The 53771-nt window shown below is 64.7% G+C and carries 61 protein-coding genes, 2 tRNA genes and 1 riboswitch; of the genes, 38 read left to right on the plus strand and 25 right to left on the minus strand.

Annotation, left to right across the window (positions count from 1 at the left end):
- The first annotated feature begins 205 nt into the window (after positions 1-205).
- Complete coding sequence (locus G9C89_RS14220) at positions 206-934, plus strand: amidotransferase (RefSeq protein ID WP_172149059.1); 729 nt, start codon at positions 206-208, stop codon at positions 932-934.
- A gap of 58 nt (positions 935-992) precedes the next feature.
- On the opposite strand, the gene G9C89_RS14225 is transcribed toward G9C89_RS14220, so the two are convergent.
- Positions 993-1964 carry a magnesium and cobalt transport protein CorA gene (locus G9C89_RS14225; protein ID WP_172149061.1) on the minus strand — a complete coding sequence of 324 codons (972 nt, stop codon included), beginning with the start codon at positions 1962-1964 and terminating at the stop codon, positions 993-995.
- 252 nt (positions 1965-2216) lie between these two features.
- The gene (locus G9C89_RS14230; RefSeq protein WP_172149063.1) at positions 2217-2906 is read right to left on the minus strand and encodes a crotonase/enoyl-CoA hydratase family protein; all 690 of its coding nucleotides are present in this window, start codon (positions 2904-2906) and stop codon (positions 2217-2219) included.
- Positions 2907-3366: 460 nt separating this feature from the next.
- Here G9C89_RS14230 and G9C89_RS14235 point away from each other — a divergent pair.
- Positions 3367-3456 (plus strand) — tRNA-Ser (locus tag G9C89_RS14235).
- Positions 3457-3692: 236 nt separating this feature from the next.
- Here G9C89_RS14235 and G9C89_RS14240 read toward each other — a convergent pair.
- From G9C89_RS14240 to rloA3, 3 genes are all read right to left on the minus strand, one after another.
- The gene (locus G9C89_RS14240; protein ID WP_172149065.1) at positions 3693-4022 is read right to left on the minus strand and encodes a type II toxin-antitoxin system RelE/ParE family toxin; all 330 of its coding nucleotides are present in this window, start codon (positions 4020-4022) and stop codon (positions 3693-3695) included.
- Positions 4019-4255, minus strand: a complete 237-nt coding sequence (locus tag G9C89_RS14245) for a type II toxin-antitoxin system ParD family antitoxin (RefSeq protein WP_172149067.1) — start codon at positions 4253-4255, stop codon at positions 4019-4021. The genes G9C89_RS14240 and G9C89_RS14245 overlap by 4 nt, the downstream gene beginning before the upstream one ends.
- A 180-nt stretch (positions 4256-4435) precedes the next feature.
- A complete protein-coding gene (gene rloA3 / locus G9C89_RS14250) occupies positions 4436-4981 on the minus strand; it encodes a retropepsin-like aspartic peptidase RloA3 (protein ID WP_390623819.1) in 546 nt (181 codons plus the stop codon).
- A 178-nt stretch (positions 4982-5159) separates the two neighbouring features.
- Between rloA3 and earP the strand changes: the two genes are divergently transcribed.
- Positions 5160-6293 (plus strand): elongation factor P maturation arginine rhamnosyltransferase EarP, encoded by a 1134-nt coding sequence (gene earP / locus G9C89_RS14255; protein ID WP_172149069.1) that lies wholly within the window; start codon positions 5160-5162, stop codon positions 6291-6293.
- A 46-nt stretch (positions 6294-6339) separates the two neighbouring features.
- On the plus strand, positions 6340-6912 hold the full coding sequence (gene efp, locus G9C89_RS14260) for an elongation factor P (protein ID WP_172149071.1): 573 nt from the start codon (positions 6340-6342) through the stop codon (positions 6910-6912).
- Positions 6913-7252: 340 nt separating this feature from the next.
- On the opposite strand, the gene G9C89_RS14265 is transcribed toward efp, so the two are convergent.
- The 11 genes from G9C89_RS14265 to G9C89_RS14315 form a co-directional block, all read right to left on the minus strand.
- Positions 7253-7972 (minus strand): lipoyl protein ligase domain-containing protein, encoded by a 720-nt coding sequence (locus G9C89_RS14265; RefSeq protein WP_172149073.1) that lies wholly within the window; start codon positions 7970-7972, stop codon positions 7253-7255.
- Positions 7969-8679: a 2-oxo acid dehydrogenase subunit E2 gene (locus tag G9C89_RS14270; RefSeq protein ID WP_256674191.1), complete on the minus strand. Its 711-nt coding sequence runs from the start codon at positions 8677-8679 to the stop codon at positions 7969-7971. Before G9C89_RS14270 ends, G9C89_RS14265 begins: the two co-directional genes overlap by 4 nt.
- A 3-nt stretch (positions 8680-8682) precedes the next feature.
- On the minus strand, positions 8683-8916 hold the full coding sequence (locus G9C89_RS14275; protein ID WP_172149075.1) for a lipoyl domain-containing protein: 234 nt from the start codon (positions 8914-8916) through the stop codon (positions 8683-8685).
- Positions 8913-9944, minus strand: coding sequence for an alpha-ketoacid dehydrogenase subunit beta (locus G9C89_RS14280; protein ID WP_172149077.1), 1032 nt, complete (start codon positions 9942-9944; stop codon positions 8913-8915). The genes G9C89_RS14275 and G9C89_RS14280 overlap by 4 nt, the downstream gene beginning before the upstream one ends.
- Before the next feature lie 26 nt (positions 9945-9970).
- Positions 9971-11041 carry a 2,3-butanediol dehydrogenase gene (locus G9C89_RS14285; RefSeq protein WP_256674202.1) on the minus strand — a complete coding sequence of 357 codons (1071 nt, stop codon included), beginning with the start codon at positions 11039-11041 and terminating at the stop codon, positions 9971-9973.
- Between the two features lie 64 nt (positions 11042-11105).
- On the minus strand, positions 11106-12095 hold the full coding sequence (locus tag G9C89_RS14290; protein ID WP_172149081.1) for a thiamine pyrophosphate-dependent dehydrogenase E1 component subunit alpha: 990 nt from the start codon (positions 12093-12095) through the stop codon (positions 11106-11108).
- 22 nt (positions 12096-12117) lie between these two features.
- Positions 12118-13698 carry a GMC family oxidoreductase gene (locus G9C89_RS14295; RefSeq protein ID WP_172149083.1) on the minus strand — a complete coding sequence of 527 codons (1581 nt, stop codon included), beginning with the start codon at positions 13696-13698 and terminating at the stop codon, positions 12118-12120.
- Positions 13699-13752: 54 nt separating this feature from the next.
- Positions 13753-14271, minus strand: coding sequence for a transcriptional initiation protein Tat (locus G9C89_RS14300; RefSeq protein ID WP_172149085.1), 519 nt, complete (start codon positions 14269-14271; stop codon positions 13753-13755).
- 372 nt (positions 14272-14643) lie between these two features.
- Positions 14644-15138 carry a SprT family zinc-dependent metalloprotease gene (locus G9C89_RS14305; protein WP_172149087.1) on the minus strand — a complete coding sequence of 165 codons (495 nt, stop codon included), beginning with the start codon at positions 15136-15138 and terminating at the stop codon, positions 14644-14646.
- Between the two features lie 111 nt (positions 15139-15249).
- Positions 15250-15849: a Yip1 family protein gene (locus G9C89_RS14310; RefSeq protein ID WP_172149089.1), complete on the minus strand. Its 600-nt coding sequence runs from the start codon at positions 15847-15849 to the stop codon at positions 15250-15252.
- Between the two features lie 166 nt (positions 15850-16015).
- Positions 16016-16612 (minus strand): DNA-J related domain-containing protein, encoded by a 597-nt coding sequence (locus G9C89_RS14315; protein ID WP_172149091.1) that lies wholly within the window; start codon positions 16610-16612, stop codon positions 16016-16018.
- Positions 16613-16709: 97 nt separating this feature from the next.
- Here G9C89_RS14315 and ttcA point away from each other — a divergent pair, with 97 nt between their 5' ends.
- From ttcA to G9C89_RS14345, 6 genes are all read left to right on the plus strand, one after another.
- The gene (ttcA, locus tag G9C89_RS14320) at positions 16710-17534 is read left to right on the plus strand and encodes a tRNA 2-thiocytidine(32) synthetase TtcA (RefSeq protein ID WP_172149093.1); all 825 of its coding nucleotides are present in this window, start codon (positions 16710-16712) and stop codon (positions 17532-17534) included.
- 170 nt (positions 17535-17704) lie between these two features.
- Entirely contained in the window at positions 17705-18376 is a 672-nt protein-coding gene (locus G9C89_RS14325) for a DNA-3-methyladenine glycosylase I (protein WP_172149095.1), read from the plus strand.
- A gap of 114 nt (positions 18377-18490) precedes the next feature.
- The gene (locus G9C89_RS14330; RefSeq protein ID WP_172149097.1) at positions 18491-19270 is read left to right on the plus strand and encodes an NAD-dependent deacylase; all 780 of its coding nucleotides are present in this window, start codon (positions 18491-18493) and stop codon (positions 19268-19270) included.
- A gap of 52 nt (positions 19271-19322) precedes the next feature.
- A complete protein-coding gene (locus G9C89_RS14335) occupies positions 19323-19937 on the plus strand; it encodes a C40 family peptidase (RefSeq protein WP_172149099.1) in 615 nt (204 codons plus the stop codon).
- Positions 19938-20076: 139 nt separating this feature from the next.
- Positions 20077-20595 carry a C40 family peptidase gene (locus G9C89_RS14340; protein ID WP_172149101.1) on the plus strand — a complete coding sequence of 173 codons (519 nt, stop codon included), beginning with the start codon at positions 20077-20079 and terminating at the stop codon, positions 20593-20595.
- Positions 20596-20629: 34 nt separating this feature from the next.
- A complete protein-coding gene (locus G9C89_RS14345) occupies positions 20630-21292 on the plus strand; it encodes an O-methyltransferase (RefSeq protein WP_172149103.1) in 663 nt (220 codons plus the stop codon).
- Positions 21293-21451: 159 nt separating this feature from the next.
- Here the strand turns inward: G9C89_RS14345 and G9C89_RS14350 are convergent, their stop codons facing one another.
- Both G9C89_RS14350 and G9C89_RS14355 read right to left on the minus strand, forming a co-directional pair.
- Positions 21452-21793: a type II toxin-antitoxin system RelE/ParE family toxin gene (locus tag G9C89_RS14350; protein WP_172149105.1), complete on the minus strand. Its 342-nt coding sequence runs from the start codon at positions 21791-21793 to the stop codon at positions 21452-21454.
- Entirely contained in the window at positions 21777-22064 is a 288-nt protein-coding gene (locus G9C89_RS14355) for a type II toxin-antitoxin system Phd/YefM family antitoxin (protein WP_172149107.1), read from the minus strand. Before G9C89_RS14355 ends, G9C89_RS14350 begins: the two co-directional genes overlap by 17 nt.
- Positions 22065-22251: 187 nt before the next feature.
- Here G9C89_RS14355 and G9C89_RS14360 point away from each other — a divergent pair.
- Positions 22252-22317: transfer RNA gene (locus tag G9C89_RS14360), tRNA-Ala, on the plus strand.
- A gap of 140 nt (positions 22318-22457) precedes the next feature.
- Here G9C89_RS14360 and G9C89_RS14365 read toward each other — a convergent pair.
- A complete protein-coding gene (locus tag G9C89_RS14365; protein WP_172149109.1) occupies positions 22458-22805 on the minus strand; it encodes a GFA family protein in 348 nt (115 codons plus the stop codon).
- 155 nt (positions 22806-22960) lie between these two features.
- Positions 22961-23189: riboswitch (cobalamin riboswitch) on the plus strand.
- Positions 23190-23306: 117 nt separating this feature from the next.
- Here G9C89_RS14365 and btuB point away from each other — a divergent pair.
- The 19 genes from btuB (at position 23307) to G9C89_RS14455 (ending at position 41855) form a co-directional block, all read left to right on the plus strand.
- Positions 23307-25154 carry a TonB-dependent vitamin B12 receptor gene (gene btuB / locus G9C89_RS14370; protein WP_172149111.1) on the plus strand — a complete coding sequence of 616 codons (1848 nt, stop codon included), beginning with the start codon at positions 23307-23309 and terminating at the stop codon, positions 25152-25154.
- A gap of 52 nt (positions 25155-25206) precedes the next feature.
- Positions 25207-25776, plus strand: coding sequence for a hypothetical protein (locus G9C89_RS14375; RefSeq protein WP_172149113.1), 570 nt, complete (start codon positions 25207-25209; stop codon positions 25774-25776).
- Positions 25776-26387 (plus strand): cob(I)yrinic acid a,c-diamide adenosyltransferase, encoded by a 612-nt coding sequence (gene cobO, locus G9C89_RS14380; RefSeq protein WP_172149115.1) that lies wholly within the window; start codon positions 25776-25778, stop codon positions 26385-26387. The genes G9C89_RS14375 and cobO overlap by 1 nt, the downstream gene beginning before the upstream one ends.
- 226 nt (positions 26388-26613) lie before the next feature.
- A complete protein-coding gene (locus G9C89_RS14385) occupies positions 26614-27921 on the plus strand; it encodes a cobyrinate a,c-diamide synthase (RefSeq protein WP_172149117.1) in 1308 nt (435 codons plus the stop codon).
- Complete coding sequence (gene bluB / locus G9C89_RS14390; RefSeq protein ID WP_172149126.1) at positions 27918-28571, plus strand: 5,6-dimethylbenzimidazole synthase; 654 nt, start codon at positions 27918-27920, stop codon at positions 28569-28571. The genes G9C89_RS14385 and bluB overlap by 4 nt, the downstream gene beginning before the upstream one ends.
- Complete coding sequence (locus G9C89_RS14395) at positions 28568-29365, plus strand: cobalamin-binding protein (RefSeq protein ID WP_172149128.1); 798 nt, start codon at positions 28568-28570, stop codon at positions 29363-29365. The genes bluB and G9C89_RS14395 overlap by 4 nt, the downstream gene beginning before the upstream one ends.
- Before the next feature lie 2 nt (positions 29366-29367).
- The gene (gene cbiB / locus G9C89_RS14400; protein WP_390623822.1) at positions 29368-30270 is read left to right on the plus strand and encodes an adenosylcobinamide-phosphate synthase CbiB; all 903 of its coding nucleotides are present in this window, start codon (positions 29368-29370) and stop codon (positions 30268-30270) included.
- On the plus strand, positions 30263-31339 hold the full coding sequence (gene cobD / locus G9C89_RS14405) for a threonine-phosphate decarboxylase CobD (protein WP_172149132.1): 1077 nt from the start codon (positions 30263-30265) through the stop codon (positions 31337-31339). Before cbiB ends, cobD begins: the two co-directional genes overlap by 8 nt.
- Positions 31336-32787 carry a cobyric acid synthase gene (locus tag G9C89_RS14410; protein ID WP_172149134.1) on the plus strand — a complete coding sequence of 484 codons (1452 nt, stop codon included), beginning with the start codon at positions 31336-31338 and terminating at the stop codon, positions 32785-32787. The genes cobD and G9C89_RS14410 overlap by 4 nt, the downstream gene beginning before the upstream one ends.
- Before the next feature lie 107 nt (positions 32788-32894).
- Positions 32895-33416, plus strand: coding sequence for a bifunctional adenosylcobinamide kinase/adenosylcobinamide-phosphate guanylyltransferase (gene cobU / locus G9C89_RS14415; RefSeq protein ID WP_172149136.1), 522 nt, complete (start codon positions 32895-32897; stop codon positions 33414-33416).
- Positions 33413-34468: a nicotinate-nucleotide--dimethylbenzimidazole phosphoribosyltransferase gene (gene cobT / locus G9C89_RS14420; protein WP_172149138.1), complete on the plus strand. Its 1056-nt coding sequence runs from the start codon at positions 33413-33415 to the stop codon at positions 34466-34468. The genes cobU and cobT overlap by 4 nt, the downstream gene beginning before the upstream one ends.
- Positions 34465-35040 (plus strand): alpha-ribazole phosphatase family protein, encoded by a 576-nt coding sequence (cobC, locus tag G9C89_RS14425; RefSeq protein WP_172149140.1) that lies wholly within the window; start codon positions 34465-34467, stop codon positions 35038-35040. The genes cobT and cobC overlap by 4 nt, the downstream gene beginning before the upstream one ends.
- Positions 35037-35774 carry an adenosylcobinamide-GDP ribazoletransferase gene (locus G9C89_RS14430; RefSeq protein ID WP_172149142.1) on the plus strand — a complete coding sequence of 246 codons (738 nt, stop codon included), beginning with the start codon at positions 35037-35039 and terminating at the stop codon, positions 35772-35774. Before cobC ends, G9C89_RS14430 begins: the two co-directional genes overlap by 4 nt.
- A gap of 352 nt (positions 35775-36126) precedes the next feature.
- Complete coding sequence (locus G9C89_RS14435) at positions 36127-36462, plus strand: MarR family winged helix-turn-helix transcriptional regulator (protein ID WP_172149441.1); 336 nt, start codon at positions 36127-36129, stop codon at positions 36460-36462.
- A 42-nt stretch (positions 36463-36504) separates the two neighbouring features.
- Positions 36505-37719 carry an MFS transporter gene (locus G9C89_RS14440; protein ID WP_172149144.1) on the plus strand — a complete coding sequence of 405 codons (1215 nt, stop codon included), beginning with the start codon at positions 36505-36507 and terminating at the stop codon, positions 37717-37719.
- Complete coding sequence (locus tag G9C89_RS25235; RefSeq protein WP_256674192.1) at positions 37716-37841, plus strand: hypothetical protein; 126 nt, start codon at positions 37716-37718, stop codon at positions 37839-37841. Before G9C89_RS14440 ends, G9C89_RS25235 begins: the two co-directional genes overlap by 4 nt.
- Positions 37842-38019: 178 nt before the next feature.
- Positions 38020-38946: a lipase family alpha/beta hydrolase gene (locus tag G9C89_RS14445; protein ID WP_172149146.1), complete on the plus strand. Its 927-nt coding sequence runs from the start codon at positions 38020-38022 to the stop codon at positions 38944-38946.
- A gap of 47 nt (positions 38947-38993) precedes the next feature.
- Positions 38994-40067, plus strand: a complete 1074-nt coding sequence (locus G9C89_RS14450; protein WP_172149148.1) for a lipase secretion chaperone — start codon at positions 38994-38996, stop codon at positions 40065-40067.
- 30 nt (positions 40068-40097) lie between these two features.
- The gene (locus tag G9C89_RS14455; protein ID WP_172149150.1) at positions 40098-41855 is read left to right on the plus strand and encodes a hybrid sensor histidine kinase/response regulator; all 1758 of its coding nucleotides are present in this window, start codon (positions 40098-40100) and stop codon (positions 41853-41855) included.
- 96 nt (positions 41856-41951) lie between these two features.
- On the opposite strand, the gene G9C89_RS14460 is transcribed toward G9C89_RS14455, so the two are convergent.
- The 3 genes from G9C89_RS14460 to G9C89_RS14470 form a co-directional block, all read right to left on the minus strand.
- Positions 41952-42569 (minus strand): response regulator transcription factor, encoded by a 618-nt coding sequence (locus G9C89_RS14460; protein WP_172149152.1) that lies wholly within the window; start codon positions 42567-42569, stop codon positions 41952-41954.
- A gap of 187 nt (positions 42570-42756) precedes the next feature.
- The gene (locus tag G9C89_RS14465) at positions 42757-43236 is read right to left on the minus strand and encodes a hypothetical protein (protein WP_172149154.1); all 480 of its coding nucleotides are present in this window, start codon (positions 43234-43236) and stop codon (positions 42757-42759) included.
- A 263-nt stretch (positions 43237-43499) separates the two neighbouring features.
- The gene (locus tag G9C89_RS14470) at positions 43500-44354 is read right to left on the minus strand and encodes a sulfurtransferase (protein ID WP_172149156.1); all 855 of its coding nucleotides are present in this window, start codon (positions 44352-44354) and stop codon (positions 43500-43502) included.
- 406 nt (positions 44355-44760) lie between these two features.
- On the opposite strand from G9C89_RS14470, the gene G9C89_RS14475 reads away from it, so the two are divergent.
- Entirely contained in the window at positions 44761-45486 is a 726-nt protein-coding gene (locus G9C89_RS14475) for a ZIP family metal transporter (protein WP_172149158.1), read from the plus strand.
- 63 nt (positions 45487-45549) lie between these two features.
- The gene (locus G9C89_RS14480; RefSeq protein WP_172149160.1) at positions 45550-46230 is read left to right on the plus strand and encodes a spermidine synthase; all 681 of its coding nucleotides are present in this window, start codon (positions 45550-45552) and stop codon (positions 46228-46230) included.
- A 306-nt stretch (positions 46231-46536) separates the two neighbouring features.
- Here G9C89_RS14480 and G9C89_RS14485 read toward each other — a convergent pair whose 3' ends face one another.
- Positions 46537-47598, minus strand: a complete 1062-nt coding sequence (locus G9C89_RS14485) for an SMP-30/gluconolactonase/LRE family protein (protein WP_172149162.1) — start codon at positions 47596-47598, stop codon at positions 46537-46539.
- 196 nt (positions 47599-47794) lie between these two features.
- Between G9C89_RS14485 and rnd the strand changes: the two genes are divergently transcribed.
- The 5 genes from rnd (at position 47795) to G9C89_RS14510 (ending at position 52149) form a co-directional block, all read left to right on the plus strand.
- Positions 47795-48928, plus strand: a complete 1134-nt coding sequence (gene rnd, locus G9C89_RS14490; protein ID WP_172149164.1) for a ribonuclease D — start codon at positions 47795-47797, stop codon at positions 48926-48928.
- Positions 48925-49218, plus strand: a complete 294-nt coding sequence (locus tag G9C89_RS14495; RefSeq protein WP_172149166.1) for a YcgL domain-containing protein — start codon at positions 48925-48927, stop codon at positions 49216-49218. Before rnd ends, G9C89_RS14495 begins: the two co-directional genes overlap by 4 nt.
- Positions 49219-49223: 5 nt before the next feature.
- The gene (locus G9C89_RS14500; RefSeq protein WP_172149443.1) at positions 49224-50156 is read left to right on the plus strand and encodes a D-2-hydroxyacid dehydrogenase; all 933 of its coding nucleotides are present in this window, start codon (positions 49224-49226) and stop codon (positions 50154-50156) included.
- 200 nt (positions 50157-50356) lie between these two features.
- A complete protein-coding gene (locus tag G9C89_RS14505; RefSeq protein ID WP_172149168.1) occupies positions 50357-50806 on the plus strand; it encodes a YcgN family cysteine cluster protein in 450 nt (149 codons plus the stop codon).
- 107 nt (positions 50807-50913) lie between these two features.
- A complete protein-coding gene (locus G9C89_RS14510; RefSeq protein WP_172149170.1) occupies positions 50914-52149 on the plus strand; it encodes a hypothetical protein in 1236 nt (411 codons plus the stop codon).
- Between the two features lie 17 nt (positions 52150-52166).
- Here the strand turns inward: G9C89_RS14510 and G9C89_RS14515 are convergent, their stop codons facing one another.
- Both G9C89_RS14515 and G9C89_RS14520 read right to left on the minus strand, forming a co-directional pair.
- A complete protein-coding gene (locus G9C89_RS14515) occupies positions 52167-52634 on the minus strand; it encodes an RNA methyltransferase (RefSeq protein ID WP_172149172.1) in 468 nt (155 codons plus the stop codon).
- 300 nt (positions 52635-52934) lie between these two features.
- Positions 52935-53309 carry a YajD family HNH nuclease gene (locus G9C89_RS14520; protein WP_090503132.1) on the minus strand — a complete coding sequence of 125 codons (375 nt, stop codon included), beginning with the start codon at positions 53307-53309 and terminating at the stop codon, positions 52935-52937.
- 129 nt (positions 53310-53438) lie between these two features.
- Here G9C89_RS14520 and G9C89_RS14525 point away from each other — a divergent pair, with 129 nt between their 5' ends.
- Positions 53439-53768 (plus strand): hypothetical protein, encoded by a 330-nt coding sequence (locus tag G9C89_RS14525; protein WP_172149174.1) that lies wholly within the window; start codon positions 53439-53441, stop codon positions 53766-53768.
- Positions 53769-53771 lie beyond the last annotated feature (3 nt).

Consider the following 53771-nt stretch of genomic DNA (forward strand, 5'->3'; position numbering starts at 1 on the left):
CGGCTCGCCGAGCCGATCATCCGCGCGCGGGGCGACAGGCGCGAACGGACGATAGGCGGACTATCGAACCCGCTGATACAGGTGCAGACTGAGTAATCGGTCGACTTTGTGCCGGGCAGGCGACGCGTCCTCTTGCCTTGCCGCCTGGCCACAGGCAGGCTTGAACACCCTACCAACCAGCACCCGCGTTTCAGGTATTTGCCCCATGCCGTTGCAGATTTGCATTCTGGAAACTGACATTCTTCGCCCCGAACTGGTCGACCAGTACCAGGGCTATGGCCGGATGTTCGAGCAGCTCTTCGCTCGCCAGCCGATCGCCGCCGAGTTCACCGTGTACAACGTGATGGAAGGTCGCTACCCGCCGGACAGCGAACACTACGATGCCTATCTGGTCACCGGCAGCAAGGCCGATTCGTTCGGCAGCGATCCGTGGATCGAAACCCTCAAGACCTATCTGCTCGAGCGCTATGCCCACGGCGACAAGTTGCTGGGTATCTGCTTCGGCCACCAACTCCTGGCGCTGCTGCTCGGCGGTAAGGCCGAGCGCGCCGAGCAGGGCTGGGGCGTGGGTACCCATCGCTACCGCCTGGCCCATCAGCCGGCCTGGATGACCCCGGTGCTGGAGGAACTGACCCTGCTGATCAGCCACCAGGATCAGGTCACCAAGCTGCCGGAAAATGCCACGCTGCTGGCCTCCAGCGACTTCTGCCCGATCGCCGCCTACTGCATCGACGACCAGGTGCTGTGCTTCCAGGGCCATCCGGAGTTCATCCACGACTACTCCAAGGAGCTGCTGGAGATTCGCCAGCAGCACATTGGTGAAGAGGCCTATCGCAAGGGCGTCGACAGCCTGCAACACGAGCACCAGGGCCATACGGTGGCCGAGTGGATGATGCGTTTTGTTGCGCACGGCCGTTCGGGCCTGGATCTTTAAGCATCTCAGAACAAAAAAGCCCGGCTCACATGCCGGGCTTTTTTGTTGTCGCGCCTGCTCACAGCCAGCCGTAATGCTTGAAGCTGGCGTAAAGCCCGATGCAGCCGCTGGCCAGCAAACCGAGCACGGCGACGTAACCGTAGTGCCAGCCGAGTTCCGGCATGTTCTCGAAGTTCATCCCGTAGATCCCCGCCACCGCGGTGGGGAAGGCCAGGATGGCGGCCCAGGCGGCGAACTTGCGCTGGGTGATGCTCTGCCGCGAGGACTCCAGCAACAGGCCGATTTCGATGGCGTGATCGGCCATTTCGCGCAGGGCGGTCAGGTCTTCCAGCAGTCGGCTGACATGGATCGCCACATCGCGGAAGTACGGGCGCATGTTCTTGTCGATAAAGGGGAAGTCGAGGCGTTGCAGTTCCTGGCAAATCTCTGCCAAAGGCCCGATATAGCGACGTAAACGCAGCAAATCACGGCGCAGGCCCTGGATGCGCTCGACATCGGCCTGGGTCAAGGGGCGCTTGAGCACATCCTGTTCGACCTCCTCGAGCTCGCCGTAATAGCCGTCCATCAGCGGTCGATAGTTTTCCAGCACAAAACTGAGCAGGGCATAGAGCACGAAGTCTTCGCCGTGCTCGAGCAACAGGGGGCGGGCCTCGCAACGCTGGCGCACCTGCGAGTAGGGCGCGGACTGGCCATAGCGGGCGCTGATGATGTAGCCATTGCCGGCAAACAATTGGGTTTCGATGAACTCCAGTTCGCCATTCACCTGAATCGCCGAATAGACCACCATAAACAGCGCGTCGCCGAAGGTTTCCAGTTTGGGCCGGGTATGGCGTTGCAGGGCGTCCTCCAGTGCCAGTTCGTGCAGGTCGTACTGGCGCTGCAGGTTGGTCAGCTCCTCGGGGCCCGGGTCGTGCAGGCCTATCCAGACGAAGTGGCCGGGCTTCTTCGACCACTCCTTGCCTTCATCGAGGGTGATGTCGGTGATCTTTTGCCCTTGGCTGTAGACGGCGGCGGCAACGACGCGGCCCATGGTGATTCCTTTTTATGTTCTGTTGAAGTGGGGCAGGATCGCCCTTGCGCTTTTTAGAGTGTTGCCGCTGGCGCCGATTTCTTCCAGATAATCCCTTGGTGCCGTGTCCGCTCGCGCCGGGCGACCATCAGGTGTACGCCAGTTCCTGGCTCCGGGCGGTGATGCAGCGTTGCATCTACGTGCGGCAGTCCGAAGGCAGGTTGTCCAGGGGCAGCCCGGCGCTTGGCTGGGCTGCGCTGGCATCGTGCGGGCTTAGAGCGGGAGTTGCTTGTCCAGTTCGATGGCCTGGTCGAGGGTTTCCAGCAGCGCCTTGCGCACCTTCAGCTTGGTGTTCTTGTGCGCGCTCATGTTGATCTTCTTCATCTGCTGCGCGACCGCCTGGGCGGTAGCCAGCAGTTGCTCGGCGGGCACCAGCTTGTCGAGGAAGCCGGCATTCATCGCGCCTTGCGGGTCGAACATCTCGCCGTTGATCACCGAACGCTGGAACGCCGCTTTGCCCAGGCGGTCGCGCGCCAGTTCGATACCGACATGGTGCATGGTCATGCCAATCTGTACTTCGTTCAGGCCGATGCTGAACGGACCTTCGACGCCGATGCGGTAGTCGGCCGAGAGCAGGATAAAGGCACCCTTGGCCACGGCGTGGCCGGGGCAGGCAACGATGATCGGGAACGGGTGGGTGAGCATGCGCCGCGCCAGGGTCGAGCCCGCAGCAACCAGGTTGACCGCGTTCTGCGGGCCGGAGGTCATCACCTTGAGGTCGTAACCGCCGGATAGAATGCCCGGCTGGCCGGTGACGATGACGATGGCCTTGTCCTGCGCGGCACGATCCAGTGCGACATTGAAGGCGGCAATCACGTCTGGCGAGATGGCGTTCACCTTGCCGTTGCACAGGGTCAGGGTGGCAATACCGTCTTCGAATTGGTAGCTGATCAGGTCGCTCATTGCGGGTTCCTTGTACTGAAGTACCACAGACGTTACCCACCCGCACCGGCCAGGTAAAGCGCCGCGGCTGACTGGTGAGTCAGTTGCAGCGGACGATTACAGCCTATCGGCCCGATCGGCACAGGCAATTGGCGCCATGCTCGTGCGCTGTCTTGGCGTGACGTCGGGCTTGGGCGAGAGGTAGTGATCATGAGAAACGACAAGTTGGCCATTTACTGGCGTGCCGCACGCGCCGCCAAAACCCGCAGGGGGGATTGCCGTATTCCTGTTCCGCCTGTTTATTTCCCCCGGCTTCCGGCTATTCGTTCGCCAGGGTTTCGCGGCAACGCCCCGGGCTTGCCGAGCCGATACCGAGCATTCGGCATAAGCGCATGAATCTTCTGAAAAAAACTTTTGCCTTTGGCGAGCTGTTCGGCTAGATTAGCGCGCCTCGACAGACACCCAGTGTCAGCCGAGATCCGGTGAAGTGTCCGAGCGGTTGAAGGAGCACGCCTGGAAAGTGTGTATACGAGAAATCGTATCGTGGGTTCGAATCCCACCTTCACCGCCACTTTCGCAAAACCCCTGAGAGAGCAATCTTTCAGGGGTTTTTTGCTTTCCGGTTTTTGCTGGTGTCGATAAAGTGTCGAAAACGCCCGTCAGTCGAAGTGCGACCAGGGCCGCAGGGTAATCCCCCCATTTTTAGCACTCGCCAGAAGTAGAGGTCAGGCCGCGCGGGCCAACTTCTGTTTGGGGGTGATGCCTCCCAGAAAGAAACAGTTTATGGGCGCTGAGCCGGGCGAGATATCAGTGAGTAGGGCTATCGCTCAGCCAAGCAGGAATATCCCTCATCCCGTGGAGGACGCGCCACACGTCAATATGATCGTCGCGCTCTATATAGAACACGAGGTGCGGGTAGCGCTTCAGCGGCCAGCAGTGCAATCCCGGCAGGTCGAGTTCGTGGGCGTAGCGGGTTGAACCGGCAGATGGGTGACGCCCGATGTAGGTATATGCCTTTTCCAAAGCATCAATGAAGCCAAGCGCGGCCTGTTCGGTGTCTTCGCTCAGGTAGTAGCTGATCGCGTCATCAACATCCTGGCTTGCCAGCGCTCTCGGGATAACCGGTTTCGCCTTCATCCCTGAGTGTTCCGCACCTTGGCGCGTAGCGATTCGAAGTAGGCGCCATCGGCAGGCGCGGTGGAGGTGGACTCCGCGCCAGCGAGGAGCAGGCGACGCAGGTGTTGCCGATCATGATCCTTGCGAATCAGCTCGCGAACGTACTCGCTACTGGTGCTGTAGCCACGCTGGCTAACCTGCTCATCGACAAAGCTTTTCAAGGCTTCGGGGAGGGAGATGTTCATGGTGCTCATGACGAAATCCGCCTTTCATGGCAAAATTTGGCAAAGAAGCTACATCCTACCGCTAATGGCTGTGTCGATAAAGTGTCGAAAACACTGTGTCAGAAAGCGGCGAATCGACACGCAGGGGAGGGCGGAAGTCCCCATATTGCAACGGTTTGCGACGGCGGATGGGGCTTCGCTGCAGGTAAATCAGGCGCTGGACGCAGACTTCGCGCAATCAGGTTTCGCGGTAAAGGTTTTGTTGGAATCCACCAGGCCAACCTTCTCCAGGGTGCGCCGGCCGACCAGCACCGGATAGTTCATCCGGTCTCGATCATTCAGTGAGAACTGCTCTTCATATACCTGGTTGCCCAGGCATACCTTCATCAATACGACTGGGCGTCTCTCTGCCCCGCCGGCGCCGCGCACCTTGATGGCTCGTTCTACCTGGCGCTCGAACTGGGCGTTCACTTGCTTATTGGTGGCGATGTCTTCCAGCTCGATGTTGAAGCGTACCCAGTCTTCGCCATCTTTCTTGAAGCGTTCGATATCTTCGGCATGCATCGAGGAGGTCAGTGCGCCCGTATCGAGCTTGAACTTTACCGCCAGATTCTCAGGCAGGATCAATCCTTCCTCAACCCAGCCGAGCACTTGTTGAGTTGAGGCGAAAGCGGGTGCGGTGCAGAGCGAAAGCAGCATCGCCGACTGCAGCAGGCACTTTGAAAGTCGATTGTTGAGTGGTTCTTTATGGAACATAGGCGACCTCTTTTATTAGCTTGCTAAGAGTTAAGTAGAGTCGTCAGCCGGCAATATGTTCATTCAAGCGCTGCTGCAGGGTGGATCCAGCGTGGCGGCGCCTCGGTTTTTTCGTTGCTGGCGTTTGCCCAGAATCCTCCTGCGATTTAAGGTCTGCCAATCACTGAGTGGAGTACCTATGCGCGTCACCTGGGACATTTTCTGTAGCGTGGTGGATAACTACGGCGATATTGGCGTGACCTGGCGCCTGGCGCGGCAGTTGGCGGCCGAGCATGGCGTGACGGTGCGCCTGTGGCTGGATGACCTCGGCGCGTTCGTTCGCCTGTGTCCCCAGGCCGACAGGCACGCGGCGCAGCAATGGCGGCAGGGCGTGGAAGTTCGCCAGTGGCCGCTGCCGTGGCAGCCTGTGCAGCCGGCGGATGTGGTGATCGAGGCTTTTGCCTGCGAGTTGCCGGCCGCTTATGTCGCGGCGATGGCGGCGCGACCGCAGAAGGTGCTGTGGCTGAATCTGGAGTACCTCAGCGCCGAGGACTGGGTCGAGGGTTGCCATGGTTTGCCGTCCTTGCAGTCCAATGGGTTGCAGAAGTTCTTCTTTTTCCCCGGCTTTACCGCAGGCAGCGGTGGCTTGCTGCGCGAGCGCGATCTGCTGGATCAGCGCCGGGCGTTTCAGGCCGATCCGCTGGCCCGTACGGCTTTTCTCCAGGGGCTGGGGGTGGCGCCGATTGCGGAGGCGCGGCTGGTGTCGTTGTTCGCCTACGAGAACCGCGCCCTGGCCAGTTGGCTGGAGGTCCTGGCGGCGGACACCCGGGTGACCCAGTTGCTGGTGCCGGAAGGGCGCATTGTTGCCGATCTGCAAGCTTGGCTCGGTTGCGCGGCGCTGGTTGCCGGCGATCGCCAGCGGCGCGGTCAGCTGCATGTCGAGGTGTTGCCTTTCGTCGAGCAGGATCAGTACGACCGCCTGCTCTGGAGTTGTGACTTCAATGCGGTGCGCGGTGAGGACTCGTTCGTTCGTGCGCAGTGGGCCGGGCGGCCATTGCTCTGGCATATCTATGGGCAAGAGGAGGACGCCCATTGGGACAAACTCGAGGCGTTTCTGGCGCTTTATACCCAGGGTTTGTCGCCTGCCGCGAGTGCGGCGCTGGAGGGGCTGTGGCGGGCGTGGAATGCCGGTGACGCCATGGGCGCGCGCTGGCAGGCGCTGTTGCAGGTGTGGCCGGAACTGGCCGAACATGCCGAGCGCTGGTGTCTGCAACGGGCTTCTCAGGCCGATCTTGCCGAGGCACTGGTAGAGTTTTACCAAAATTGGCTATGATATGCGGCCTAGATTTCCGTATCTCCATCCAAATCCGGATATTAGTATGAAAACCGCACAAGAAATGAAGCCCAACAGTGTGGCCCTGATTGACGGCCAGCCTTGGCTTATCCAGAAAGCCGAATTCACCAAGTCCGGTCGTAACAGCGCTATCGTCAAAATGAAGCTGCGCAACCTGCTGACCGGTTCCTCGACCGAGACCGTGTACAAGGCCGACGACAAGCTCGAGCCGGTTATTCTCGATCGCGTTGCTGTGACTTACTCCTATTACAGCGAGCCGAACTACGTCTTCATGGACGATGAGTTCAACCAGTACGAACTGAACAAGGACGACCTGGAAAGCGTTATGCCGTTCATCGTTGACGGTATGACCGATATCTGCGAAGCCGTGTTCTTCGAAGGCAAAGTGGTTTCGGTCGACCTGCCGACCACCATCGTTCGCCAGATCACCTACACCGAAGGTTCCGCTCGTGGCGATACCTCGGGCAAGGTGATGAAGACCGCCAGGCTGAGCAACGGTACTGAAGTCAAGGTTGCCGATTTCTGCAACATCGACGACTGGATCGAGATCGATACCCGCACCGGCGAGTACAAGTCCCGCGCTAAAGCGCCAGTCTAACTACTGGCTTTACCCGCGAGCAGAAACAGCCCGGCCTGGTGTCGGGCTTTTTTCTGCCTGGGGTTTGTCGAGCGGCCTGCAGGTTGGCCTGAGCGCCTGTGAAAAAACTCCCGCCTACTGCGAGCACTTGGAGATGACCTTGCGGCGCCGTTGGATATGTTCACAACCTCCGAGTTGTGCGACGTTCAACGACGGCGATCGTGAGTCGTAAAAAGTGCAGGCTGTCGAGCACGGCGCGTCGGGCCGACTCGTTCGGCATACCCTGCCTGGTATCGGTGGCGTCTGAGGGTGGGGGCGGCGCGACGAATTAAGGAGGTGGCCGTGCTGTTGTGCGCGTGCCTCATCCCCCCGCGGAAAGCACCAACCCGGCTGCATTGAGCTGCTGCCGGTAGCAATCGAGCAGGCTGTCCGTAGCCGGCCAGACATCCTCGAGCAGCTCGTCCAGCGCCACATGGCTGGCGACCCGGCAACGGCTCGGCAGGTCGCAGCCTGCATAGAAGCTATTGACCACCTCGACCATCGACTGGCGCTGGTTCTCCAGCAGCACCGCGGCGTGGGCCAGGCACACGTGACGGCCGTCGCTCGGTCGCCGACGCCAGCGTTGCGCGGTGCCGGCCAGCTTGCGTTGCTCCAGGGTGACGTTGTAGCGGCCGTCGCAGAAGGCGCCGTCCACTTCGCCCAGGCCGGGGTCCAGGCCCAGACCGCGCAGCCAGGCGCGCAGCGGTTCGCACAGGCGCAAATAGGCGGTTTCGATGCGTTTCTGTTCGTCGTCGTGCGCCGGCACGGCATAGGCCAGGGCCACGTTGAGCACCGCCGACGACTGCGGCACCGGTTCGCCGCCGGTGTCGCGCAGGGCTACCGGCCAGCCCTGCGCCACGCAGGCGGCCTCGGCGGCAGCGAAGCCGTCCAGGCGGCCCAGCCGGCGCGGCATCACCAGCGCCGCATCCAGCGGGCGCCAGAGCAGCAGCCCGCAGTCGAGGGCGCCGGCATGCACCCGATCCAGCAACTGCCGTTCCGCATCTAGGCCGGCTTCGACCGGCAGTCGCTGTATCGATGTCATGTCACCTCGCTGTGTTCCAGTCGCTGGCACAGGTCGTCGAGAAAGTCCGCCGCCGGCGCGCCGTTCACCGCACGGTGATCGAAGGTCAGCGACAGGCCGATAAAGTCCCGTTCCATCAGCGTGCCGTCGGCCTCGCGCTGCAAGCGCCGCTGGCTGCCGCCGATGCCGATGATCGCCACCTGCGGCACATTGAGGATAGGGGTGAAGAAGCGTACCCGCGACAGGCCCAGGTTGGATACCGTGATGGTCGCGCCGGTCAGCTCCCTGACCGACAGCTTGCCGGCCTGAGCCTTGTCGACCAGGGCGCGGCGTGCGCTGGCAAGCTTCTCGGCATCCAGGCGCTCGGCGTCGAACAGCGCCGGTGCCACCAGCAGGTCGCCGGCCAGCGGAATGGCCAGGCCCAGGTGCACGGCCTGGTAACGGGTGATCTGCTGGTCCTGCAGGGTGGCGTTGAGGCTCGGGTGCGCGGCCAGGGTCTGGACGATCTCGTGCAGCAGCAGATCCTGCAACGAGACCGCACTGCCGGCTGCCTTCAAGCGCGCACGCCGCGCCTGCAGCGCGGTCAGCTCGCACTCGGCGTGGTGGGTGAGCTGGGCGGCGCTCTGCAGGCTCTCGTGCATCTTCGCCGCGATCATCTTGCGCATGCCCTTGAGCGGCACTGTAGTCGTGCCTGGCAGGCAATCCGCTGTTTGTGTCATGGCAGTCATGGGCTACTCCACCAGGCCGATGGTCGCGCCCTTGGCGATCACCGCATCTTCTTCCGCGAGAATCTTCAGCACCCCGGCGCAGGGTGCCTCGATCTCGAACTGGGCCTTCTCGGACATGATCTCGGCGACCAGGTCGCCCTGGCTGACCTCGGCACCGTCGCTGACCAGCCAGGCGGTGATCACCGCTTCGGCGTCGCCGTCCCAGAGGTCGTCTGCAATCAGGATGGGAGTACTCATCGGTTTTGTTCCTCGTGCATCTGTTGGTAAGCGGCCACAATTTTCTCGGCATTGGGCAGGGCCCATTGCTCCATGACCGGGGTGAAGGGAATCGGGATATCCGGGAAGGCCACCCGCTGCGGGCTGGCCTTGAGCATGCCGAGGTCGTGCTCGACCACGCTGGCGATGATCTCGCCGCTGACGCCGAAGCTGTGATAATCCTCGTCGACCACGATCAGCCGGCCGGTCTTGCGTACCGAGGCGATCACGTGGGCGCGGTCCAGCGGTACCAGGCTGCGCAGGTCGATAACCTCGGCGCTGACGCCGTCCTGTTCCAGTTGCTGAGCCGCGCGCAGGGCGTGGTGCACGCCGACGCCGAGACTGACGATGGACACATCGGTGCCCTCGCGCACGGTCTTGGCCTTGCCGATTGCCAGGCAGTAGGGCTCCTCCGGCACGGCCACCGTGGCGCCTTTCTCGGTGCCCAGCCAGCCCATGCCCTGCAGGGCCTTGTGGAACAGGAAGATCACCGGGTTGTCGTCGCGGATCGCCGCGGTCATCAGGCCCTTGGCGTCATAGGCGTTGCTCGGCACCACCACCTTCATCCCCGGCAGGTGGGCGAAGGTGGCGTACAGGCACTGCGAGTGCTGGCCGGCATCCGAGTAGCCGGCGCCGGTGGAGGCCATCAGCACCATCGGCACCCTGACCTTGCCGCCGGAGAAGTAGGTGTTCTTCGCCATCAGGTTGTAGATGGCGTCCATGCACACGCCGAAGAAATCGACGAACATCAGCTCGACGATCGGGCGCATGCCGTCGGAGGCGGCGCCCACCGCCGCGCCGATAAAGGCGGTTTCGGAGATCGGCGTGTCGCGTACCCGCGTACCGCCGAACTCTTCATGCAGGCCGCGGGTGTTGCCGAATACCCCGCCGAGCGGGCCGATGTCCTCGCCCATTACGAACACACGGGGATCGAGGCGCATTTCCTGGGCCACCGCCTCGGCCATGGCGCGGGCGACGGTGAGTTTGCGTTGTTTGACTACTGTGGTCATGGTTGTCTCCTGGAATTATTGGCCGGTTAGATCGCCAGCGCGCTGGGGCTGACGATGATCTTGACGTTGTGATCCTTGTTGTTTACCAGCTCTTCGAAGCCCTGCTCGATGATCTGCTGCAGGCCGATCCGCCCGGTGATCAAGGGCGTGACGTCGATGCTGCCGTCGGCGATCAGGGAGATCACGTCGGCGAACTCGCCGGCATAGGCGAGCGAGCCGATGATCTGTTTCTCGGTGGCGACGATCTCGAAGAAATTGAACTCGCTGGGCTCCTCGAAGATGCCGATCATCACGCAGCGACCGGCCTTGCGAATCACATCGATGGCCAGCTTGGCCGTGGTTTTGTGGCCGATGCACTCAAAGGAGACCGCGGCGCCGTAGCCCTCGCTGAGCTCGCGTACGGCGGCGATGGCGTCGCACTCGCTGGGATCGATGACGTGGCTGGCGCCGACTTCCAGGGCCTTGGCTTTGCGTGCGGCGGACATCTCCAGGGCGATGATGCGCGTGGCACCCGCGGCCTTGGCACACATGATGGTGCACAGGCCGATGGTGCCGGCGCCGACCACCACCACGGTCTGGCCGAGCAGGTTGCCGGCCTTTTTCACCGCATGCATGCCCACGGCCAGCGGCTCGATCAGCGCGCCGGCCTCGCTGGGGAATCCCTCGGGCAGGCGGTACAGCAGGTTGGCCGGCACATTGACCAACTCGGCGAAGGCACCGTTGTTCATCAGCCCGGTGAAGGCCAGGTTCTCGCACAGGTTGTACTGGCCTTGCCGGCAGAACAGGCAATGGCCGCAGTGCTGGCAGGCATCGGCCGCCACCCGCTCGCCGCAGGCAAAGTCACTGACGCCTTCGCCCAGGGCGACGATCTCGCCGCTGAACTCATGGCCGAGGATGCATTGCCCCTGCAGCCCGGTGAGCGGGTGCGGGCTGTCCATCGGGATGAACACCGGCCCGGCCAGGTACTCGTGCAGGTCGGAGCCGCAGATGCCGCACCAGTGCACCCTGATCTGCACCCAGCCGGATGGCGGCGTGCCGGGAAGGGCGACCTGTTCCAGGCGGATGTCGCGGCGTCCGTGCCACACCGCGGCGGTCATGCTGGCTTGCTGGTTCATAAGCACATCCTTTCTGTCTGTTGGTATTGGCGTGCGGCTACGACGCTCAAACGAAAACCTTTTCCAGCGCTTCTTCGGGTGCCGGGTAGGGGCTTTCGCGGGCGAACAGCACGGCCTCGTCGACCCGCCCGCGGGCGCGCGCGGCGATCTCCTCGGCGGCGCGCTCATCCAGCACACCCAGCTCGAGCAGACGCTGGCGGTAGGCCGGGATCGGGTCCTTGGCCTGCAGCGCTTCCTTCTCGCCGGCGGGGCGGTACTGCTCGCCGTCGCCCATGAAGTGGCCGGCCAGCCGGGAGGTCTCGATCTCGATCAGGCTCGGCCCGCCACCGGCGCGGGCGCGCTCGATGGCAGCAGCCGCAGCGGCGAAGATGGCGTCGGCGTCGTTGCCGGGGACGAACACCCCGGGCATGCCGTAGGCCGCCGCGCGCAGGTAGTTGCGCTCGATCGCGGTGGAGGCCTGCTTGGCCACCGAGATGCCCCAGGCGTTGTCCTCGATGACGAACACCACCGGCAGCTTCCACAGGGCGGCGAGGTTCAGCGTCTCGTGGAAGGCGCCCTGGTTGGCCGCGCCCTCGCCGATAAAGGCCACCGCCACGCCGGGCTTACCTTGCAACTGGCGCGACAGCGCCGCGCCCACGGCCGGGCCCATGCCTTCGGCGATGATCCCCGAGCAGGAGAAATTCACCCGGGCATCGAACAGGTGCATATGGCCGCCACGGCCGCCGGACAGGCCGGTCTTCTTGCCGAATATTTCGGCGAGCATCTCGTTGAGATGCACACCCTTGGCCACGGCAATGTGGTGCGGGCGATGGGTGGCGGTGACGATGTCCTCGGCATTCAGGTGCGCGCAGACGCCAACGGCGCAGGGCTCCTGGCCGTTGGACAGGTGCATTTCGCCGGGAATCGGCCCGTTGGCCATGTTGAATACCGGGGTCTTGCCTTCCATGTAGATGCGCTCGATGGACTCCTCCAGGTAGCGGCTGACGAGCATCTGCTCGAACATCCAGAGGCGCTGCGCGTTGCTTGGTACGGTCATGTGCTGGGCTCCATTGTTTCAATCAGAGGGCACGCTGGCTGAGCTGCGTGCCGATGTACTCGGCCTGGCGCAGGGCCAGGGCGACGATGGTCAGGGTCGGGTTCTGACCTCCGCTGGTGGTGAACTGGCTGCCATCGGAGACGAACAGGTTGGGAATGTCGTGGCTCTGCCCCCACTTGTTGACCACCCCGTCGGCGGCCTTGGCGCTCATGCGGTTGGTGCCCATGTTGTGGCTGGCCGGGTAGGACGGCAGGCGAATCACCTCGGTGGCGCCGACCGCCTCGTAGCACTTGCGGGTCTGTTCGACGCCGTGCTCGCGCATGGCGATGTCGAAGGCATGGTCGTCCTTGTTCACCACCGGCACCGGCAGGCCGTACTGGTCCTTCTCGCTGGCGTGCAGGGTGATGCGGTTGCCCTCCATGGGCAGATCCTCGCCGCACAGCCAGACCCCGGACATATGGTCGTAACGCTCCATCTTCGAGGCGAAGGCGCGGCCCCAGCCCTGCGGCGTCGGATCGAGGAAGGCGGACATGAACGGCAGGCCGAGCGACAGCACTTCCAGGCGGTAGCCGCCGATAAAGCCGCGGGAGGTGTCGTTGTACGATTCGTCGGAGATCACCCCGGCGCAGGTGGTGCCGCGGTACATGTGCACCGGCTTGGGCAGGGTGGCGTAGATGCCGGCGGTGGTGTGGGTCATGTAATTGCGTCCGACCTGGCCGGAGGAGTTGGCCAGACCGTCCTTGAAGGTCGGCGATTCGGAGTTGAGCAGCAGCCGTGGCGACTCGATGGAGTTGCCGGCCACGCACACCACCCGCGCCTTCTGCCGCTGCTGGCGGCCCTGGGCGTCGGCGTAGACCACCGCGTTGACCTTGCCGCGCGCATCGTGCTCGATGCGCAGGACCATGGACTGCGGACGGACTTCGCAGTTGCCGGTGGCCTCGGCGCGCGGGATGTCGGTGTAGAGGGTCGACCACTTGGCTCCGATGCGGCAGCCCTGCATGCAGAAACCGATCTGCATGCAGCCCGGCCGGCCGTCGTAGGCCTGGGTGTTGATCGCCATCGGCCCGGACTGGATTTCCTGGTAGCCCACCCGTTTCGCCCCTTCGGCCAGCACCTTGAAGGAGTTGTGCCACTGGTGGTACGGCATGCCGGTGGTGGGGCCGGTCACGCCCATGTGTTGTTCCGCCTTCACGTACCAGGGTTCCAGTTCCTCGTAGCCGAGCGGCCAGTCGAGCAGGTTGGCACCCTTGATCTCACCATTTTCCGTGCGCATGCGGAACTCGAAGTCGCGAAAGCGCAGGGCCACGCCGGCCCAGTGCACGGTGCTGCCGCCGACCGCCTTGACGATCCAGGCCGGCAGGTTGGGATGGTTCTGTGCCACGTCCCAGCCGCCGGTGGCGATGCGTTTGTCGAGCCAGGAAATCTTGTTGAACATGGCCCATTCGTCGTTCTCGATGTCGGCCATCTCGAAGCGTTTGCCGGCTTCCAGCACCACGCTGCGGATGCCCTGCTTGGCCAGGGCGTGGGCCAGGGTGCCTCCGCCGGCACCGGAGCCGATGATGACCACGACGTCGCCGTCGTCTTGTGCGAATTTCGCTGCCATGGGGTGTTCCCCTCATTGTTGGAATTGGATGAGCTGCGTTTGCCGGGGTGTGGGTCAGAGCCAGTCGAGGTCGTTGTAACCGCGCGCCAGGTAGCCGCCTTTCTCCACCGAGGAGCCTTCGTAGCCGAACAGTGGGAACAGCGCCGGGTTGTCGTAGAGGCCGAACATCAGGGCATTGCGCACGGCGCGGAAGAACGGCCCGGTTTCGATCTCGCGCAGCAGGGCGACCCGGTCGTTTTCCGTGCCGAGGGCCTCGAAGGGCTGAGCGTGCCGCCGCTCGGCGCTAGCCTGCAGTTCGCGCAGGCCGTCTGCGATCAGCTCGGGCTGCTGGGTCACCAGTTCGGCCAGTGGCTTGGCGTAGTGCAGGTCGTTCAGGCGGTCATGCGGGTAGATGTCGCGGCCCATGCGCAGCAGGCCCTGGGGCAGGTCGGGCAGCGCCTCGTCGGCGAGCAGGGTGACCGGGATCAGTTGCGCGGCGACGGCCGTGACGCCGAGGGCGAGCAGGGACTGGCCGGAAAGGGACATGAAACGCCGGCGCGTGAGGCCGGTGTCGGGGCTGGGAGAGTCATGCATGGCAGTGCTCCAGGCTATTGCCGGCACAGCCTGCTGTGGGATCAGGTGTGGCCGGCGCTCATTGTTATGTGCCGAGAGGACTGTTTCTCCTCTCTCGATAACCCTTGAGCAGCTTGCGTGCCAATGCTTTATTTTGTGGTTAAGTTATTGTTTATTAACGATTTTATAGGATTATAGAAGATGCTTTTGCGCGGCGCCGTAATGCACCTGTAAAGCGAGAATCTTTACAGGTGTAAAACATCTGTAAGCGGGATTGCCAGCCTTGGGGTGTGCGACGCAGGCACGCGAGTTTGTTCGGGCCGGGTCTGGGGCGACTGCTGCGGAAAACGGCACATAGCCGTTCGTGATCGATTTAGCAGGGGAGCGCGCCGCTCACTCCACCCGCTGTTCGCCGGTAAAGCTCAGGGTCACCTTGCAGCGCCGGCAGAAGTAGCGGCGGCCTTTGCCGACCAGGGCATGGCGTTGGGCGGAGAAGGGGAACTCGCCCTGGGGGCAGCTGCAGCGGTAGATGAAGCGGCTGACCTTGCGGCGCTTGACGTCGTAGCTATGGCAGCGGTTTGGTGGCAGCTCATAGACGCCGCGCATGATCAGTTGCCATTCCTCACCGTGAGGCTGGATCTTCAAGCCAAACAACTGATGGGCGATCAGGTGCGCCACTTCGTGGGCTACCGTCTGCCTGAGGAAATCTTCGCGGTTGTCCCGGTACAGCTGCGGGTTGAAGCGCAGCTTGTTCTCCGTCAGGTGTGCCACTCCGGCCTTTTGTCCACGCAGTTTGAAACTCACCTCGGCACGGACGAAGCGCTGCTTGAAAAAGGCCTCGGCCTGCTGGTAGCAGGTTTCGACACGGGCGTGGATGTGTTCGGGCATGGGCGCAACCTGAGGACGACGGCGCGATTATGCCTAAGCCGAACCGGTACGGCAGCCCTAAAACGACGAAACCACCGCAAGGTGGTTTCGTCGAGTCTTTGTAGTCATGCCTTAGCTGGTATAGACCGGGCCTACCCCAAGCCCCCAGAGAATCACCGAGCTGGCGATCATCGCCACCAGTACCACCAAGCCGACCGCGAGTACCGAGCTGGAGAACATGAAGCCCTCGTCGTCGGGAATATTCATGAAGGTTGGTATGCCCACATAGAGCAGGTAGACGGTGTAACAGATGGCCAGTGTTCCCACCACCATGGCCAGCCACATATTTGGATAGAGTGCCGCCAGGCCGCCAATGAACAGGGGCGTCGCGGTGTAGGCGGCGAACACGATGCACTGGGTCAGGTTGGGGCTGGCGTCGTAGGTACGTGCCATCCAGTGAATGAAGGCGCCCATCACCGCAACACCGGCAAGCATAGCCAGGTAGGTCATGATGGTCATTTGCAATGCGCTGGCTTCGGTCAGCATCACCGGTGTCCGATCACCGATGGACCAACCAACCTGGGTGGTGCCGATAAAGGCCGAGATCGCCGGAATCGCCGCGAGCACCAGTACGTGGGTGAGATACATGTGGCTGATGGTTTCTTCTTCGCCACGAATTTCCTGCCATTCCTGATCGGGATGGGTGAAGAGCCCCCAAACGTGATGGATCATGCCAGACACCTCCTCTTGTTATGCGATCGCCCCCCAGCGAAGTGCCCGGCGCGCGTATGCAGCGCCACCGGGTACTGGGCCGAACCTATGCGACCGTATGTCGCAGTATAGGCAGAGGCTTGAGAGAGTGAGGGGGCTCGACTTAGAGCAAATTAGTCTCTGAAGGCTAGCTGTAATAGCGTTCCAGAATTTCCATGGCTTTGTTGATCGACTGCAGACGCGCAGTGCTGCCGCCTCGATCCGGGTGATGCAGGCTGACCAGTTGCCGGTAGCGATGCTTGATCAGCCCGATATTGAGCACTTGCTGGCTGTCATTCAGCTCGAACAGTTCCAGGGCTGCACGCTTTTCCTCGCCGCCTTGCATGCGTGTCCAGAAACTGGCCAGCAGCTCTTCCACATCCTGTTCGTCGGTGTCACTCAGCTGGTTGAGGTCCAGGTAATAGTCGCGCAACGGGTCATGCTCGCTCAGTTCGGCGCTGCCGGCCTGGTAGGGCAGCAGCTGGATGTGCAGCGGGCTGATCTGGACAAAGCCGAGTCGTTCGCCCCATAAGCGCTCGCGCAGCCGGTACAGGGCGTTGAATACCAGGAAGTGGGTGCGAAACAGCACCAGTTTGTCGGTCAATGGCAGGTGGGGAATGTGCGTGCAGTGGCGATCTTTCAGCTGTTGGATCAACTGGTATTCGCCAATCCCGGCAGGGGCAGCCTGCAGCAACTGGTGCATTTGATCTGCCAGATCGGCAGAGGGATCAAGTTCGACGTTCATCACCCGAGCCTAGCATTTCAGCATGATTGGGGTAGGGCGCGTCGCGCTTTCTGGGTAAAATGCCGCACTTTAGTAAGCCTCCGGATTCCAGCGCACCATGGGTAGCCTCTCGGTCAATCAGAACAAACTGCAAAAACGCCTGCGCCGTCAGGCCGGCGAAGCCATTGCCGACTTCAACATGATCGAGGATGGCGACAAGGTCATGGTTTGCCTGTCCGGGGGAAAAGACAGCTACACCATGCTCGATGTGCTGCTGCATATGCAGAAGGTCGCGCCGATCAAGTTCGAGATAGTCGCGGTAAATATGGACCAGAAACAGCCGGGCTTTCCCGAACATGTGTTGCCGGCCTACCTGGAATCCATCGGTGTGCCTTACCACATCGTCGAAAAAGACACCTATTCGGTGGTCAAGGAGATGATTCCGGAAGGCAAGACCACCTGTTCGCTGTGTTCCCGCCTGCGCCGCGGCACCCTTTACACCTTCGCCGACGAAATCGGCGCGACCAAGATGGCTCTGGGGCATCATCGCGACGACATCCTGGAAACCTTCTTCCTCAACATGTTCTACGGCGGCACGCTCAAGGCCATGCCGCCCAAGCTGCGCGCCGACGACGGGCGCAACGTGGTGATCCGCCCGCTGGCCTACTGCAACGAGGCGGATATCGAGGCCTACAGCCGGCTCAAGCAGTTCCCGATCATTCCGTGCAACCTCTGCGGCTCCCAGGAAAACCTGCAGCGCCAGGTGGTCAAGGAGATGCTCCAGGACTGGGAGCGCAAGTCGCCGGGGCGCATCGAGATCATGTTCCGCGCGTTGCAGAACGTGGTGCCTTCGCAGCTGGCCGATCGCAACCTGTTCGACTTCAAGAACCTGAAAATCGACGAAAATGCCACATCGCGCTTCGTCAATGTGATGAACCTCTGATCGCCTGACCTGAAACCCGGATGCAATCCGGGGGCGATTTAGAGAGTTCCCGGATTTCATCCGGGCTACAAGATCTCGCCTCCTGTAGGCGCGGCCTTGGCCGCGATGGTTGCTCCCGCGCTCCAGCGTGGGCACGAATTGATCTGCGAAAGATTCCGTAAGGACAGCCCATGCGCGACTACAAATGGCTCCATGAGTATTGCCTGAATCGCTTTGGCTCGGCCGCCGCCCTCGAGGCGCGCTTGCCGCAGCCGCGCAGCGATGCCGAGCTGCGCGCGCTGGGCGATGACCGTTATCTCTCCACCATCAGCCTGCGCATTTTCCGTGCAGGCCTCAAGCACAGCCTGGTCGATGCCAAATGGCCGGTTTTCGAGCAGCTGTTCTTCGGCTTCGATCCGGAAAAAGTCGTGCTGATGGGCGCCGAACACCTGGAAAACCTGATGCAGGATGCGCGCATCATCCGCCATCTGGGCAAGCTCAAGAGCGTGCCGCGCAATGCCCAGTTCGTGCTGGATGTGCGCAGGGAGAAGGGCAGTTTCGGTGCATTGATCGCCGACTGGCCGGTGACCGATATCGTCGGCCTGTGGCACTACCTGGCCAAGCACGGCAGCCAGCTGGGCGGTTTGTCTGCGCCGCGTTTCCTGCGCATGGTCGGCAAGGACACCTTCATTCCCTCCGATGACATGGTGGCCGCACTCAAGGCGCAGCACATCATCGACAAGGCACCGACCAGCCTGAAAGACCGCGCCGCGGTGCAGGCGGCGTTCAACCAGTGGCACGCGCAGAGCGGTCGTCCGCTGTGCCAGTTGTCGATGATGCTGGCGTATACGGTCAATCATTGAGGTCATCGCCTTGGTAGGAGCGGGCCATGCCCGCGAAACTGAAAGCATCGCGGGCATGGCCCGCTCCTACGAGGCTTCTCGACTGAGCTACTCGGTGTTGCAAGGAGGTGTCCAATGGATGATGCAATTCGTACCGTCGCCCAGGCCATTGCCGCGGCCGAACGCATCCTGATCATCACCGGCGCCGGCCTGTCCGCCGACTCCGGCTTGCCGACCTACCGGGGTATTGGCGGCCTGTACAACGGCCAGACCGCCGAAGGCCTGCCGATCGAGGCGGCGCTTTCCGGTTCCATGCTGCAGCGCGACCCGGCGCTGTGCTGGAAGTACCTGGCCGAGCTGGGCAAGGCCTGTCTCGGCGCCCAGGCCAATGCCGGGCATTACGCCATCGCCGAGCTGCAGCGTTTGAAACCCCAGTGCTGGGTGTTGACCCAGAATATCGACGGCTATCACCGCGCCGCCGGCAGCCCGCCTGAGCGCCTGATCGAGATCCATGGCGAACTGGCGCCGCTGTATTGCCAATCCTGCGGCGCCATCGATGCGCAACTGGCCGAGCACCTGAGTCGGCCGCTACCGCCCAAGTGCCGGCAGTGCGGCGGCATCCTGCGCCCACCGGTGGTGCTGTTCGAGGAAATGCTGCCGGAACGGGCGATCGACAGCCTTTATACGCAAGTGGGTAAAGGCTTCGAGGTGGTCATCAGCATAGGCACCAGCGCCAGCTTCCCCTATATCGTCGAACCGCTGCTACGCACCCGCCAGGCGGGTGGGTTCACCGCCGAGATCAATCCCGCCCGCGGTGACCTGAGCGATGTCGTCGATGTGCATGTGCAGGGGCGGGCCTTAGATGTTTTGCCGGGTCTACTGAGTCACATCAAGAGCCATAGAATTTGCAAATGAGGAGCGTAGAAGGCATAGTCGCGCCCTTGTGAAACTACGACACGTTGTGCCCATGTTCAAAAACTTCGCACCGCTCGTGCCTCTCGCACTCACTCTGGTTCTGGCCGCTTGTGCCAGTCATGCGCCGCAAACCCCGGCGACCACTGCAGTGGCGAAGGCCAAGACAGCCGCGCATGCGGTTCTTCTTGACGAAAGCGCAGCCGAAGCGGACATCGATTTTGCCGGCGACAAATCCTACCAACTTCCCCAGTTGGCCGACAGCATCCTGTCCCATGGCCTGTCGCTGGTTGGCACCCGTTACCGCTACGGCGGCAGCACGGTAAAGTCGGGATTCGATTGCAGCGGCTTCATCGGTTACCTGTTCAAGGAAGAACTCGGCATGCAACTGCCGCGTTCGACCCGCGAAATGATCAATATCGATGCGCCTCTGGTCGAGCGTGGAGCGCTGGAACCGGGCGATCTGCTGTTCTTCAGCACCAACGGTCGTGGCCGTGTCAGCCACGCCGGGATTTATCTGGGTGACGATCAGTTCATCCATTCCTCCAGCAGCCGTAGCGGTGGTGTGCGGGTCGATAGCCTGGAAGACCGCTATTGGAATCGCACCTTTATCGAGGCCAAACGGGCACTGGCCCTGGCGTCGACCGATCAGCTCGCCCGCCATCCCTGATTGTCCGGCGCAGCGAACACCCGACGCAGCCACAGAACACCCGACGCAGCCACAGAACACCCGGCGCAGCCACAATAGTTGCGTGGTTTCTCCCGAGTAGGCAGAGTAGAGCGCATTCAGGCTCTGGATCGCTTCGCTGATGAATGTCACGACCCCTGTTGCCCTGCTCCTGCTTGCCGCGCTGCTGACTGGCTGCGCTGGCCGACCTCCTGCTCCACAGTCAATCGTTCAGGTGCCCGCCGCCAGCTTCCACAGTGGTGCCGAGGACGTACTGTTTCGCGCCCTCGGGCTGGTTGGTACGCCCTATCGCTACGGCGGCAATACCCCGGCGGGCGGTTTCGACTGCAGCGGGCTGATCGGCTACGTCTACCGTGACGCGGCTGGCGTGCGCCTGCCGCGCTCGACCCGTGAGCTGATCAGCATGCGGGCGCCAGCCGTTGGCCGTAATGCGCTGCAAAGCGGTGATCTGGTGTTCTTTGCCACCAACGGCGGCAACCAGGTCAGCCACGCCGGTATCTATGTCGGTGACGGGCGCTTCGTGCATGCCCCCTCCAGCGGCGGCACCGTACGCCTGGACAGCCTCAGCAACAGCTACTGGCAGCGTACCTATCTGGATGCCAAGCGCGTCTTCAGCCCCGAGCTGGCCCGCAACCCCTGACGAGCGGATCTGCGCTAACCCATGGAGAACCCCCATGACCAACCGCACCCTCACCCTCGGCGACAACCTTTACCGCTATCTGCTCGACGTCTCCCTGCGCGAAACGCCGCTGCTCAAGCGGCTGCGCGATGAGACCGCGCAACTGGCCAACGCCCAGTGGCAGATCGCCCCCGAGCAGGGCCAGTTCATGGCGCTGCTGATGCAATTGACCGGCGCCAGGCGGGTCCTCGAAGTCGGCACCTTCACCGGCTACAGCGCCCTCTGCATGGCCCAGGCCATGGGGGCAGAGGGGCGGATGATCTGCTGCGATATTCCCGGCGACTACAACGCCATCGCCGAGCGCTACTGGCGCGAAGCCGGCCTCAGCGGACGCATCGAACAACGCCTGGCGCCGGCCCTGGAGACCCTGGCCGCGCTTGAGCGCGCAGGGCAGGCGGGCAGCTTCGACCTGATCTTCATCGACGCTGACAAGAGCAACTACCCGGCCTACCTGGAACATGCCCTGCGGCTGGTGCGCCAGGGCGGTCTGATTCTGTTCGACAACACCCTGTGGAGCGGTCGCGTGCTGGAGCAGAGTCCGGACAGCGCCGACACCCGCGCCATCCAGGCCCTCAACCTGGCCCTGAAAGACGATCAGCGCCTCGACCTGTCGCTACTGCCGCTGGGCGACGGCCTGACGCTGTGCCGCAAGCGCTGAGCATTGTAGATCCGGATGCAATCCGCGGATTGGGACCCTGTCCCGCAGCTCCCGGATTGCATCCGAATTACAAGAGCCTCGCATCCGCCTTGTCGTCATGTCCGAGCTGAAGGAAATGGATCAAAAAAGGCTGCATTGGCGGCCCCGAACAGTGCCCTGTCAGCGCAGCAAGCAGTAATTGATCAACTGTTCTTCGATGCTCTGGCGTTGCCGCAGAATCAGTGCGACTACCACCAGTTCCGCCGGCTCGTCGTAGTGATAGAGGATGCGGTACTCATCCAGATTCAGCTCTCGGTACTGGGTGACTCCCAGTAGGGCGGCTTGCTGGCACACAGGTGCAGCCAAAGGGTGGGTCTTGAGGCGCCGTTCCACGGTATTGATCAGCTCGACCAGCTTGACCTGTGCCTGTTCTGCTCCGTGGTAGGGCGCCAAGTGATGGACCTGCGATATCAGGCTTTCTTCGGCGGTCGTCGCGTAGGCGATCCTAATCGTCTTGCTCATCGAGAGTGGCTCCTGCCGATCCCATGGCAGCCGGGCTGCGCTGCTGCAAGCGTTCCAGCAGGGTGTCACCCGACATCAAGCGGCCTTCGGCCCTGTCGCGCTCGGCGAAGGACAGCAGCTTGATCAGTGCCAGGGCTTCGTCCCGGCGCTTGCGTTCGGCATAGGACTCGACCACATAGGCCGGCACGCCATTCTGGGTGATCACCATCGGTTCGCTCAGATCCAGCGAAGCGGCATGCTGCTTCAGGTAACTGATGGTCTGGACTTTCATGATTGTCTCCTGGTGGTGAAAGGGAACCGGCCCCGGAAGGGGATGGCTGCCTTCAAGAGAGTTAAGCGCTTGGTGTGCTGCGGGCTATATATAGTCTGAATTCAGACTGGTGACAACCAGGGACTGCTCAGCGCAAGGCTAGGAGCCGGTCGGACTTGCAAGAATGAACTAAATTCAGACGCATATCGGGCCGATAGCTCAGCTAGGAGAGCGCCGCGTTCGCAATGCGGGGCGATCCTCCTTCGGTCCACCAGATCGGCAGCCAGGCCCTTGCGGCCTGGCTTTCTATTTTTGCCGCGCGGATCACCGCGAGCCCCTCGCCGGAAGGAATCCGCAAACGGCGCCGGCCAGCAGCCGCTTCCCCGGATTGCCCCGGGTGCTGGTTTTCATCCACTAGAGCGCTCGCCCATCGAAATGCTTGACCGGCACGGCCTCCAGGTCGATGCCTTCCAGGCAGCGGATATTGATCGCCGCCATGGGCTTGCCCTTGGGATCGCTGGCTTCGCCGAAGGGATGGATGCCGCAGGTTGGGCAGAAATGGTGCTGGATCACGTGCTTGTTGAAGGTGTAGGTGGCCATCTGGCTTTCCGGGGTGAGTAGCGTCAGCTGGTCGCGCGGGACGAACCACATCAGCGAGCCCTTGCGCTGGCAGATCGAGCAATTGCATGCCATCGCGTCGTCGAGCTGGCCGTCCACCTCGAAGGCCACCTGACCGCAGTGGCAGCTGCCTTGGTATTTCATGGAGGGTCTCCTGTGGGGGCACGAGATAAAAGCTTAGACCCGGTTTCGCCGAACGCGGTGCTTATCCATTGACGTCCACGCCGCGGGTCTCTACCCTGCGCGGCTTGCAACAGGTGCCCCCGACTTTGGGCCTGCCACGATCTGCCTCGCTCTAGCTCGCGAGCTCGTGAACAGGTCCCGGTGTCCGAGGGGTGAAACAGGGAAGTCGGTGCGTTGTGCGTGTTCACGCCAACAATTCCGACGCTGCCCCCGCAACGGTAGACGAGTCAAACCAGCGCGTTTCAACCACTGTGCTTCGGCATGGGAAGGTGCGTTTTGGTCGCGTTCTGAGTCTTCAGTTCGCCGCTCGTAAGCCCGGAGACCGGCCTGCTGCAGTCCATGGCATCGCGGAGGGCGTTGTCTGGCGTGTGGGCTGCGCCGTTCCTGCAGTTCATGCGTCTGCGTTCTCCGTATGCCTTTCCTGGCCTATCGCTCGGGTGAGAGCGACGGAGCAACAACGCAATGAGCAAGTCCCTTCTCCAACCGACAGCATTGCTGCTGTGTGGTGTTTCGAGCATTTCCCCGGCCCAGGCGGCCGAACACGCGTATCTGCAAGACCAGTTGGTGACGGCCACCCGCAGCGTGCAAACCACGCAGCAGAGCCTGGCCGCGGTGACGGTATTCGACCGTGCGCAGATCGAGCAGAGCCAGGCCACGTCGGTGCCCGAGTTGTTGAAGAAAGTGCCGGGGGTTTCTCTGGCCAACAATGGCGGGCCAGGCAAGCACACCTCGCTGTTCATGCGCGGCAGCGAATCCGACCATGTCTTGGTCCTGATCGATGGCATCAAGATCGGTTCGGCTACCTCCGGTGGCGCGGCCTTGCAGGATCTGCCGCTGGAGCTGATCGAGCGCATCGAGGTGGTACGCGGGCCGCGTTCCAGCCTGTATGGCTCGGAAGCCATCGGCGGGGTGATCCAGATTTTCACCCGCAAGGGCAAGGGGAGCGGCGCCAAGCCGTTTTTCTCCGCCGGTTACGGCACCCATGACAGCTACAGCGGCAGCGCCGGGATCTCCGGTGGCGACGGCAAGGCATGGTACAGCCTGGGTCTCAGTGGCGCGGATAGCGACGGCATCAACGTCAAGCCGGTCTCCAGCAGCGGCTATGAAGACGATGCCGACGGCTACCGCAACCTGTCCGCCGCGCTGAGCGCCGGCTATCGCTTCGACAACGGCCTGGAGCTGGACGCCAATCTGCTGCAGGCCAAATCGCACAACGATTTCGATCAGGTCAACCGCGCGCGCACCTCGGGTTTTCGCGCCAACGCCAATGGCGAATCCCGGGTGTTCGGCAGCCGTGTGCGGTTCTCGCCGCTCGACCCCTGGCTGGTCACCCTGCAAGCCGGGCGCAGCGAAGACAAGTCCGATGGTTACCTGGACGGCCACTTCGATTCGCGTTTCGACAGCCGCCGCGACAGCGCCAGCTGGCAGAACGACCTGACCCTGGCGGTCGGGCATAGCCTGATCCTGGGCGTCGACTATCAGCGCGATGAGGTCAATGGCAGCACCCCTTACGCCGAGGACTCGCGGGACAACAAGGGCGCCTTCGCCCAGTACCTCGGCACCGTCGAGCGACATGACTGGCAGCTGTCGCTACGGCGTGACGACAACCAGCAGTTCGGCCAGCACGACACCGGCAATATCGGCTACGGCTATGCCCTGACCGATTGGCTGCGCGGCACCATCAGCTACGGTACGGCGTTCAAGGCGCCGACCTTCAACGAGCTGTATTTCCCCAACTACGGCAATCCGGCGCTGGATGCGGAAACCTCGCGCAGCCTGGAAGTCGGCCTGGCCGGCCAGCACGGCTGGGGGCATTGGGCGGTCAACGCCTTCCGCACGCGGATCGACGATCTGATTGCCTATGACTCGAGCATCCGCGGCCCGGCCAATGTCGACGAGGCGCGCATTCGCGGTATCGAGTGGGTGCTCGGCAGCCGGTTGCTGGGGCTGGACTGGAGCGCCAACTACACCGTGATGGAACCGGAGAACCGTTCCGGCGGCGCCAACGACGGCAACGAACTGGCACGTCGCGCCAAGCAGATCTTCAACCTGGATCTGGACCGTCGCCTCGGCGCCTTCAGCCTCGGCGCCAGTCTGCACGCCGAAGGCCAGCGCTACGACGACCTGGCCAACACCAGGGAGCTGTCCGGCTACGCCAGCCTGGATCTGCGCGGCGAATACCACATCAGCCCCGAGTGGCGCCTGCAAACCCGGGTCGCCAACCTGCTGGATGCCGATTACGAAACTGCCGAAGGCTACAACCAGCCCGGTCAGGCGCTGTACCTGAGCGTGCGCTATCAGGCGCTGTAAGCCATGCCCGTGGGCACGGCTCCCCTTACGTGTTTAACCTGGAGATGAATGGATGAACCTGTCACCCCGTACCCAACTGCTGATCGGCATCGCCCTGGCGGCGCTGATGGCCATGACCCGTGGCCAGCACTTCGCCACGCTCAACCTGCCCAGTGCCTCCTGGGCGGTATTCTTGCTGGCGGGTGTGCTGCTCAAGCCGCGCTGGGTATTTCCGGCGCTGTTCATCGAGGCCTCCGTGCTCGATTTCGCCGCCATTCAATGGGCCGGGGTCAGCGATTGGTGCATGTCGCCGGCCTACTGGATGCTGGTGCCGGCGTATGGCTCGCTGTGGCTGGGCGGTCGCCTGTATGCCGGCTGGCACAGTAATCGCCTGAGCAGCCTGGCGCTGCTGGCGGCAACCGTGGCGGTCAGCGCCCTGGTTTGTTACCTGTTCTCCGGTGGCGGTTTCCTGTTCTTCTCCGGTCGTTATCCGGAGCCGACCCTGGCCTTGCTGGCCGATCGCATTGCGCTCTATTACCCGCGTTACCTGGGCAGCCTGGCCCTGTATGTCGGCCTGGCGGCGCTGCTGTATGTCGGCGCCCGCTCCTGGCAACTCGCCCAGCAACGCGTCGAGGTCAAGTGATGAGCGAGTCGAGCGAACGCGATGCCCGACACAAGGCGCGCATGGCGCGCAAGAAGGCGCTGATCGACGAGAAGATCGCCCAGGCCCAGGACGAATACGGCCTGCTGCTGGTGCACAGCGGCAACGGCAAGGGCAAGAGCAGCAGCGCCTTCGGCATGGTCGCGCGCGCCCTCGGCCACGGCATCAGGGTCGGCGTGGTGCAGTTCATCAAAGGCGCGGCCAGCACCGGCGAGGAAACCTTCTTCCGCCGTTTTCCCGATGAAGTCAGCTACCACGTGATGGGCGAGGGCTTCACCTGGGAAACCCAGGACCGCCAGCGCGACATCGACAAGGCCCATGAAGCCTGGCGGGTCGCCGCGCAGTTGCTGAGTGATCCGGCCATTGGCCTGGTGGTGCTCGACGAGCTGAATATCGCCCTGAAATACGGCTACCTGGAGCTGGCGACGGTGCTCGCCGACATCGAGGCCCGGCCGTTGCTGCAACACGTGGTAGTGACCGGCCGTGGCGCCTTGCCGGGGATGATCGAGGCGGCGGATACCGTCACCGAGATGAACCTGGTCAAGCATGCGTTCAAGGCCGGGGTCAAGGCGCAGAAAGGGGTGGAGTTCTGATGCCAGCGCTCAAGGCTTTCACAGACCGTAGCCCGGATGCAATCCGGGACTGGCGACGGCAGGTCATCCCCGGATTGCATCCGGGCTACGAGAGCCGTGTAGGGTGGATGACGCCTTTTTCATCCACCATCGTCATTGGTGGATGGGTAAAGCGTCATCCACCCTACGATGCCGCAGACCTTGCACATGAACATGAGATGACGTCCGCTGGTAGCAGGGGGGCGCGATGAGCGCGCCACGCCACTGCCCGGCGCTGCTGATCGCCGCGCCCGCCTCGGGCCAGGGCAAGACCACGGTCACCGCCGCCCTGGCACGGCTGCATAGCCGTCAAGGCAAGCGGGTTCGGGTGTTCAAGTGCGGGCCGGATTTTCTCGACCCGATGATCCTCGCCCGCGCCAGCGGCGCGCCGGTGTATCAGCTCGACCTGTGGATGGTCGGCGAGGTCGAGAGCCGGCGCCTGCTCTGGCAGGCGGCGGGCGAGGCCGATCTGATTCTGATTGAAGGGGTGATGGGCCTGTTCGACGGTTCGCCATCCGCCGCCGATCTGGCCCGGCAGTTTGGCGTGCCGGTGCTGGCGGTGATCGACGGCTCGGCCATGGCCCAGACCTTTGGCGCCCTGGCCCATGGTTTGGCCAGTTTCCAGGCGGATCTGCCGTTCTCCGGGGTGCTCGGCAACCGGGTCGGCAGCACCCGGCATGGCGAGATATTGCGCGACGCCTTGCCTGCGTCGATCCGCTGGTACGGCGCCTTGCCGCGCAGCGCCGCGGTGGAGTTGCCGAGTCGGCATCTGGGGCTGATTCAGGCCGAGGAACTGAGTGACCTGGACGCGCGCCTGGATGCCGCCGCCGATGCCCTGGCCGCCAGTGCCGATGTCAGCCTGCCGCCACCCGTCGAGTTCGCCGTGCCGGCGCCGCGTGAGATCCCGGCCTTGCTCGACGGCGTGCGCATCGGCGTGGCGCGCGACAGCGCCTTCGCCTTCCTCTACCAGGCCAACCTGGATCTGCTGGGCGAGCTGGGCGCCGAGTTGTGCTTCTTCTCGCCGTTGCGCGACAGCCGACTGCCCGAGGTCGACAGCCTGTACCTGCCCGGCGGTTACCCCGAGTTGCACCTGACGCAACTGCAGGCTAACCAGGCCATGGCGGATTCGATCCGCGCGCACCATGCCGCCGGCAAGCCGATCCACGCCGAATGCGGCGGCATGCTGTATCTGCTCGATAAGCTGACCGACAAGCAGGGCAGCAGCGCCCGGATGCTCGGCCTGCTGACCGGCGAGGCGACCCTGCAACCGCGCCTGACCGCCCTGGCGCTGCAGGAGGTCGAACTGCCGCAAGGGCGACTGCGTGGCCATACCTTCCACCACTCGGCTCTGACCACGGCGCTTGTACCGCTCGCGCGCGGCGAGTGCCCGAACTACCAGCGCACGGCCGAGGCGGTCTATCGACTGGGCCGGCTGACGGCCTCCTATATCCACTTCTATCTAGCGTCCGATCCGGTCGCGGCGGCGGCGCTGTTTGCTCCGGGCCAACAACCATGAGCGAGCATGCCTTCAGCGCCGAGGAGCGCGCGGCGGTCTATCGCGCCATTGCCGAGCGGCGCGACATGCGCCACTTCTCTCCTGGGCGGGTCGCGCCGGCGCTGCTGGCGCGCCTGCTCGAGGCGGCGCACCAGGCGCCCAGCGTCGGCCTGATGCAGCCGTGGCGCTTTATCCGCATCAGCCGGCCGGCGCTGCGCGAGGCGATCCAGGCCCTGGTGGAAGAGGAACGGCTGCGTACCGCCGAGGCCCTGGGCGAGCGTGGTGATGAATTCATGCGGCTCAAGGTCGAGGGCATTCGCGACTGCGCCGAACTGCTGGTGGTGGCGCTGATGGACGGGCGCGAGGCCCATGTGTTCGGTCGGCGTACCTTGCCGGACATGGACGTGGCGTCATTGGCCTGCGCCATCCAGAATCTCTGGCTGGCCGCCCGTGCCGAGGGGCTGGGCATGGGCTGGGTCTCGCTGTTCGAGCCGCAGGCGCTGGCCGACCTGCTGGGCATGCCGCCGGGCAGCAAGCCATTGGCGGTGCTCTGCCTGGGGCCGGTCGAGGCGTTTTATCAGGCGCCGATGCTGGTCCAGCAGGGCTGGGCCGAGCCGCGTCCGCTGCAGGCGCTGCTGTATGAGAATTATTGGGGAGAAACTCAGCGATGAAAGGCCCGCAACGCATCGTCTGCCTGTCCACCGAGACCTGCGAAACCCTCTATCTGCTCGGCGAGCAGGCACGCATCGCGGGGATTTCCGGCTTTACCGTGCGCCCGCCGCAGGCACGCAAGGAAAAGCCCAAGGTCAGCGGCTTCACCACGGCGCGGATCGACAAGATCCTCGCGGTCAAGCCGGATCTGGTCCTGGGCTACTGCGACCTGCAGGCCGACATCGCCGCCGAACTGGCCCGCGAAGGCCTGGAAGTGCACCTGTTCAACCAGCGCGACATCGCCGGCACCTACCGCATGATCGAAACCCTCGGCGCCCTGGTGCATGCCAACGACCGCGCCGCACGGCTGATCGGCGAGCTGCAGGATGGCCTGCAGCGCATTCGCGCCAGTGCCGCGCAATTGCCACGCCGGCCCAGGGTGTATTTCGAGGAATGGAACGAGCCCTTGATCAGCGGCATCGGCTGGGTCAGCGAGTTGATCGAACTGGCCGGCGGCGAGGATTGCTTCGCCGAGCTGGGCGGCTGCAAGCGGGCCAAGCAGCGGATCATCGCCGACCCGCTGGAAGTGGTGCGGCGTGCGCCTGATCTGATCGTCGGTTCCTGGTGCGGCAAGCGCTTTCGCCCTGAGCAGGTGCTGGCCCGGCCCGGCTGGGAGACGATCCCGGCGGTGCGTAACGGCCAGCTGTTCGAAATCAAATCGGCGGACATCCTCCAGGCCGGCCCGGCCGCGCTGACCGATGGAGTGCGCCAGCTGCACGCGCTGATTCGTGGCTGCGTGGAGGCGGGCGATTGAGCCTGATACTCGCTACCCTAGCCGGCGTGGCCCTGGATGCCGTGTTCGGCGAATCGAAAGGCTGGCATCCGCTGGTGGCCTTCGGCCGCCTGGCCGAACGCATCGAACAGCGTTGCAACGCCGGCGGCAGCGGCTGGCGCAGCCATGGCGTCGGCGCCTGGTGCCTGGCGGTATTGCCCCTGACCCTGCTGGTCGGCGTGCTGGCGCAGGTGCCGCTATTCGGCTGGGCGGTGGAGATTCTCGCCCTGTATGCCGCCCTCGGCTTGAAGAGCCTCGGCGAGCATGCCCAACCGGTGGCCCAGGCGCTGCGCCTGGGCGATCTGCAACTGGCGCGCACGCGGGTCGGCTATCTGGTCAGCCGCAACACCGCCGCGCTGGATGCCACGGGCGTCGCTCGCGCCGGCACCGAGTCGGTGCTGGAAAACGGCTCGGATGCGGTATTCGCTGCGCTGTTCTGGTTCCTCGTCGCCGGTGCGCCGGGGGTGGTGCTGTATCGCCTGAGCAATACCCTGGACGCCATGTGGGGCTACCGCACCCCACGCTTCGAGCGCTTCGGCTGGGCCGCGGCGAAGATCGACGATGGGCTCAATTATCTGCCCGCACGCCTGGTGGCGCTGACCTATGCGCTGCTCGGCCAGACGGCCCTGGCACTGCGCTGCTGGCGGCAGCAGGCGCCGCGGTGGGACAGCCCCAACGCCGGCCCGGTGATGGCCGCCGGTGCCGGCGCCCTGGGCGTCAGCCTGGGTGGCGCGGCCGAGTACCACGGCGAACTGCATCAGCGTCCGCCGCTGGGGCAAGGCCCGCAACCCAGGGCGCGGGACATCGAACGGGCGCTCAACCTGGTCTACGCCGGGGTGCTGCTGTGGCTGGCGCTGTTGCTGCTCTGGGGACTGTACCGTGTTTAAGCAGGGCGGGCTTGACCATGGCGGCGGCCTGCGCGCGGCGTCGTTGCGCTTCGGCATCCCCCTGGCCGAGTGGCTGGACCTGTCCACCGGCATCGCGCCCTATGGTTGGACGCTGCCGCAGATTCCGGCCACGGCCTGGACGCGTCTGCCTGAGGCAAATGACGGCCTGGAGAGCGCCGCCCGCGACTACTACGGGGTGGCCAGCCTGCTGCCGGTGGCCGGCTCGCAGGCGGCGATCCAGGCACTGCCGCGGTTGTGGCGCAATGCCCGGGTCGGCATCGTCTCGCCGGCCTATGCCGAGCATGCCGCGGCCTGGAAACGCGAAGGCCATCGCTTGCTGGAACTCAGCGAGGCCGGGGTCAATCGCGCGCTGGAACGCCTCGACGTGCTGCTGCTGATCAACCCGAACAATCCCACCGGCCGGCGTTTCGCGCCCGAGCAACTGCTCGCCTGGCATGCGCGCCTGGCCGAGCGCGGCGGCTGGCTGGTGGTCGACGAGGCCTTTATCGACAGCACCCCGCAGCACAGCCTGGCGGCCCATAGCGAGCGGCCGGGGCTGATCCTGTTGCGCTCGTTCGGCAAGTTCTTCGGCATGGCCGGCATTCGCCTGGGTTTCGTCCTGGCGCCGCCTGCGCTGCTCGAGCGGTTGGCCGAGTTGCTCGGGCCCTGGGCGGTCAGCGGGCCGAGCCGGGCGGTGGCCACGGCGCTGTTGCAGGATCGCGCCGGCCAGCAGTTGCAGCGCCAGCGCTTGCGTGTCGACAGCGAGCGTTTGGCGGCGTTGCTCTGCGGCAATGGGTTGGCGCCGACCGGTGGCTGTGCACTGTTCCAGTGGCTGGTTACTGCGCAAGCGCCGCGACTGCATGAATTTCTCGCCGGCAACGGCATCCTCACCCGCCTGTTTGACCGCCCGTGCAGCCTGCGTTTCGGCCTGCCGCCGGACGAGCTGGGCTGGCAGCGCCTGGCGCAGGCGCTGCGCGCGTGTAGGAGCGAATTTATTCGCGATCAGGGGGGCGGCATTGCACGATCAAGCGCGGATAGATCCGCTTCCACAGATAAGGGGATTGAATGACCACCCTAATGGTTCAAGGTACGACCTCGGACGCCGGCAAGAGCACCCTGGTGACCGCGTTGTGTCGCTGGCTCAAGCGCCAGGGCGTCGCCGTGGTGCCGTTCAAGCCGCAGAACATGGCGCTCAACAGCGCGGTGACCTTTGATGGCGGTGAGATCGGTCGTGCCCAGGCGGTGCAGGCCCAGGCCGCCGGGCTGGCGCCGCATACCGACATGAACCCGGTGCTGCTCAAGCCCAACAGCGACATCGGCGCCCAGGTGATCATCCATGGCCGCGCCCTGACCAGCATGGATGCCGTGGCCTATCACGACTACAAGAAGGTGGCGATGCAGGCGGTGCTGGAATCGCACCAGCGCCTGTCCGCCGCCTATCCGGTGGTGATGGTCGAGGGTGCCGGCTCGCCGGCGGAGATCAACCTGCGCGTCGGCGATATCGCCAACATGGGCTTTGCCGAAGCGGTGGATTGCCCGGTGATCCTGATCGCCGACATCGACAAGGGCGGGGTGTTCGCCCACCTGATCGGCACCCTGGCGTTGCTCTCCGAGAGCGAGCAGGCGCGGATCCAGGGTTTCGTGATCAACCGTTTTCGCGGCGACATCGCCCTGTTGCAGCCGGGCCTGGACTGGCTGGAGCAACGCACCGGCAAACCGGTGCTCGGCGTGCTGCCGTACCTGATGGACTTCCACCTGGAAGCCGAGGACGCCATCGACACCCGGCAGACCGTCAAGGCGGCCGAGACGCTCAGGGTGGCTGTGCCGGTGCTGCCGCGCATCAGCAATCACACCGACTTCGATCCGCTGCGCCTGCACCCGCAGGTCGAGCTGACGTTCGTCGGCCCCGGCCAACCGATCCCGGCTGCCGACCTGATCATCCTGCCCGGCTCGAAGAGCGTGCGCGCCGACCTGGCCTTCCTTCGCGAGCAGGGCTGGGACCTGGCCATCGACAAGCACCTGCGTTATGCCGGCAAGCTGCTCGGCATCTGCGGCGGCCTGCAGATGCTCGGCCGGCAGATCAACGATCCGCTCGGCCTGGAAGGCTCCGCCGGCAGCAGCCAGGGTCTCGGCCTGCTGGATTTCGCCACCGTGCTGGAGCCCGATAAACAGCTGCGCAACGTCAGCGGGCGCCTGTGCCTGGAGAACGCGCCGGTATCCGGCTACGAGATCCACGCCGGGGTCAGCAGCGGTGTCGGTCTGGAAGCGGTCGCAGTGCGCCTCGATGATGGTCGCTGCGATGGTGCATTCAGCGCCGACGGCCAGGTGCTCGGCAGCTACCTGCACGGCCTGTTCGAGTCGAGCGCGGCGTGCAGCGCAGTGCTGCGCTGGGCCGGGCTGTGCGAGGTGCAGACGGTCGACTACCACGCCCTGCGCGAACGCGATATCGAGCGCCTGGCCGATCTGGTCGAGGCGCATCTGGATACGCAGAAATTACGTGAGCTGTGCGGTCTGTAGGGTGGATGTCGCTTTTTACATCCACCTTGGTGGCGCTGTTACCGGAATGGTGGATCGGTGGAGCGTGATCCACCCTACGTTGGTCCGAACCCTGGAAGAGTCGAAATATGCTTGAACTGATTTTGGGCGGCGCCCGTTCCGGCAAGAGTCGCCTGGCCGAGAAACTGGCGAGCGAATCGGGCTTGGCGGTGAGCTATATCGCCACCAGCCAGGCGCTGGATGGCGAGATGAGTGCGCGCATCGAGCAGCACCGCCAGCGCCGTCCCGCGAGTTGGGCGCTGGTCGAGGAACCTCTGGCGCTGGCCCGGGTGCTGCTTGAGTTGGCTGAGCCAGGCCGCTGCCTGCTGGTCGACTGCCTGACCCTGTGGCTGAGCAACCTGCTGATGCTGGATGACCAGGCACGCCTGGCAGCCGAGCGCGATGCATTGCTCGACTGCCTGGATCGATTGCCGGGGCGGATCATTCTGGTCAGCAATGAAACCGGGCTGGGTGTGGTACCAATGGGCGAACTGAGCCGGCGTTTTGTCGATGAAGCCGGCTGGCTGCATCAGGCCCTGGCCGAGTGCTGTCAGCGCGTGGTGTTTACCGTGGCGGGTTTGCCGATGGTTCTGAAAGGAGAGGCGCTATGAGCGAGCAATGGTGGCAACAGGGCTGTCAGGCCCCGGATATGCTGGTGCGCAACAAGGCCCAGGCCCGTCAACAGCAACTGACCAAACCGGCCGGTTCTCTTGGCCAGCTGGAGCAGTTGGCGATTCAGCTGGCGGCGCTGCAGGGCAATCAACGCCCGAGCGTCGAGCGCATTTCGATCGCCATCTTCGCCGGCGACCATGGCGTGGTCGCCGAAGGGATCTCGGCCTTTCCCCAGGAAGTCACCGGGCAGATGCTGCGCAACTTCGTTGCCGGCGGCGCGGCCATCAGCGTATTGGCGCGGCAACTGGGCGCGACCCTGGAAGTGATCGACCTGGGCACCGCCACGCCGCTGGAGCCGTTGCGCGGTGTGCGCCACCTGCATATAGGCACGGGCACGGAGAATTTCCTGCACGGGCCGGCGATGAGCACCGCCCAACTGCTGCTTGCCCTGGACGCCGGCCAGGCCAGCGCCTTGCGTGCCCACGAGGCGCACAGCCAGCTGTTTATCGGCGGCGAGATGGGCATCGGCAACACCACCGCGGCCACGGCCCTGGCCTGCCTGCTGCTGGACTGCGCCGCGGTCGACCTGGTCGGTCCCGGCACCGGCCTGGATAGCGCCGGGGTGGCGCACAAGGCCGAGGTTATCGAGCAGGCGCTGGAATTGCACCGCCCGGCGATCGGCGAACCCATCGAGGCGCTGCAACGTCTGGGCGGCTTCGAGATAGCGGCGCTGACCGGCGCCTACCTGGCCTGCGCGCAGCAGGGCATCGCGGTGCTGGTGGACGGATTTATCTGCAGCGTTGCCGCACTCCTGGCGGTGCGCCTGAACCCGGATTGCCGCGACTGGCTGCTGTTCGCCCACTGCGGTGCCGAGCCGGGCCATAAACGCCTGCTCAAGGAGTTGCACGGCGAGCCCTTGCTCGATCTCGGCCTGCGCCTGGGTGAGGGTAGCGGCGCGGCCCTGGCGGTACCTCTGTTGCAACTGGCCTGCAGCCTGCACAACGAGATGGCCACGTTCGCCGAGGCGGCGGTGTCTGAATCGCCGGCATGACGGTTTATCTGGAGTTATTGCGCCACGGCGAAACCGAACAGGGCGGCGGCCTGCGCGGCAGCCTCGACGATGCGTTGACCGCTGCGGGCTGGGCGCAGTTGCGCGCGGCGGTGGTCGGTGCCGGACCCTGGGATCGACTGGTCAGCTCGCCCTTGCAGCGCTGCGCGCGTTTCGCCGCGGAACTGGCCGAGCAGCGCGGCCTGCCGCTGAGCCTGGAAACCGATCTGCAGGAGCTGCATTTTGGCGCCTGGGAAGGCCGCAGCGCCGCCGAATTAATGCAGACCGACGCCGATGCCCTCGGCCGATTCTGGACCGATCCCTACGCCTTCACCCCGCCCGGGGGCGAGCCGCTGCTGGCATTCGAGGCGCGGGTGCTGGGCGCGCTGCAGCGCTTGCAGGCGCGGCATGCCGGCGAGCGTCTGCTGCTGATCACCCACGGCGGGGTCATGCGCCTGCTGCTGGCCGGCGCCCGTGGCTTGCCGCCGGCGGACCTGCTGCAGGTCGATGTGCTGCATGCCCAGCGCTTTCGCCTGCAGCTGGACCGCTTTGGCCGTCTGCAGGAACTGCCATGAGCACGTGGTTGATCGCCCTGCAATTTCTCACCCGCCTGCCGGTGCGCCTGACCGCGATGCCGGCGCCCGAACAGGTCGGTCGTTCGCTGCTGTGGTACCCGCTGGTGGGGCTGCTGGTCGGTGGGTTGCTGCTCGGGCTACACCTGCTGCTGGGTGCTACCCCGTCGCTGTTGCAGGCGGTGCTGCTACTGACCGTCTGGGTCGCCATCACCGGGGGCCTGCATCTGGATGGCCTGGCCGATAGCGCCGACGCCTGGGCCGGTGGCTTCGGCGACCGCGAGCGCAGCCTGGCGATCATGCAGGATCCACGCAGCGGGCCGATTGCCGTGGTGGTGCTGGTGCTGGTCTTGCTGCTCAAGTTCGCCGCGCTGGTGACTGTGCTCGAGGCCGGTGCAGGCCTGTTGCTGCTGCTGGCGCCCTGGCTGGCGCGCGGATCGCTGCCGCTGCTGTTTCTCAGCACGCCCTACGTGCGCGCCGGTGGCCTGGGCCAGGCGCTGGCCGAACACCTGCCGCGCCGCCAGTTGCCCTGGGTGTTGGCGGCCCATGGCATGGCTATCCTGCTGTTCGGCTGGGCGGGGCTGCAAGTGCTGCTGGTGGCGGGGCTGATCTTCGTCGGCTTGCGCTGGCTCATGCTGCAGCGCCTGGGTGGCACCACCGGGGATACCGCGGGCGCACTGCTGGAACTGGTGGAGTGCGCGGTGCTGCTGGCGCTGGCATTGCACGTCCAGTATTGAGAGTTTTCACAATCTCCATGCTCAATCTGTAGCGCTGCAATGTCAGGCAACTGTAGCTGCCGTTTCGCTGGATGGGGGTATATACCTGTATCCATGTTGCCGACCCAATGCCTGTGTACTCAGAGGTTGTGAAAATATCGAGCGCCATAGCGAGAGCGTCTCCAGGCGTTCGCGGCAAGGCGCGCTAGGTGAAAAGCAGGGGAGTTTAGTGAGCTAAATGACCCTGCTTTTTGCGTAGCGCAACGCCAGCAGCGGGCGCCTGGGGGCGTTCGCAGTAGGCGGGAGTTTTTTCACAAGCTCTCAGTTGCGCCGTGCCAGTCGCGGCGTGAGCAAGCTATACGACGATGCGCTGATGGGCGTCGGGCTGAATGTCGCCCAATATGCGCTGCTGAAGAACCTGCAACGACTCGAACAACCCAGTATCACCAGCCTGGCCGACGCGCTGGGGCTGGAGCGCAGCACGCTTGGGCGCAACCTGCGGGTTCTCGAGGGCAAGGGGCTGGTGGCGTTGGCCGGTGGTGCAGATCAGCGCAATCGGCTGGTGGCTCTGACAGCGCAGGGCAAGACGTGCCTCGAGCAGGCCTTGCCGGCTTGGCAGCAGGTGCAGGAGCAACTGGCGCGGCGCATCGGCCCGCAGCAGAAAGCCGCCTTGCTGGCGTTGCTCGATGACCTGGAAACGCTCGACTGATTTTCTCGATAAAGCGGGCGCCTGCCTGCGCAAGGACGTTCTATGACTGCCGTTTGGCGCAAGAGTGGTTGGATTCTTCTCGGGGCCTCGTTGATCCTGGCGCTGTCCCTGGGCATTCGCCACGGCTTCGGCCTGTTCCTGCCGCCGATGAGCGCCGAGTTCGGCTGGGGGCGCGAGGTGTTCGCCTTTGCCATCGCCTTGCAGAACCTGATCTGGGGCCTGACCCAGCCGTTCACCGGCGCCTTGGCCGATCGCTTCGGCGCCCAGCGTACGGTGATCGTCGGCGGCATCCTGTATGCCGCCGGTTTGTTGTGCATGGGCCTGGCCGATTCGCCCTGGACGCTGTCACTGAGTGCCGGCCTGTTGATCGGCATCGGCCTGTCCGGCACCTCGTTCTCGGTGATCCTCGGGGTGGTGGGCCGCGCCGTGCCGGCGGAGCAGCGCAGCATGGCCATGGGCATCGCGGCGGCGGCCGGCTCGCTCGGTCAGTTCGCCATGCTGCCGGGCACCCTGGGCCTGATCAGCTGGCTCGGCTGGTCCGCCGCCTTGCTCGCCCTCGGCGTGTTGGTGGCCTTGATCGTGCCCCTGGCGGCGATGGTCAAGGACGTGCCGTCGCCGGTTCTGGGCCACGAGCAAAGCCTGCGCGGGGCGCTGCGTGAGGCCTGCGTGCATCCCGGCTTCTGGTTGCTGGGGCTGGGTTTTTTCGTCTGCGGCTTCCAGGTGGTATTCATCGGCGTGCACCTGCCGGCTTACCTGGTCGATCAGCATCTGCCGGCACTGGTCGGCACCACGGTATTGGCCCTGGTCGGCCTGTTCAACGTGTTCGGCACCTACACTGCCGGCTGGCTCGGCGGGCGCATGTCCAAGCCGCGTCTGCTGACTGGCCTGTACCTGGCCCGGGCGGTGGTGATCGGCGCCTTCATCCTGGCCCCGCTGACCACCTGGAGCGCCTATGCCTTCGGCATCGCCATGGGCTTGTTGTGGCTGTCCACGGTGCCGTTGACCAACGGCATCGTGGCGACCCTGTTCGGCGTGCGCAACCTGTCGATGCTCGGTGGTATCGTCTTTCTCTTTCATCAGCTCGGCGCCTTTCTCGGCGGCTGGCTGGGCGGTTATCTGTACGACCGCACCGGCAGCTATGATCTGGTCTGGCTGATCGCGATCCTCCTCAGCCTGCTTGCCGCGGCGCTGAACTGGCCGGTACGCGAGCAGCCGGTAGCGCGTCTGCAAGGCGCTGGTGTGGGAGTTGGAGCATGAAGACCGAGTATTGGTTGAGCAGTGCCTTGCTCATGCTGGTCGCCACGCTGCTGGCCTTGGCCTGGTGGGGCTGGGGGCAGGGTGGGCTGGCATTCATGCAGCTGGGCCTCGGGGTGTGTTGAGCGCCAGCTTCTCCAGTCGCACCCAGTCGGCCGCCCCGGCGCCTTGAATCGCCAGTCCAGCAGGCGATCGCGCCCTTCACCCATCTGGGCGATGGGCTGGGCGGCTGCGCTTCCTTAGAGTGTGGGTACGCCGGACGCAGTCTCCCGGCGTGCCCACAAGAACAATAAGGAGGCACCCATGCGTCGTGTCATTACTACCGCCCTGGCCGCTGTGGCCCTGGTCGGCGCCGTCGAGGCCCAGGCCGGTTACACCCAGACCAAGTACCCGATCGTGCTGGTGCACGGCATCACCGGCTTCGACACCATCGGCGGCCTGGTCAATTACTTCCACACCATTCCCTGGAACCTCGAGCGCGATGGCGCCAAGGTCTATGTCGCCAGCGTCGCCGCGTTCAACGACAGCGAGCAGCGCGGCGCCGAACTGGCCCGGCAGATCGTGCCCTGGGCCGGTGCCAATGGCGGCAAGGTCAACCTGATCGGCCACAGCCAGGGCTCGCCGACCGCGCGGGTCGCCGCTTCCCTGCGCCCGGATCTGGTGGCCTCGGTGACCTCGATCAATGGCGTCAACAAGGGCTCGAAGGTCGCCGACGTGGTGCGCGGGGTGATCCCACCAAGCGGCGCCATCGAAGGCGGCGCCAGTACCATTGCCAATGCCCTGGGTGCGGTGATCAACCTGTTGTCCGGCAGCAACAATCCGCAGGACGCCCTGGCCGCCCTGGAAACCCTGACCACGCCCGGCACCACGGCCCTCAACAGCCGCCATCCGTGGGGGGTGAACAACGCCAGTTACTGCGCCAAATCCACCGAAGTGCACAATGTGCGCGGTTATGACATCCGCTACTTCTCCTGGACCGGCAATACGTCCTACACCAACATCTTCGACGCGGTCGACCCGTTCCTGGCCATCACCGGCCTGGCCTTCGGCAGCGAGAAGAACGACGGTCTGGTCGGGGTCTGTGCGGCCTACCTGGGCCAGGTGCTCGGCGACAGCTACCACATGAACCACGTCGATGCGATCAACCACCTGTTCGGCATCCGCGGCTGGACCGAGCCGGTCTCGCTGTATCGCCAGCATGCCAACCGCCTGAAGAACAAGGGCGTCTGATCCTTGCCACGTTTGCGGGCTGCTAGACAGCCCGCCCTGGAGATCGCATGCCCTTGCCGATCCGTTCCCTGGCCCTGCTGACTGTGCTCGGTCTCACCACTGCCGGAGTGATCCTCTACTGGCAATGGCCAGACTCCGTCGTGGTCCCGGTCGATTCGGCCCGCCCGGTTCCATCTGTCGCCGTAGCCAGTGCCAGCCCCGCGCTGCGTCAGCCGGCGCCGACGACTGTCGAACCGGCCGCGCCGCCGGCGTTGCTGCCGGGCCTGCGCGGTACCGAGGTCGACGGCGCACTGAAGACCGACAGCGCCGGCAATCTGCAGCTCGACCTGGCGCTGCGCGACTATTTCGATTACTTCCTCAGCGCTGTCGATCAGGCCGGGCTCGATGCCTCGGTCGAGGCCTTGCTGGCGGATGCCGGCGGACGCTTGCAGGAGCCGGCGCTGGGCCAGTTGATCGGCCTGCTTGGCGATTATCTGGAGTACAAACGCGCCAGCCTGGCGCTGCTGCAGCAACCGTTGAGCACCGACCAGCAAGCCCAGCCGCAAGCGCAGTTAGTGGCGTTGCAGCAGGCCTTCGACAGGCTGGCCCAGCTGCGCCGCAGCCACTTTGCGCCGGGCGCGGTGGAGGCCTTGTTCGGCGCCGAGGAGGCCTACGCGCGTTACACCCTCGACAGTCTGGCGCTGGTCGCCCGCGACGATTTAAGCGAGCAGGATAAAGCCGATGCCCAGCAACGTCTGCGCGAGCAATTGCCCGCCGCCATGCGCGCCAGTGAGGAGCGGCAGAGCCAGGCCCAGGCACAGCAGGCGCAAAGCGAACGGCTGTGGCGCGAGGGAGCGAGCGAGGAACAGGTGCGCCAGGCATTGGCTTTGTCCTATGATCCGTCGACTGTCGAGCGCCTGCTGCTCGAGCAGCGCAACGAGCGCGACTGGCAGCAGCGCTACACGGCCTATCGCGAGCAACTGGCCAGCTTGCACAGCAACGGCCTGAGTCCGGCGGACCGGCAGGATGAACAGCAGCGTTTGCGCCAGCGCTTGTTCGGCGCCGCCGACCAACACCGAGTCGACACCTATGATGCGATTGCCGCCAAACAGCAGGACCGCGAAGTCGCCGAGCTTCAATAGCCTGGCGCTCGCGCAGGCGGCCGGCGACCGATGAGTCTGCAGCAGGAAGAACGCCTGCTGTTGGCGCAACAGCGCCGTGGCTACCGGCGGTTGTGCTTTGTCCCGGAGCTGGAGCAGGGTTTCGTCGAACACCGGGTGCAGCGCATCCACCGCCGCTTGCTGCTGATCGTCAGCACCGCGATTGTCTTTCAGCTGCTCTACACCGTCCTCGATCTGTTGCTGATGCCGCTGGCGGTGGGGCTGACGGTGATGCCCCTGCGGGTGCTGGGCATCCTCGCGGTGCTGGTCTCGTTCGTCTACTGCCGGCGCCCGCAGAGCCCGCCGCGCCGCGTGTTGCTCGCCTACATCGGCGCATACGCGCTGAACGGCGCCTGCGTGGCGCTGATCATCCACCTGTGCTGGGCCCAGGGCGTGGCCATGCCCTACGACGGGCTGTTCCTGATCCTGCTGTTCGGCTATGTGCTGCTCGGCGTCTCGTTCCGCGCCGTGAGCGTGGCGGCCTGGGGGTTCTGCCTGCTGTTCCTGACGCTTGGGTTGTTGCTGACCGAGCCGGACGGCGTGCTGGCCTATCAGGGCCAGTTTCTGATCTTCGCCAACCTGATCGGCAGTGTCGGCGCCTATCTGCAGGAGCACGGTCAGCGCGGGGCCTGGCTCAATCTGCGCCTGCTCGACCTGGCCCGCCAGCGTGCCGAAGCCGATGACGCGCGCAAGCTGCGTCTGCTCGCGGCGGCCAGCCATGACCTGCGCCAGCCGCTGAACGCCATGGGCCTGTACGCCCAGCACCTGCTCGAGCAGAGCCAGGAACCGGGCATCCGTCGGGTCAGCGCTCGTCTGGCGACCTCGGTGGAGCAACTCAGTCGTCTGTTGCAATCGCTGCTGGACTACACCCGTCTGACCTTGCCGGGCGGGGTACAGGCCAAGTTGGAAGTGTTCGCCCTGCGGCCGCTGCTCGAACGCCTGAGCGGCGAAACCCGCCGCGAAGCCGAATTGCAGGGGGTCGAGCTGGATCTGCAATGCGCGGATCTGTGGGTGCACAGCGACCCGTTGCTGCTCGAGCGGGTGCTGCGCAACCTGCTCACCAACGCCCTGCGCCATGCCCAGGCCGGGCGCGTGACGCTAAGCGCCCGGGAGGAGGCGGGCAGCGTGCTGCTGCAAGTCGCCGACGACGGTCGTGGTCTCAGCGCGGCAGAGCAGGCGCAGGTCTTCGAGGAATTCCGCCAACTGGACAACCCCGGACGCAATGCCGAGCGCGGCCTGGGCCTCGGTCTGGCCATCGTCCAGCAGCTGGCCGCGCTGCTGGAGCATCCGCTGCAGCTGGACTCCAGCCCGGGTCAGGGCACCTGCTTCGCTTTGCGCCTGCCGCGCGCCGCCGTGGGGGCGTGGCAGCCAGCCAAACCGGCCGGCGCCGCGTTGAGCGGGCGGGTCTTGCTGCTGGAGGACGATGAAGCCGGGCGCGAGGCGTTGTCCGGTCTGTTGCGTCGCTGGGGTTGCGAGGTCTGGGCCTGCGCCGATCTGCAGGCGGCCCTGGAGTGCCTGGCAGAGGCAGCGCCGCAGTTGTTGATCAGCGATTACCGTCTGGCCGCCAGCGACGATGGGCTGCGCGCCATCGAGCGCTTACGCGAGGAGGCCGGGCGCATGCTCCCGGCTTTGCTGATCAGCGCCGATATCAGCCCCGAGTTGCAGGAGCGCTGCCTGCCCGCGCACGTCACCCTGCTCGGCAAACCCCTGCTGCCGGCGCGTTTGCGCCAGGCTCTGGCGGTGCTGTTGCCGGTTGCTGAAAAAGCCTAGAAGCGGAACGCCGGCCGGCCGCTCCTACAGCCAGGTAGCCCGGATGAAATCCGGGCTACGGGACGGTGAGGATCAGGCCTTTTCCATTCATCAGCGCTACAGCCATCCACGCTGGCGCGCGGCGCTGACGCAGGCGGTGCGGGTGTGCACGTCGAGTTCCTGGAACAGGGTCTTCAGGTGGGTTTTTATCGTGTCTTCGGAAACCCCCAGTTGCCGGCTGATGGCCTTGTTCGGCAAGCCGTCGGCCAGCAGCAGGAGAATCTGTAATTGCCGGGGCGTGAGCGGTGGTTTTGCGCCGGCTCCCGGCGCCGGCAGGGTTTCCCCGAGCAGCACGCGGGTCACCGCCTGGCGCAGGTCGTCGCTGTTGGCGCTTTTCGGGATAAAGCCCAGGGCACCTGCGGCCAGCGCCGCCTGAGCATCCAGGTTGGAGTCGCTGGCACTGAGGATCGCCACCGGGGTCATGCGCCCTTGCTGCTGCCAGCGCTGCAGCAGTTCGAGGCCGGCTACGTCCGGCAGGCGCAAGTCCAGGAGAATCAGGTCGAAATCGTGCTGGCGCAGACACGCCTCGGCTTCGGCGGCGTTCTGCGCGGTCTGGATCTGCAGATTCGCGCAGAGCGGCGCCAGGGCCAGGCTGAGGCCGTCGAGAAAGATCCGATGGTCATCCACCAGCAACAGGCGAAGCTGGTCGGGCAAGGCAGTACAGAGTGCTGTCATGGCAGTTTCACGCGGTTTTTTGTGGTTATGGTCGCCGCCCGAGTGTAGCGCAAAGTGCTGGCTGGTTTAGGCGCCAGGTCACTAATAGGGGAGGGGAGGGGGCAGAGATGTAGGAGTCAGGGGGACGCCTAGTTCTTGCTGGCGAGCCGCCCACCGCCGCCGAAGGTCGCCCCAGCAGGCTGCCGGGTCAGGCGACCGCGCTGAAACTGCCGATGCAGCGGTGCCAGGCTTCGATGAAGTCGCGTGGGTGACCCTGCGGGTGAAAGACCCGGCGCCAGACCCGGGCTAGGCCGAGCAGGTCGTCGGCGGCGGGCAATTCGCGCTGTTCCACCTCGACCAGCATCCAGGCGATGGCGGTGGCGTAACGCAGGTTGACCGTCAGTTCCAGGTGCGGCGCCGCCAGAAAGGCGTGCTGGCTGGCCAGTCCGCGGATCTGGCTGGCCAGATCCGGATCGAGCGCCAGGTACTGGTCCCAGAGCTGTTGATGGCGCAGTTCGGCGATGCGATAGAGGCCATGGCCGCCCTGAGCGTCCAGCGCCGAACCCAGCGCCGACTGGCAGGCGGCGGCACCCAGGAGCAGGACTTCGGCAGCAGGTGAGTGGCGTCCCAGATAGATCAGCGTGGGGCGTATGACGTGCTGGATCAACTCGCAGGCTGCAATTCCCATATAGCCCTCGCGAAAAGTAGCCGATGGGGCCGGGGCGCTTGGCAGCTTGTGGTCGTTCTTGAAAAAGGCCCCACCGGAAGCGGGTTTAGCCGCTTGATTTAAAGTGTAGTGCGACCTTTCTCGTGTAATGGACTGTTTTTAAATTGTTTTATGCTTTCGGTTATTACCTATATTCCGCTTGGTGCTTAGGGCGGTCAGGGCGGCGATCGGTTCGGAGCACAGGACAGCCCGCTGCTTTTGTGTCGCGCCGTCTCTGACTGCCCCTAGTCGCCCGTCGCTACAGGCCGTGCCGGGTCGGTAATCCACTCGCTCCAGGAGCCGGCATACAGCGGCGCCAGCGGGTAGCCGGCAAGGCACAGGGCGAACAGGTTGTGGCAGGCGGTGACCCCGGAGCCGCAGTAGGCCACCAGTTCGCTGGCCGGGCGCTCGCCGAGTTGCGCGGCGAAGCGCTGGCGCAGTTGCGCGGCCGGCAGGAAGCGGCCGTCGCTGCCCAGGTTGTCGGTGAACGCCGCGCAGCGGGCGCCGGGGATATGCCCGGCGACCGGGTCCAGCGGTTCCACCTCGCCGCGGAAACGCGGCAGGGCACGGGCGTCGAGCAGGGTCAGTTCGGGGTGGCCGAGGCGCTGTTGCAGCTCAACCGCGTCGACCAGCAGGCCGGCATCGGGCTGGCCGGCAAAGGTGCCGGGGGCAGGGCTTGGCTGCGCCTGGCTCAGCGCGAAACCGGCCGCGCGCCAGGCCTGCAGGCCGCCGTCGAGCAGGTAGACGCCCTCGCGCTTGCCCAGCCAGGCCAGCAGCCACCAGGCGCGTGCGGCGAAGGCACCGGGGCCGTCGTCGTACAGCACCACCTCGCTGCTCGCGTCCAGGCCCCAGGCCCGCAGGCGCTCGAGCAGTGCCTGCGGTTCCGGCAGCGGGTGGCGGCCGGTGACACCCTTGCTGACCGGGCCGGAGAGGTCGCGCTCGAGATCGGCGAACTGCGCAGCGCCGATATGCCCCTCGGCGTAGCTGCGTTGACCATAGGCCGGGTCATCGAGGGCGAAGCGGCAGTCGAGAATCAGCAGCCCGGGGCGTTCCAGGCGGGCGTGCAGGTCGTTGGCGGTGATCAGTTGGGCGAGGGGCATGACGGGCATCCTGTGTCCGGTTGAAGGCTGCGGGCATGATAAACCCGGCACTCAGGCCGATGAACAGCGATTGAGCTAGGCTGAGAGCTTGTGAAAACACTCTCGCCTACTGCGACCGCCTCTGCGAACGCCTCCAAACGCCCGCTGCGGCGTTGCGCTACGTGAAAAGCAGGGTCATTTAGCTCACTAAACTCCCCTACTTTTCACGTAGCGCGCCTTGCCGCGAACGCTTGGAGACGGTCTCGCTACGGCGCTCGATATTTTCACAAGCTCTGAGCGCAAAGCGCGAACAGCTGGCTGGTCGCGCCGCTGAATAACGGCATGCCCCCGACCGGCCCGGCTACCGGGCCAGCCCAGGCCGTGGGGGCGTGAGTCGGGTGCCGATTGCTCCAGCATCGAGGTGTCTATGCATCCGCTGATGGTTGTCGTGGCATTTACCTTGCTGGCGGGCATGGCCATGCCGTTCGGCGCGGCACTTGCCAGTGTCGAGCGGATTCGATCGCACTGGCTGGAGGCCGAGTTCAGGCACGGCATCATGGCCTTCGGTGGCGGTGCGCTGCTCGCGGCAGTGGCCCTGGTGTTGGTGCCGGATGGCATCGCCCACCTGAGCCAGGGCGCGGCGGCACTGTATTTTTGCCTGGGCGGGGTCGTCTTCATGGGACTGGATATCCTGCTCTATAAAATGAAGACTTCCGCCAGCCAGCTCGCAGCGATGCTTACCGATTTCATTCCCGAGTCCCTGGCACTCGGCGCCGCCTTCGCCCTGAGCGTGGATAACGCGTTGCTGCTGGCCGTTATGATGGCCTTGCAGAATGTGCCGGAAGGCTTCAATGCCTACCACGAGCTGCACGGCTCATCCTTGCATCGTCGCCCGCGCATCATCCTGATGTTCGCCGCCATGGCCCTGCTCGGGCCTGTCGCGGGTGTGGCCGGCTACCTCTGGCTAGCGGACTATCCGACGCAAATGGCCGCCGTCATGCTGGCTGCCTCCGGCGGCATTCTCTATTCGATATTCCAGGACATCGCCCCCCAGGTGCCGCTGAAAAAGCATTGGGCACCGCCCCTCGGCGCCCTGTTGGGTTTCGCGCTGGGCATAGTCGGCCACATGCTCGTGCTGAGCAGGATGGTATGACGGGGGACGCGGCTGCTGTATGTTGCCCCCTTTTCAGCGGGCGCAGCCCAGGATGAGACCGCCATGAAGCGCTTTGTATTGCTGGACACCGCCCAGATTCCCGATGGCTCCGGGGCGCTCTGCCTGTTCGAGTACGGCGAGGACTTCGTGATCAAGATTGCCGGTGGCGATGGCGGTCAGCTGATGAACACGCGTATGCACGGCTCCGAAGATGCCCTGGCGGCGATTCCCTGCAAAAAGGTCGCTGGGCGTCCGGATTCGCGGGTATTGATCGGTGGCCTGGGCATGGGCTTCACCCTGGCGGCGGCCCTGCAGAACCTGGGCAAGACCGCCGAGGTGGAAGTCGCCGAGCTGGTGCCGGGCGTGGTCGAATGGAATCGTGGCCCGCTGGGGGCCAAGGCCGGTTACCCGCTGCTCGATCCGCGCACGCGGGTGTTGCAGGAGGATGTGGCCAACAGCCTGAAGACGGCGGACAAGCGTTACGACGCGATCATGCTGGACGTCGACAACGGCCCTGAGGGCCTGACCCAGAAACGCAATAGCTGGTTGTATTCCGCGCAAGGCTTGCAGCGTTGTCACCAGGCATTGCGCGCCAAGGGCGTGCTGGCCGTGTGGTCGGCCAGCGCCGACAGCAAGTTCGCCGACAAGGTGCGCAGGGCAGGCTTCAAGGTCGAAGAGGTGCAGGTCTACGCCCATGGCAACAAGGGCACGCGGCACACCATCTGGATTGCCGACAAGCTGTAGGAAGGGTCGGGCCACGCTGGTCGGGCGTCGTAGGATGGGTCGGGCCGCGTAGGTTAGGCGCAGGAAAGTTGGCCTGTTGCCACAAGAGCAAAGGCGCCGTAACCCATCAGCGATAGTGGCCATGACGCCGAGTACAGGCACAACTGGTCTGATGGGTATCGCTGCGCTCATCCTACGCGGCCCGCACCATCCTACGGTTACATCTGCATCTGCAGGCCGCGATTAATGGCTTGTCACCTGCGCGACTCGACCAGCGTGGCCCGCCCAGCGGGGCCAGGAAGGCGATGCCGCGCGGCGTTGGCTCGCTCAGCGAATCTTCAGCCGGCCGATGCGGTCGTTATCCAGGCTGCCGAAGTACAGGTAATCGCCTACCGGCTTGACCGAGGTGACCATGCGCAGGTGGGTGCCGCTGGTGTCGTGCAGGCTGCGCACGATCTCGCCCTGTTCGTTGAGGGCGATGGTGAAGCCGTAGGGAATCGCCTTGGGCCACAGCGCACGCGGCAGTTTGGCCATCTGCGCCTTGAGCCAGGGGTGGCGATGGAGGAAGTCGGCATCGGCCTTGCGTGGCGTCGGCAGGGCCACCCAGAAGGTGCCGGCGCGGTCGCCTTGCAGGTTGTCCGGCAGGCCCGGCAGGTTGTCGATGAACACGTCCTGGCTGCCGGCTTTCTCGCCCTTTAGCCAGTAGCGGCTGATGCGGTAGCGGTAGGTTTCGTTGACCAGCACGAAATCCTCGTTGGCCGACAGCGCCACGCCGTTGGCGAAGTACAGGTCCTTGAGCAGCACGCGGGTCTCGCCGCTGTTCGGGCTGTAGCTGAGCAGGCGGCCGTGGGGGCGGGCTTCGAGCAGGTCGAGCAAATAATCCGGTTGCGCGAAACGCGAGGAGGCGTCGCTGAAATAGATGGTGCCGTCGCTGGCAATGTCCAGGTCGTCGGTGAACTTGAAGGGCAGGCCTTCGGCTTCGGTGGTCAGGACCTGGATCTGCCCTTGCGGGTCGATGGACAGCAGGCCCTTGTAGGCGTCGGCGACGATCAGCTTGCCGGCGGCGTCGAAGTCCATGCCCAGCGGCCGGCCCCGAGTGTCGGCGAAGGGCGTGACACTGCCGTCGGCCTCGAGGCGGACGATGCGGCCGTCATGCTGGCCGCTGTAGACCCGGCCCTGGGTGTCCACGGCGGTGTCTTCCGGGCCGTGCAACTGACCGCGGCCGAGCAGTTCGGCCTTCATCAGGGTGTCGTTGGGTTCCAGCACGCCGGTCATCGCCGGGGCGGGCGGCGCCTGCCAGGCCAGCGGGTCGATGGGGCTGGGGGTGATGGCCAGGTAGAGCGCCGCGGCGGCGATCAGCAGGACGAGTAGGCCAAGCAGTTTCTTCATTGCGCGTATTCCTTGTGCTGAAGTGTGCGAGCGGTCGCCAGATTACACAGGTAGCCGTCGGCAAGGCGAGAGCGGCAGGAGCTCGAGGCGCGCCAGGCGGCCGATGGCACGGCCCTGTGTCGGTTGGCGGGCGCGTAATACCCGGCAAAGGGCCGGGGCGATATATACTGCGCGGCATTCTTGATGGGAGCGCCGCGTGGCTATTGATATTCACTGGATTCGTGACAACGCCAGCCTGGCGCAGCACTGCGCCAGCTGGCGCAGCCTGCCGTTCGTGGCGGTAGACACCGAATTTATGCGGGTCGACACCTTTTACCCGATCGCCGGCCTGCTGCAGGTCAGCGAAGGCGAGCGCGCCTACCTGATCGATCCGTTGCTGATCGACGACTGGACGCCGTTCGCCGAGCTGCTGCAGGACCCGGCCGTGGTCAAGGTGCTGCATGCCTGCAGCGAGGATCTGGAAGTCTTCCTGCGCCTGACCGGCAGCCTGCCAGTGGCCCTGTTTGACACCCAGCTGGCCGCTGCCTACCTCAATCTCGGTTTCTCCATGGGCTATTCGCGCCTGGTCCAGGCGGTGCTGAACATCGAACTGCCCAAGGGCGAAACCCGTTCGGACTGGCTGCAGCGCCCGCTCACCGAGACCCAGGTCAGCTACGCCGCCGAGGACGTGCTGCACCTGGCCGAGGTCTATAACCTGCTGCAGCAACAGCTGTCGGCGGAGAAAAATGCCTGGGTGCTGGAAGACGGCGCCGAGCTGGTGGCCAACCTGGGCCGTGAAATCGCCCCGGAGGATGCCTACCGCGAGGCCAAGCTGGCCTGGAAACTGTCCCGCGCACAACTGGCGGTGCTGCGTGAACTCTGCGCCTGGCGCGAACGCGAGGCGCGGGCGCGCAACCAGCCGCGCAACCGCATCATCCGCGAGCATTCACTGTGGCCGTTGGCCCGCACCCAGCCGGACAACCTGGTGGCGCTGGCGCGGATCGACGACATGCACCCGAAAACCGTGCGCCAGGATGGCGAGTTCCTGCTCCAGCTGATCAAGCGCGCCGCCGCCACGCCGCCGCAAGACTGGCCCGAGGCGTTGCCCGAGCCCCTGCCGCTGGAAGCCTCGAGCTTGTTGAAGAAACTGCGCGCCATCGGCCAGCGCGAAGGCGAACGCCTGAACATCGCCCCGGAGCTGATGCTGCGCAAGAAAACCCTCGAAGCCCTGCTGAAAACCGGCTACCCCAATGGCCCCTACCAGCTGCCGGACTCGCTGCGTGGCTGGCGCCGTGAATTGATGGGCCAGGTCCTGCTCGATTGCCTGGCCGGCGAAGGAGAATCCGCGTGAAGCGCATCTGCTCGATCTACAAAAGCCCGCGCAAGAGCGGGATGTACCTCTATGTGCTGAAAAGCGATGCCCTGGAGCGCGTGCCGGAACCTCTGCTGGCCGCATTCGGTCCGCCGACCCTGGCTTTCAGCATGGTGCTCACCCCGGAGCGCAAGCTGGCTAGCGAGGATATTCACGCTGTGCTGGAAAACCTCGAGAAGCAGGGCTACCACCTGCAGATGCCGCCGCCGGAAGATGAATACATCGAGCACCTGCCAGACGAATTGCTGCGGCGCAACGATCCGATATGACTGCCATGCGCGTCCTGATCGGCGAAACCGAACATCTCCGCTATGCCGAGCTGCTGCGCCAGGCGGCGCCCGAGCTCGAGCTGCACGGCAGTGCCGACCCGCTCGAACTGGCGCACTGGGCGGGTAGCTGTCCGCTCTGGCTCGGCCAGCCGGATCTGCTCGCGCCCCTGCTGGCTCAGGGCCGCCGGCCGCAATGGCTGCAATCGACCTGGGCCGGCATCACGCCGCTGCTGGCCGCCGATCTGCCGCGCGATTACCAGTTGAGCCGCGCGGTCGGCATCTTCGGCCAGGTAATGGCCGAGTACGTGCTGTGTCACCTGCTGGCCCACGAACGCCAGCTGTTCGCCCGCCTGGCCGCCCAGGTCGAACAGCGCTGGGACAACCGCCTGCCGCAGAGCCTGGCCGGGCGCCGGGCGCTGATCGTCGGCAGCGGCGACATCGGCCTGAGCGTGGCGCACTTTCTCGCCCCCTTCGGCATCGAGTTGTACGGCGTGGCCAGTCGCGCGCGCGTGCTGGCGCCTTTTCTCGAAGTGGCCGGGCTCGATAAGCTGCCGCGCCTGGCCAGCCAGGCCGACTACCTGATCAACCTGTTGCCGGACACTCCGGCCACCCGCGACATCTATGACGCCGCGCTGTTCGCCCGGCTCAAGCCCGGCGCGCTGCTGATCAACGCCGGCCGTGGTGTGGCGGTGGTCGATGCCGACCTGGTCACGGCGCTGCAGCAGGGCCAATTGGCCGGCGCGGTGATCGACGTCTGCCGCCAGGAGCCGCTGCCCGCCGGCCATCCGTTCTGGAGCGCGCCGCGCCTGTTGCTCACCGGGCACAGCGCCGCACCGACCGAGCCGCGGCTGATGGTGCAGTTGTTCGTCGACAATCTGCGGCGTTACCAGGCGGGTAGCCAGCCGCACGGCGCCGTGGATTTTGCCCGCGGTTATTGAGTCGCGCTGATGAGCGCGGTCCCCGGATTGCGGGTGGGTAGGGTGCGCCGTGCGCACCATCGTGCAGACACCTGGTGCGCACGGCGCACCCTACGCTGGCGTGTTGCCGCCACAACGCCGCCATTCGGCCCGCCGGCCTTGGCCTTGGGCAGGCGGCGCGCTAGACTGCCGGCCTTTTCGCCAGTCACCGTACCCTCGCCATGGCCGCCAAAGTCGAACCCTTCTGGAAACGCAAAACCCTCGAGCAACTCGATCAGGACGAGTGGGAGTCGCTGTGCGATGGCTGCGGCCTGTGCTGCCTGCAAAAACTCGAGGATGACGATGACGGCAGCGTCTATTACACGCGCATCGCCTGCAAGCTGCTCGACCTGAAGAGCTGCCGCTGCACGGACTACGGCAATCGCCGCTTGTCCGTGCCCGATTGCATCCAGCTCACCCCGGCCCAGGCCGACCAGTTCCAGTGGCTGCCGCCGACCTGCGCCTATCGCCTGGTCAGCGAGGGCAAGGATCTGCTGTTGTGGCATCACCTGGTCTGCGGCGATCCGGAGCAGGTGCATCAGCAGCGCATTTCCCAGTCCGGGCGCATGCTCAGCGAAAACAGCGTGGCCGAGGACGATTGGGAAGAGCACCTGATTTTCCGCGCCGGCTGAGGCAGGCCGCGGTTTAAATAGTCATAACGATCTGCTGATAGTGAATTGCATGACCTATATCCGGTCTATGTACTGCACTGACCCGCCCCGCCAAGGAAATGCCCATCATGATGATCCGCCGCAGCTTGTTGTCCGCCTTACTGTTGAGCCTGTGCGCACCGCTCTGGGCGGCGCAGAAGGTCGACCTGGATTACCACGTGCGTTTTCTGCCGGAGAGCGATCAGGCCGAAGTCAGCCTGACCCTGGGGGATGGCGAACGCGTGCGCAGCCTGGCGTTCAATCTGGGCGACAAGGGCTATTACAGCGACTTCAGCGGCGATGGCGAGTGGACCCAGGAAAGCCCCGAGCTCGGTGTCTGGAAGCCAGGCAAAGGCGTGACGAAGCTGACCTATCGCGTGCAGATCAGCCATCCCCACCCGAGTCTGGAGAATCGCTTCAACGCACGCATGACCGAGGACTGGGCTTTGCTGCGCGGCGACGATCTGGTACCCAGCGCCCTGTTGCGCCAGCAGGACAAGACCGAGCTGGTCGCGCGCCTGCAGTTCGAGTTGCCCAAGGGCTGGCGCGGCGTCGAGACCGGTTGGCCGCGGATCGGCAAGGACAAGTTCCGCATCGACAACCCGCAGCGCAAGTTCGATCGCCCGACCGGCTGGATCATCGCCGGCAAGATAGGCACACGCCGCGCCAAGCTCGGCGAGACCGATGTGACCATCGCCGCGCCGGTTGGCGAGGGCATGCGCCGCATGGACATTCTTACCCTGCTGACCTTCGTCTGGCCGGAAGCCCAGGCGGTGTTCCCGCGTGATCCGGCCAAGTTGCTGATCGTCGGTGCCGGCGATCCGATGTGGCGCGGCGGCCTGTCGGCGCCCAATTCCTATTACATGCACACCGATCGCCCGCTGGTCAGCGAAAACGGCACCAGTTCACTGGTGCACGAACTGGTGCACGTGTTCAGCCGCATCCAGGCGCGCGATCGCAGCGACTGGATCACCGAGGGGCTGGCCGAGTACTACGCTATCGAACTGGTACGCCGCGCGGGAGGCTTGAGCGAAGAGCGCTACCAGAAAGTCCGCGAGCAACAGGTCGAGTGGAGCAAATCGGTGAAGAGCCTGCGCAGCGCTAATGCCAGCGGTGCGGTGACCGCCCGCGCGGTCTTGCTGTTGCAGGAACTGGATCGGGAAATCCGCCAGAAGACCAAGGGCAGTACCGAGCCACGCTCGCTGGACGATGTCACCCGTGGCCTGATGCGCCTGGACAAGGCCAGCACCAAGGACTTCATCGAGATCAGCGAGAATGTGATGGGCGGCGCTTCCGAGGTGCTCGACAGCAAGCTGCTGAAGTAGCGCCTGCGCCGGATGGTTTAGAATTTGGGCCCCGACTTGGTGTTGTTGCCCTTGGCCATGCGGTCGTAGAGCACCACATTGACCGTGGCCGCCAGGTTCATGCAGCCCTGGGTGGGGATGTAGATCACATCCTCGCACCAGGCGCGTATCTCTTTGTTCAGCGAGCCGTCTTCCGGGCCGAAGATGTAGATCGCCCGATCCGGGTGGGTGTACTGCGGCAGCGGCCGCGCGCCTTCGACCAGTTCCACCGCGACCGGTGTGCAGCCCAGCGGGATGATCTTCTGCAGATCATCGATGCCGATCAGCGGAATATCCTGGAAGACCTTCTTGGTATCGGTGACGAAGTCGCGGGCATGCTCGTAGCGGGTGCCGGTGTAGAACACCGAGGCCGCGCCATAGCAACCGGCGGCGCGCATCACCGCACCGACGTTCTCCGGGGATTTCGGGTTGAATAAACCGATGCAGCTGTATCGTTTGTTCGCCACGAAGCAGGGCCTTTACGCAAAAGGCGGCAGTATAAGGCCTGGAGGCATTGCTGCCAGGGCAATCGGATGAAGCTGCATGGGGCTGATGGGATTAGGGGCTGATGAGATTACGGCATTGATTGGCCGACCGCCGATGGGTGTCGCTGCGCTCAAACCTACGCGGCCCGACGGATCGCCGCCCGCACCATCCTACAAAAGCCCCGATCGCGCAGATTGAGCGGTGATCCCGTAGGATGGCGTTGAGCGTAGCGATACCCATCACAGATCACCCGGTCGGTAGAGGGGTGCGGTGCCGCTACCTCAGTCTTTGCTCTTCAGCAGGGCGGCCAGGTCGGCGAATGCCTTGTGGGTCGATTTCGGCCCCTGTGGGCTGGCGGTCGAGCCTTCGCTGAAGTACTGCTGGTCGGTGTAGCGCGCGTGCTCGTTATCGTGGCAATACAGGCACAGCAACTCCCAGTTGGAACCGTCTTGCGGGTTGTTGTCGTGGTTGTGATCGCGGTGGTGCACGGTCAGTTCGCTCAGGCGCTTGCCGGAAAATTCCCGGGCGCAACGGCCGCAGACATGCGGGTACATCTTCAGGGCTTTATCCCGGTAGCCTTCCTCGCGACTGCGCTGGGCATCGGCGAGGATGCGGTCGAGCTTGGCGGTAGGCGAGGGTGATTTGTCCGTGCTCATGGCTTGTCTCGTGGCGGTATGCTGATGCCGACAGTGTAGCCCTGCCGATGGTCGGCGAAAACAGCCGCAAGGGCACTTGTCGGCGGTGCGTGCAGCCCAATGCCCAAGAGTCTCGCGAAAGAGAGGTGGATGATGCGCCTGACCAGCGTGCTACTGCTGTGCCTGACGGTCCTGTGCGGCGCGGCGATTCAGGCGCGGGATTACCCCGCGTCGACGCCCCGGGAGCGGTCTTCCGGCTCGCCCGGTACCGCCACGCCGCAGCCCTTCACCCAGCCGCAGCCGCGCAACCTGCCGACTCCGGCGCCGAAAACTCCACCGCTGCTCAACGACGGTACGGGCTACAAGGCCACGCCACCTGACGGCTCCCTGGCTCCGCCAGATGGCGAGTTGCCGCTGCTGGAGCAGCAGCGCCAGCGCAACAGTCAGGGCTTGCCGGGTAGTCGCAAGGGTAGCGATTGAACT

Source organism: Pseudomonas tumuqii, assembly GCF_013184545.1.
Taxonomy (GTDB): Bacteria; Pseudomonadota; Gammaproteobacteria; order Pseudomonadales; family Pseudomonadaceae; genus Aquipseudomonas; species Aquipseudomonas tumuqii.

Coding starts and splice junctions, on each gene's coding strand:
- G9C89_RS14460 (WP_172149152.1), bottom strand. CDS start 42,569: ATGACAGCACTCTGTACTGCCTTGCCCGACCAGCTTCGCCTGTTGCTG.
- G9C89_RS14435 (WP_172149441.1), top strand. CDS start 36,127: ATGGGCGTCGGGCTGAATGTCGCCCAATATGCGCTGCTGAAGAACCTG.
- G9C89_RS14395 (WP_172149128.1), top strand. CDS start 28,568: ATGAAAGGCCCGCAACGCATCGTCTGCCTGTCCACCGAGACCTGCGAA.
- G9C89_RS14505 (WP_172149168.1), top strand. CDS start 50,357: ATGGCCGCCAAAGTCGAACCCTTCTGGAAACGCAAAACCCTCGAGCAA.
- bluB (WP_172149126.1), top strand. CDS start 27,918: ATGAGCGAGCATGCCTTCAGCGCCGAGGAGCGCGCGGCGGTCTATCGC.
- G9C89_RS14230 (WP_172149063.1), bottom strand. CDS start 2,906: ATGAGCGACCTGATCAGCTACCAATTCGAAGACGGTATTGCCACCCTG.
- G9C89_RS25235 (WP_256674192.1), top strand. CDS start 37,716: ATGAAGACCGAGTATTGGTTGAGCAGTGCCTTGCTCATGCTGGTCGCC.
- G9C89_RS14440 (WP_172149144.1), top strand. CDS start 36,505: ATGACTGCCGTTTGGCGCAAGAGTGGTTGGATTCTTCTCGGGGCCTCG.
- G9C89_RS14295 (WP_172149083.1), bottom strand. CDS start 13,698: ATGGCAGCGAAATTCGCACAAGACGACGGCGACGTCGTGGTCATCATC.
- G9C89_RS14480 (WP_172149160.1), top strand. CDS start 45,550: ATGAAGCGCTTTGTATTGCTGGACACCGCCCAGATTCCCGATGGCTCC.
- btuB (WP_172149111.1), top strand. CDS start 23,307: ATGAGCAAGTCCCTTCTCCAACCGACAGCATTGCTGCTGTGTGGTGTT.
- G9C89_RS14345 (WP_172149103.1), top strand. CDS start 20,630: ATGACCAACCGCACCCTCACCCTCGGCGACAACCTTTACCGCTATCTG.
- G9C89_RS14275 (WP_172149075.1), bottom strand. CDS start 8,916: ATGAGTACTCCCATCCTGATTGCAGACGACCTCTGGGACGGCGACGCC.
- G9C89_RS14265 (WP_172149073.1), bottom strand. CDS start 7,972: ATGACATCGATACAGCGACTGCCGGTCGAAGCCGGCCTAGATGCGGAA.
- G9C89_RS14335 (WP_172149099.1), top strand. CDS start 19,323: ATGTTCAAAAACTTCGCACCGCTCGTGCCTCTCGCACTCACTCTGGTT.
- cobO (WP_172149115.1), top strand. CDS start 25,776: ATGAGCGAGTCGAGCGAACGCGATGCCCGACACAAGGCGCGCATGGCG.
- G9C89_RS14280 (WP_172149077.1), bottom strand. CDS start 9,944: ATGACCACAGTAGTCAAACAACGCAAACTCACCGTCGCCCGCGCCATG.
- G9C89_RS14470 (WP_172149156.1), bottom strand. CDS start 44,354: ATGCCCCTCGCCCAACTGATCACCGCCAACGACCTGCACGCCCGCCTG.
- G9C89_RS14430 (WP_172149142.1), top strand. CDS start 35,037: ATGAGCACGTGGTTGATCGCCCTGCAATTTCTCACCCGCCTGCCGGTG.
- G9C89_RS14455 (WP_172149150.1), top strand. CDS start 40,098: ATGAGTCTGCAGCAGGAAGAACGCCTGCTGTTGGCGCAACAGCGCCGT.
- G9C89_RS14340 (WP_172149101.1), top strand. CDS start 20,077: ATGAATGTCACGACCCCTGTTGCCCTGCTCCTGCTTGCCGCGCTGCTG.
- G9C89_RS14290 (WP_172149081.1), bottom strand. CDS start 12,095: ATGACCGTACCAAGCAACGCGCAGCGCCTCTGGATGTTCGAGCAGATG.
- earP (WP_172149069.1), top strand. CDS start 5,160: ATGCGCGTCACCTGGGACATTTTCTGTAGCGTGGTGGATAACTACGGC.
- G9C89_RS14500 (WP_172149443.1), top strand. CDS start 49,224: ATGCGCGTCCTGATCGGCGAAACCGAACATCTCCGCTATGCCGAGCTG.
- G9C89_RS14310 (WP_172149089.1), bottom strand. CDS start 15,849: ATGATCCATCACGTTTGGGGGCTCTTCACCCATCCCGATCAGGAATGG.
- G9C89_RS14450 (WP_172149148.1), top strand. CDS start 38,994: ATGCCCTTGCCGATCCGTTCCCTGGCCCTGCTGACTGTGCTCGGTCTC.
- G9C89_RS14475 (WP_172149158.1), top strand. CDS start 44,761: ATGCATCCGCTGATGGTTGTCGTGGCATTTACCTTGCTGGCGGGCATG.
- cobT (WP_172149138.1), top strand. CDS start 33,413: ATGAGCGAGCAATGGTGGCAACAGGGCTGTCAGGCCCCGGATATGCTG.
- G9C89_RS14245 (WP_172149067.1), bottom strand. CDS start 4,255: ATGAGCACCATGAACATCTCCCTCCCCGAAGCCTTGAAAAGCTTTGTC.
- G9C89_RS14365 (WP_172149109.1), bottom strand. CDS start 22,805: ATGAAATACCAAGGCAGCTGCCACTGCGGTCAGGTGGCCTTCGAGGTG.
- efp (WP_172149071.1), top strand. CDS start 6,340: ATGAAAACCGCACAAGAAATGAAGCCCAACAGTGTGGCCCTGATTGAC.
- G9C89_RS14305 (WP_172149087.1), bottom strand. CDS start 15,138: ATGCCCGAACACATCCACGCCCGTGTCGAAACCTGCTACCAGCAGGCC.
- G9C89_RS14325 (WP_172149095.1), top strand. CDS start 17,705: ATGCGCGACTACAAATGGCTCCATGAGTATTGCCTGAATCGCTTTGGC.
- G9C89_RS14240 (WP_172149065.1), bottom strand. CDS start 4,022: ATGAAGGCGAAACCGGTTATCCCGAGAGCGCTGGCAAGCCAGGATGTT.
- cobU (WP_172149136.1), top strand. CDS start 32,895: ATGCTTGAACTGATTTTGGGCGGCGCCCGTTCCGGCAAGAGTCGCCTG.
- G9C89_RS14220 (WP_172149059.1), top strand. CDS start 206: ATGCCGTTGCAGATTTGCATTCTGGAAACTGACATTCTTCGCCCCGAA.
- G9C89_RS14445 (WP_172149146.1), top strand. CDS start 38,020: ATGCGTCGTGTCATTACTACCGCCCTGGCCGCTGTGGCCCTGGTCGGC.
- G9C89_RS14410 (WP_172149134.1), top strand. CDS start 31,336: ATGACCACCCTAATGGTTCAAGGTACGACCTCGGACGCCGGCAAGAGC.
- G9C89_RS14385 (WP_172149117.1), top strand. CDS start 26,614: ATGAGCGCGCCACGCCACTGCCCGGCGCTGCTGATCGCCGCGCCCGCC.
- G9C89_RS14525 (WP_172149174.1), top strand. CDS start 53,439: ATGATGCGCCTGACCAGCGTGCTACTGCTGTGCCTGACGGTCCTGTGC.
- cobC (WP_172149140.1), top strand. CDS start 34,465: ATGACGGTTTATCTGGAGTTATTGCGCCACGGCGAAACCGAACAGGGC.
- G9C89_RS14520 (WP_090503132.1), bottom strand. CDS start 53,309: ATGAGCACGGACAAATCACCCTCGCCTACCGCCAAGCTCGACCGCATC.
- G9C89_RS14375 (WP_172149113.1), top strand. CDS start 25,207: ATGAACCTGTCACCCCGTACCCAACTGCTGATCGGCATCGCCCTGGCG.
- G9C89_RS14510 (WP_172149170.1), top strand. CDS start 50,914: ATGATGATCCGCCGCAGCTTGTTGTCCGCCTTACTGTTGAGCCTGTGC.
- G9C89_RS14315 (WP_172149091.1), bottom strand. CDS start 16,612: ATGAACGTCGAACTTGATCCCTCTGCCGATCTGGCAGATCAAATGCAC.
- rloA3 (WP_390623819.1), bottom strand. CDS start 4,981: ATGTTCCATAAAGAACCACTCAACAATCGACTTTCAAAGTGCCTGCTG.
- G9C89_RS14285 (WP_256674202.1), bottom strand. CDS start 11,041: ATGACCGCCGCGGTGTGGCACGGACGCCGCGACATCCGCCTGGAACAG.
- G9C89_RS14465 (WP_172149154.1), bottom strand. CDS start 43,236: ATGGGAATTGCAGCCTGCGAGTTGATCCAGCACGTCATACGCCCCACG.
- G9C89_RS14350 (WP_172149105.1), bottom strand. CDS start 21,793: ATGAGCAAGACGATTAGGATCGCCTACGCGACGACCGCCGAAGAAAGC.
- G9C89_RS14355 (WP_172149107.1), bottom strand. CDS start 22,064: ATGAAAGTCCAGACCATCAGTTACCTGAAGCAGCATGCCGCTTCGCTG.
- G9C89_RS14270 (WP_256674191.1), bottom strand. CDS start 8,679: ATGACTGCCATGACACAAACAGCGGATTGCCTGCCAGGCACGACTACA.
- G9C89_RS14225 (WP_172149061.1), bottom strand. CDS start 1,964: ATGGGCCGCGTCGTTGCCGCCGCCGTCTACAGCCAAGGGCAAAAGATC.
- ttcA (WP_172149093.1), top strand. CDS start 16,710: ATGGGTAGCCTCTCGGTCAATCAGAACAAACTGCAAAAACGCCTGCGC.
- G9C89_RS14485 (WP_172149162.1), bottom strand. CDS start 47,598: ATGAAGAAACTGCTTGGCCTACTCGTCCTGCTGATCGCCGCCGCGGCG.
- G9C89_RS14300 (WP_172149085.1), bottom strand. CDS start 14,271: ATGCATGACTCTCCCAGCCCCGACACCGGCCTCACGCGCCGGCGTTTC.
- G9C89_RS14330 (WP_172149097.1), top strand. CDS start 18,491: ATGGATGATGCAATTCGTACCGTCGCCCAGGCCATTGCCGCGGCCGAA.